At 43.2% G+C, this 55409-nt stretch carries 66 protein-coding genes, 1 other RNA gene, 1 pseudogene and 1 riboswitch (1 of these 69 running past the window's edge); of the genes and pseudogenes, 18 read left to right on the top strand and 50 right to left on the bottom strand.

Features of this window, described 5'->3' with window-relative positions:
• The 3 genes from purU to AR335_RS05310 all read right to left on the bottom strand — a co-directional run.
• Window positions 1–246: the beginning of a formyltetrahydrofolate deformylase gene (gene purU / locus AR335_RS05320; RefSeq protein WP_062232800.1), read on the bottom strand. 645 nt of this gene lie to the left of the window's left edge; 246 of the gene's 891 nt are visible here — the first part of the coding sequence; it begins with the start codon at window positions 244–246; the stop codon falls past the left edge of the window.
• Window positions 247–317: 71 nt separating this feature from the next.
• On the bottom strand, window positions 318–1286 hold the full coding sequence (locus AR335_RS05315) for a nuclease-related domain-containing protein (protein ID WP_062232798.1): 969 nt from the start codon (window positions 1284–1286) through the stop codon (window positions 318–320).
• A gap of 353 nt (window positions 1287–1639) precedes the next feature.
• Complete coding sequence (locus AR335_RS05310) at window positions 1640–4873, bottom strand: efflux RND transporter permease subunit (protein WP_062232795.1); 3234 nt, start codon at window positions 4871–4873, stop codon at window positions 1640–1642.
• Window positions 4874–5056: 183 nt separating this feature from the next.
• Between AR335_RS05310 and AR335_RS05305 the strand changes: the two genes are divergently transcribed.
• Both AR335_RS05305 and AR335_RS05300 read left to right on the top strand, forming a co-directional pair.
• On the top strand, window positions 5057–5944 hold the full coding sequence (locus AR335_RS05305) for a TetR/AcrR family transcriptional regulator (protein ID WP_062232793.1): 888 nt from the start codon (window positions 5057–5059) through the stop codon (window positions 5942–5944).
• Between the two features lie 57 nt (window positions 5945–6001).
• A complete protein-coding gene (locus AR335_RS05300) occupies window positions 6002–6337 on the top strand; it encodes a YciI family protein (protein ID WP_062232791.1) in 336 nt (111 codons plus the stop codon).
• Here AR335_RS05300 and AR335_RS05295 read toward each other — a convergent pair.
• On the bottom strand, window positions 6321–6617 hold the full coding sequence (locus tag AR335_RS05295; protein WP_156418862.1) for a hypothetical protein: 297 nt from the start codon (window positions 6615–6617) through the stop codon (window positions 6321–6323). The two genes, AR335_RS05300 and AR335_RS05295, sit on opposite strands and share 17 nt — an antisense overlap.
• A gap of 240 nt (window positions 6618–6857) precedes the next feature.
• A complete protein-coding gene (locus AR335_RS05290; protein ID WP_062232785.1) occupies window positions 6858–7229 on the bottom strand; it encodes a hypothetical protein in 372 nt (123 codons plus the stop codon).
• Window positions 7230–7431: 202 nt separating this feature from the next.
• Between AR335_RS05290 and AR335_RS05285 the strand changes: the two genes are divergently transcribed.
• The 5 genes and pseudogenes from AR335_RS05285 to AR335_RS22945 form a co-directional block, all read left to right on the top strand.
• Window positions 7432–7866: a MarR family winged helix-turn-helix transcriptional regulator gene (locus AR335_RS05285; RefSeq protein WP_234293206.1), complete on the top strand. Its 435-nt coding sequence runs from the start codon at window positions 7432–7434 to the stop codon at window positions 7864–7866.
• 49 nt (window positions 7867–7915) lie between these two features.
• On the top strand, window positions 7916–8551 hold the full coding sequence (locus AR335_RS05280; RefSeq protein WP_062232780.1) for a nitroreductase family protein: 636 nt from the start codon (window positions 7916–7918) through the stop codon (window positions 8549–8551).
• A gap of 33 nt (window positions 8552–8584) precedes the next feature.
• Window positions 8585–8878 (top strand): putative quinol monooxygenase, encoded by a 294-nt coding sequence (locus AR335_RS05275; RefSeq protein ID WP_062232757.1) that lies wholly within the window; start codon window positions 8585–8587, stop codon window positions 8876–8878.
• Window positions 8879–9170: 292 nt separating this feature from the next.
• Window positions 9171–9332, top strand: coding sequence for a hypothetical protein (locus tag AR335_RS23645; RefSeq protein ID WP_156418861.1), 162 nt, complete (start codon window positions 9171–9173; stop codon window positions 9330–9332).
• Between the two features lie 12 nt (window positions 9333–9344).
• Window positions 9345–9683, top strand: a pseudogene (locus tag AR335_RS22945) (carboxymuconolactone decarboxylase family protein); the annotation flags it as partial.
• Window positions 9684–9835: 152 nt separating this feature from the next.
• On the opposite strand, the gene AR335_RS25110 reads toward AR335_RS22945, so the two are convergent.
• Window positions 9836–9961 (bottom strand): hypothetical protein, encoded by a 126-nt coding sequence (locus tag AR335_RS25110; RefSeq protein ID WP_255357535.1) that lies wholly within the window; start codon window positions 9959–9961, stop codon window positions 9836–9838.
• 189 nt (window positions 9962–10150) lie between these two features.
• Between AR335_RS25110 and AR335_RS05270 the strand changes: the two genes are divergently transcribed.
• Window positions 10151–11353 carry an NAD(P)/FAD-dependent oxidoreductase gene (locus AR335_RS05270; protein WP_062232732.1) on the top strand — a complete coding sequence of 401 codons (1203 nt, stop codon included), beginning with the start codon at window positions 10151–10153 and terminating at the stop codon, window positions 11351–11353.
• A gap of 498 nt (window positions 11354–11851) precedes the next feature.
• Here AR335_RS05270 and gvpU read toward each other — a convergent pair whose 3' ends face one another.
• The 13 genes from gvpU to gvpT (AR335_RS05205) form a co-directional block, all read right to left on the bottom strand.
• The gene (gvpU, locus tag AR335_RS05265) at window positions 11852–12253 is read right to left on the bottom strand and encodes a gas vesicle accessory protein GvpU (protein WP_062232722.1); all 402 of its coding nucleotides are present in this window, start codon (window positions 12251–12253) and stop codon (window positions 11852–11854) included.
• A gap of 14 nt (window positions 12254–12267) precedes the next feature.
• Window positions 12268–13140, bottom strand: a complete 873-nt coding sequence (gene gvpT / locus AR335_RS23635; protein WP_062232719.1) for a GvpT/GvpP family gas vesicle accessory protein — start codon at window positions 13138–13140, stop codon at window positions 12268–12270.
• A gap of 53 nt (window positions 13141–13193) precedes the next feature.
• Window positions 13194–13499, bottom strand: a complete 306-nt coding sequence (locus AR335_RS05255; protein WP_062232716.1) for a gas vesicle protein — start codon at window positions 13497–13499, stop codon at window positions 13194–13196.
• Between the two features lie 30 nt (window positions 13500–13529).
• On the bottom strand, window positions 13530–13814 hold the full coding sequence (locus AR335_RS05250) for a gas vesicle protein K (RefSeq protein ID WP_062232715.1): 285 nt from the start codon (window positions 13812–13814) through the stop codon (window positions 13530–13532).
• Entirely contained in the window at window positions 13801–14055 is a 255-nt protein-coding gene (locus AR335_RS05245) for a gas vesicle protein (RefSeq protein ID WP_062232714.1), read from the bottom strand. Before AR335_RS05245 ends, AR335_RS05250 begins: the two co-directional genes overlap by 14 nt.
• A gap of 16 nt (window positions 14056–14071) precedes the next feature.
• A complete protein-coding gene (locus AR335_RS05240) occupies window positions 14072–14878 on the bottom strand; it encodes a GvpL/GvpF family gas vesicle protein (protein WP_062232712.1) in 807 nt (268 codons plus the stop codon).
• Window positions 14879–14888: 10 nt separating this feature from the next.
• Complete coding sequence (locus AR335_RS05235; protein ID WP_062232709.1) at window positions 14889–15146, bottom strand: gas vesicle protein GvpG; 258 nt, start codon at window positions 15144–15146, stop codon at window positions 14889–14891.
• A complete protein-coding gene (locus tag AR335_RS05230) occupies window positions 15143–15907 on the bottom strand; it encodes a GvpL/GvpF family gas vesicle protein (protein ID WP_053357132.1) in 765 nt (254 codons plus the stop codon). Before AR335_RS05230 ends, AR335_RS05235 begins: the two co-directional genes overlap by 4 nt.
• A gap of 7 nt (window positions 15908–15914) precedes the next feature.
• Complete coding sequence (gene gvpN, locus AR335_RS05225) at window positions 15915–16832, bottom strand: gas vesicle protein GvpN (RefSeq protein WP_062232707.1); 918 nt, start codon at window positions 16830–16832, stop codon at window positions 15915–15917.
• A gap of 34 nt (window positions 16833–16866) precedes the next feature.
• A complete protein-coding gene (gene gvpO, locus AR335_RS05220; RefSeq protein WP_062232705.1) occupies window positions 16867–17130 on the bottom strand; it encodes a gas vesicle protein GvpO in 264 nt (87 codons plus the stop codon).
• 80 nt (window positions 17131–17210) lie between these two features.
• On the bottom strand, window positions 17211–17474 hold the full coding sequence (gene gvpA / locus AR335_RS05215) for a gas vesicle structural protein GvpA (RefSeq protein ID WP_062232702.1): 264 nt from the start codon (window positions 17472–17474) through the stop codon (window positions 17211–17213).
• A gap of 37 nt (window positions 17475–17511) precedes the next feature.
• Entirely contained in the window at window positions 17512–17955 is a 444-nt protein-coding gene (gene gvpQ, locus AR335_RS05210) for a gas vesicle protein GvpQ (RefSeq protein ID WP_304438389.1), read from the bottom strand.
• 647 nt (window positions 17956–18602) lie between these two features.
• Window positions 18603–19010, bottom strand: a complete 408-nt coding sequence (gene gvpT / locus AR335_RS05205; RefSeq protein ID WP_062232699.1) for a GvpT/GvpP family gas vesicle accessory protein — start codon at window positions 19008–19010, stop codon at window positions 18603–18605.
• A gap of 303 nt (window positions 19011–19313) precedes the next feature.
• On the opposite strand from gvpT (AR335_RS05205), the gene AR335_RS05200 reads away from it, so the two are divergent.
• The 5 genes from AR335_RS05200 to AR335_RS05180 all read left to right on the top strand — a co-directional run bounded on the left by AR335_RS05200 (window position 19314) and on the right by AR335_RS05180 (window position 24246).
• On the top strand, window positions 19314–19970 hold the full coding sequence (locus tag AR335_RS05200; RefSeq protein WP_062232696.1) for a PIG-L deacetylase family protein: 657 nt from the start codon (window positions 19314–19316) through the stop codon (window positions 19968–19970).
• A complete protein-coding gene (locus AR335_RS05195) occupies window positions 19967–21292 on the top strand; it encodes a glycosyltransferase family 4 protein (RefSeq protein ID WP_062232693.1) in 1326 nt (441 codons plus the stop codon). Before AR335_RS05200 ends, AR335_RS05195 begins: the two co-directional genes overlap by 4 nt.
• Window positions 21289–22467 (top strand): ATP-grasp domain-containing protein, encoded by a 1179-nt coding sequence (locus tag AR335_RS05190; protein ID WP_062232689.1) that lies wholly within the window; start codon window positions 21289–21291, stop codon window positions 22465–22467. The genes AR335_RS05195 and AR335_RS05190 overlap by 4 nt, the downstream gene beginning before the upstream one ends.
• Window positions 22468–22497: 30 nt before the next feature.
• Window positions 22498–23568, top strand: a complete 1071-nt coding sequence (locus tag AR335_RS05185; protein WP_062232686.1) for a phosphotransferase — start codon at window positions 22498–22500, stop codon at window positions 23566–23568.
• A gap of 108 nt (window positions 23569–23676) precedes the next feature.
• Window positions 23677–24246, top strand: coding sequence for a kinase (locus tag AR335_RS05180; RefSeq protein ID WP_062232683.1), 570 nt, complete (start codon window positions 23677–23679; stop codon window positions 24244–24246).
• 194 nt (window positions 24247–24440) lie between these two features.
• Here the strand turns inward: AR335_RS05180 and ssrA are convergent.
• From ssrA to secG, 7 genes are all read right to left on the bottom strand, one after another.
• Window positions 24441–24801, bottom strand: a transfer-messenger RNA (tmRNA) gene (ssrA, locus tag AR335_RS05175).
• 120 nt (window positions 24802–24921) lie between these two features.
• The gene (gene smpB / locus AR335_RS05170; protein WP_053357118.1) at window positions 24922–25389 is read right to left on the bottom strand and encodes an SsrA-binding protein SmpB; all 468 of its coding nucleotides are present in this window, start codon (window positions 25387–25389) and stop codon (window positions 24922–24924) included.
• Between the two features lie 105 nt (window positions 25390–25494).
• Window positions 25495–27795, bottom strand: a complete 2301-nt coding sequence (gene rnr, locus AR335_RS05165; RefSeq protein ID WP_082683365.1) for a ribonuclease R — start codon at window positions 27793–27795, stop codon at window positions 25495–25497.
• 27 nt (window positions 27796–27822) lie between these two features.
• Window positions 27823–28575, bottom strand: a complete 753-nt coding sequence (locus AR335_RS05160; RefSeq protein ID WP_062232680.1) for an alpha/beta hydrolase — start codon at window positions 28573–28575, stop codon at window positions 27823–27825.
• 18 nt (window positions 28576–28593) lie between these two features.
• Window positions 28594–29286, bottom strand: a complete 693-nt coding sequence (locus tag AR335_RS05155; protein WP_062232677.1) for an alpha/beta hydrolase — start codon at window positions 29284–29286, stop codon at window positions 28594–28596.
• Window positions 29287–29317: 31 nt separating this feature from the next.
• Window positions 29318–29671 carry a hypothetical protein gene (locus AR335_RS05150; RefSeq protein WP_156418859.1) on the bottom strand — a complete coding sequence of 118 codons (354 nt, stop codon included), beginning with the start codon at window positions 29669–29671 and terminating at the stop codon, window positions 29318–29320.
• Between the two features lie 63 nt (window positions 29672–29734).
• Window positions 29735–29965 carry a preprotein translocase subunit SecG gene (secG, locus tag AR335_RS05145; protein ID WP_053357115.1) on the bottom strand — a complete coding sequence of 77 codons (231 nt, stop codon included), beginning with the start codon at window positions 29963–29965 and terminating at the stop codon, window positions 29735–29737.
• Window positions 29966–30113: 148 nt separating this feature from the next.
• Between secG and AR335_RS05140 the strand changes: the two genes are divergently transcribed.
• Together AR335_RS05140 and AR335_RS05135 are read left to right on the top strand one after the other, a co-directional pair.
• Window positions 30114–30761, top strand: coding sequence for an ABC transporter ATP-binding protein (locus tag AR335_RS05140; RefSeq protein WP_062232656.1), 648 nt, complete (start codon window positions 30114–30116; stop codon window positions 30759–30761).
• Window positions 30751–31530 carry an ABC transporter permease gene (locus AR335_RS05135; protein WP_062232653.1) on the top strand — a complete coding sequence of 260 codons (780 nt, stop codon included), beginning with the start codon at window positions 30751–30753 and terminating at the stop codon, window positions 31528–31530. Before AR335_RS05140 ends, AR335_RS05135 begins: the two co-directional genes overlap by 11 nt.
• A gap of 305 nt (window positions 31531–31835) precedes the next feature.
• On the opposite strand, the gene AR335_RS24835 is transcribed toward AR335_RS05135, so the two are convergent.
• The 4 genes from AR335_RS24835 to AR335_RS05115 form a co-directional block, all read right to left on the bottom strand.
• The coding region (locus tag AR335_RS24835) for a hypothetical protein (protein WP_234293203.1) at window positions 31836–32033 on the bottom strand (198 nt) is incomplete at its 3' end.
• Window positions 32034–32058: 25 nt separating this feature from the next.
• The gene (locus AR335_RS05125; protein WP_062232647.1) at window positions 32059–32778 is read right to left on the bottom strand and encodes a hypothetical protein; all 720 of its coding nucleotides are present in this window, start codon (window positions 32776–32778) and stop codon (window positions 32059–32061) included.
• The gene (locus AR335_RS05120; protein WP_062232644.1) at window positions 32762–33262 is read right to left on the bottom strand and encodes an ECF transporter S component; all 501 of its coding nucleotides are present in this window, start codon (window positions 33260–33262) and stop codon (window positions 32762–32764) included. Before AR335_RS05120 ends, AR335_RS05125 begins: the two co-directional genes overlap by 17 nt.
• A complete protein-coding gene (locus tag AR335_RS05115) occupies window positions 33252–33836 on the bottom strand; it encodes a cob(I)yrinic acid a,c-diamide adenosyltransferase (protein ID WP_062232641.1) in 585 nt (194 codons plus the stop codon). The genes AR335_RS05120 and AR335_RS05115 overlap by 11 nt, the downstream gene beginning before the upstream one ends.
• 61 nt (window positions 33837–33897) lie before the next feature.
• Here AR335_RS05115 and AR335_RS23630 point away from each other — a divergent pair, with 61 nt between their 5' ends.
• The gene (locus AR335_RS23630) at window positions 33898–34158 is read left to right on the top strand and encodes a hypothetical protein (RefSeq protein ID WP_156418858.1); all 261 of its coding nucleotides are present in this window, start codon (window positions 33898–33900) and stop codon (window positions 34156–34158) included.
• Here the strand turns inward: AR335_RS23630 and AR335_RS05110 are convergent.
• From AR335_RS05110 to cspD, 20 genes are all read right to left on the bottom strand, one after another.
• Window positions 34124–34552 (bottom strand): bifunctional adenosylcobinamide kinase/adenosylcobinamide-phosphate guanylyltransferase, encoded by a 429-nt coding sequence (locus AR335_RS05110; protein ID WP_062232638.1) that lies wholly within the window; start codon window positions 34550–34552, stop codon window positions 34124–34126. The two genes, AR335_RS23630 and AR335_RS05110, sit on opposite strands and share 35 nt — an antisense overlap.
• Entirely contained in the window at window positions 34477–35139 is a 663-nt protein-coding gene (locus AR335_RS22935) for a histidine phosphatase family protein (protein ID WP_082683364.1), read from the bottom strand. Before AR335_RS22935 ends, AR335_RS05110 begins: the two co-directional genes overlap by 76 nt.
• Entirely contained in the window at window positions 35091–35903 is an 813-nt protein-coding gene (cobS, locus tag AR335_RS05100) for an adenosylcobinamide-GDP ribazoletransferase (protein WP_199805058.1), read from the bottom strand. Before cobS ends, AR335_RS22935 begins: the two co-directional genes overlap by 49 nt.
• Window positions 35872–36474: a bifunctional adenosylcobinamide kinase/adenosylcobinamide-phosphate guanylyltransferase gene (locus tag AR335_RS05095; protein WP_062232630.1), complete on the bottom strand. Its 603-nt coding sequence runs from the start codon at window positions 36472–36474 to the stop codon at window positions 35872–35874. The genes cobS and AR335_RS05095 overlap by 32 nt, the downstream gene beginning before the upstream one ends.
• Window positions 36471–37550: a threonine-phosphate decarboxylase CobD gene (gene cobD, locus AR335_RS05090; protein WP_062232627.1), complete on the bottom strand. Its 1080-nt coding sequence runs from the start codon at window positions 37548–37550 to the stop codon at window positions 36471–36473. Before cobD ends, AR335_RS05095 begins: the two co-directional genes overlap by 4 nt.
• Window positions 37525–38487: an adenosylcobinamide-phosphate synthase CbiB gene (gene cbiB / locus AR335_RS05085; RefSeq protein WP_062232625.1), complete on the bottom strand. Its 963-nt coding sequence runs from the start codon at window positions 38485–38487 to the stop codon at window positions 37525–37527. Before cbiB ends, cobD begins: the two co-directional genes overlap by 26 nt.
• Window positions 38484–39950: a heme ABC transporter ATP-binding protein gene (locus AR335_RS05080; RefSeq protein ID WP_062232621.1), complete on the bottom strand. Its 1467-nt coding sequence runs from the start codon at window positions 39948–39950 to the stop codon at window positions 38484–38486. Before AR335_RS05080 ends, cbiB begins: the two co-directional genes overlap by 4 nt.
• Complete coding sequence (locus tag AR335_RS05075; protein WP_062232618.1) at window positions 39947–41011, bottom strand: FecCD family ABC transporter permease; 1065 nt, start codon at window positions 41009–41011, stop codon at window positions 39947–39949. Before AR335_RS05075 ends, AR335_RS05080 begins: the two co-directional genes overlap by 4 nt.
• Window positions 40974–41933, bottom strand: a complete 960-nt coding sequence (locus AR335_RS05070; protein ID WP_062232616.1) for an ABC transporter substrate-binding protein — start codon at window positions 41931–41933, stop codon at window positions 40974–40976. Before AR335_RS05070 ends, AR335_RS05075 begins: the two co-directional genes overlap by 38 nt.
• 126 nt (window positions 41934–42059) lie before the next feature.
• Window positions 42060–42250: riboswitch (cobalamin riboswitch) on the bottom strand.
• 36 nt (window positions 42251–42286) lie between these two features.
• Entirely contained in the window at window positions 42287–42853 is a 567-nt protein-coding gene (locus AR335_RS05065) for a GNAT family N-acetyltransferase (protein WP_062232614.1), read from the bottom strand.
• A gap of 69 nt (window positions 42854–42922) precedes the next feature.
• Window positions 42923–43873, bottom strand: a complete 951-nt coding sequence (locus AR335_RS05060; RefSeq protein WP_062232612.1) for a nuclease-related domain-containing protein — start codon at window positions 43871–43873, stop codon at window positions 42923–42925.
• 246 nt (window positions 43874–44119) lie between these two features.
• Complete coding sequence (gene eno / locus AR335_RS05055; protein ID WP_053357097.1) at window positions 44120–45412, bottom strand: phosphopyruvate hydratase; 1293 nt, start codon at window positions 45410–45412, stop codon at window positions 44120–44122.
• Between the two features lie 95 nt (window positions 45413–45507).
• Window positions 45508–47043 carry a 2,3-bisphosphoglycerate-independent phosphoglycerate mutase gene (gene gpmI, locus AR335_RS05050; protein WP_062232610.1) on the bottom strand — a complete coding sequence of 512 codons (1536 nt, stop codon included), beginning with the start codon at window positions 47041–47043 and terminating at the stop codon, window positions 45508–45510.
• Window positions 47036–47797 (bottom strand): triose-phosphate isomerase, encoded by a 762-nt coding sequence (tpiA, locus tag AR335_RS05045; RefSeq protein WP_062232607.1) that lies wholly within the window; start codon window positions 47795–47797, stop codon window positions 47036–47038. The genes gpmI and tpiA overlap by 8 nt, the downstream gene beginning before the upstream one ends.
• A gap of 98 nt (window positions 47798–47895) precedes the next feature.
• On the bottom strand, window positions 47896–49080 hold the full coding sequence (locus AR335_RS05040; protein ID WP_053357094.1) for a phosphoglycerate kinase: 1185 nt from the start codon (window positions 49078–49080) through the stop codon (window positions 47896–47898).
• A gap of 237 nt (window positions 49081–49317) precedes the next feature.
• On the bottom strand, window positions 49318–50325 hold the full coding sequence (gap, locus tag AR335_RS05035; RefSeq protein ID WP_062232604.1) for a type I glyceraldehyde-3-phosphate dehydrogenase: 1008 nt from the start codon (window positions 50323–50325) through the stop codon (window positions 49318–49320).
• 82 nt (window positions 50326–50407) lie between these two features.
• Complete coding sequence (locus AR335_RS05030; RefSeq protein ID WP_062232601.1) at window positions 50408–51430, bottom strand: sugar-binding transcriptional regulator; 1023 nt, start codon at window positions 51428–51430, stop codon at window positions 50408–50410.
• 170 nt (window positions 51431–51600) lie between these two features.
• A complete protein-coding gene (locus AR335_RS05025) occupies window positions 51601–51852 on the bottom strand; it encodes a glutaredoxin family protein (RefSeq protein WP_053357091.1) in 252 nt (83 codons plus the stop codon).
• Between the two features lie 194 nt (window positions 51853–52046).
• Window positions 52047–53363 carry an RNA polymerase factor sigma-54 gene (rpoN, locus tag AR335_RS05020; RefSeq protein WP_062232598.1) on the bottom strand — a complete coding sequence of 439 codons (1317 nt, stop codon included), beginning with the start codon at window positions 53361–53363 and terminating at the stop codon, window positions 52047–52049.
• 150 nt (window positions 53364–53513) lie between these two features.
• Complete coding sequence (cspD, locus tag AR335_RS05015) at window positions 53514–53714, bottom strand: cold-shock protein CspD (protein WP_053357089.1); 201 nt, start codon at window positions 53712–53714, stop codon at window positions 53514–53516.
• A 273-nt stretch (window positions 53715–53987) separates the two neighbouring features.
• Here cspD and yvfG point away from each other — a divergent pair, with 273 nt between their 5' ends.
• Window positions 53988–54200 (top strand): protein YvfG, encoded by a 213-nt coding sequence (yvfG, locus tag AR335_RS05010; RefSeq protein WP_053357088.1) that lies wholly within the window; start codon window positions 53988–53990, stop codon window positions 54198–54200.
• Window positions 54201–54411: 211 nt separating this feature from the next.
• Complete coding sequence (gene clpP / locus AR335_RS05005) at window positions 54412–55011, top strand: ATP-dependent Clp endopeptidase proteolytic subunit ClpP (RefSeq protein WP_053357087.1); 600 nt, start codon at window positions 54412–54414, stop codon at window positions 55009–55011.
• Window positions 55012–55409: the final 398 nt, after the last annotated feature.

The raw sequence follows: 55409 nt of genomic DNA, 5'->3' as shown, positions 1-55409 counted from the left end.
TGCGGTGAAAGCCTCTTTTAGATTTGGAGCGTTTTCGCCCAAATCTTCACATTCAAACTCGATACGCATAAAAAATGTGCCGCCCGCCGGATCCGTCGAATATTGATTGGATTCCACGATATTCGCTCCCTGGCTATATAAAAACTGCGAAACGGCCGCCACAATTCCCGGCTTGTCCGGACAGCTGACCAGCAGCCTTCCTTTGTTGCTGTTTAGTACGGGTTCACTCTTTTGCATGCTCTCCATTCTCCTCTGTCTTTTTAATATCTGAGTATACGGGATTGTGAGGAAAAAGGGAAATGATGCAGGGGTTGGGGCTAGTCTTCGAAGGTGAGATGGTAGAGAGTTGATTTGTACACGCCATCAAACTTAGTAGCTGTAGAACGGAGTATTCGAGTAGTAACATCTAACGAGGACAACAGGAGAAAATCCCTTGCTTCTTGATTTGTAATGGTAGAGTTAATTAGATAGCAGTAATCCTTAAGAGCCTCAATATGTGCATTTTTGCATTTATAATAGCAATTTGGACAAAACCAGCTTCCATGCTTCCTTTGCATGGCGAGATGATTGCAATCCATACACTGTACACCTTTTTGAAGCTCGTGCCTCTTAATACCGAACTGATCCAGTATCGAAGAATTAGATTCACGATGCTGTTTCATTAGTAGACGGATTATTTTCTTTAACAGTTTTTCTGTGAGTATTTCTTTTTTGTGAAGGTGGTCTATCTTAGAAATCTTGGAAGACAAGGCCTCACGATGAAGAATAATTTTATGAAGATGCTTATGTTCAGGGGAGATTTGAATTTGAGAATAGGGGTTACTGATTACGACTAGTGATTCCATTGGCAGCTCTGGGAACTTATGCTTTTCAAGCCAGGCCTTCATCTGAAATTCATGTCTCCTTATTTGAAGAATCGGATCTGGAAACCCTTCCTCTTTTCCGTCCAATGTCCGGATAAGCTGGTGGAAATCCTGATCAAAGTAAAGCTTTCCTGCAATGTTCTTCACTTCTAAAATGAGGATGAAACGCTGTGATAGGATCAGTGTGTCAATTTGAAAGAAGTATTCTTTAAAAGGAAGACGGATGTCATGTAAAATTGAGTAGTCTTTCGAGGGAACAAAACTTAGAGGATAGTCTATAGAGTACTCTCCTCTGTAACCAGCCATCTTTTTTGCTAAATCTTCCTGAATAATGGGGATTTTCTGATGATTTTTCGGTAATCTTCGTAACAAAGCCTGTAATTTTTGAATGGACAGCGGAACGCTCCGTGTCTTTACAATCATTTGATCACTCCTTCTTGGTTTTCGGGGTGGCTGTTTTACATATTTTACAATTTAGAAATCGATGGTGGAAGATAACAAGTTGATGAAGGTCAGCTATTCTTAAAAGATGGAGTTTTATTCTCGAAAACTAGTCATTTATTCTTAAAACAAGCCTGTATATTCGCAAAATCACTCCTTTTATTCTCGAACCGAATAAACTCGACACCGTTCGACCAATTTCGCTACAATCATTTGCGCCCCTTGGATCGTCTTTTCCATCGCCTTCCACTTCCATTAATTCTCCCCCTCCATTAAATAATCCTCCACAAAAAAGCAGGCCTGCCTCAATCGGCAAGCCCGCTCATGACCAATAATTATTCAGCTGCTTCTTTTTTGTTTCTCCGTGTCAGCTTCATCAAGAACTCGTATACGACCGGTACGATCACAAGAGTCAGCAGTGTTGAACTTGTAAGACCGCCGATAACGGTCACGCCCAGGCCTTTGGAGATTAAGCCGCCGCCTTCAAATCCGAGCGCAAGCGGAATCAAGGCTCCAATGGTTGCCAGAGCAGTCATCAGGATCGGACGCAAACGGGTAGCTCCTGCTTCAAGCAATGCTTCACGTGTGGGCAGGCCTTTGTTCTCCTTGTGGATGACGCGGTCAATCAGCACGATCGCATTCGTTACAACGATACCGATGAGCATCAAAGCACCAATCATAGCAGAGATACTAATACTTTCACCAGAGATATAAAGAGCGACAAGTGCACCGATTAAAGTAAACGGCAATGAGAACAGGATGGCGAATGGCGCCAATGCACCGCCGAACGTTACGACGAGTACAAAATAAACGATCGCAATCGCTGCAAGCATCGCAAGTCCCAGCTGGCTGAAGGACTCATTGATATCCTCGGTTACCCCGCCCATCTTCACGTCTACACCATTAGGAAGATCAAGCTTATCGATTTCTTTCTTCACATCTGCAGACACTTTGTTTACGTTTTTGCTGGTGACGTCTCCGCTGACACTCGCATAGATCTTATCGTCTTTGCGTGTAACCGTGTCTGCGGTTTCGCCTTTTTTCACTTTCGCTACGTCACTGATGGCCACTTCTTTTCCAGTTGCGGACTGCAGCTTTTTAGCGGTTAGGTCGTTAATGTCTTTGTATTTGCTTTTGTCTACTTTTACATAGACGTTAATGTCCTTGCCGTCTTTTTTCAGCGTCGTCAGCGCTGATTTATCACCGGAATCATTCAGTTCCATGCCGATTTGGCTGGCGGTCAGACCGAGCTTGCTCAGCTTTTTCTGATCAGCGGCAATCGTGTATTCCTGGTACGATTTGGACAGGCTGGAATCCACATTTCTCAAGGAATTCTTATCGTCCATGATGTTCTGGACTTTTTCAGTGACAGGCTTAATGTCCTTGATGTTGTTTCCATAGACTTGAACCTCCAGCTTATTGCTTCCGCCTGTAGCTCCAAAGTCTTGTGCCTTCCATTCCCCTTTGTTCGTTGTTCCCTGCAGGTCATCAATAACACGCTTCTGCTCTTTTTCAAAGTTCGGGGTATCTTTGTCATACTCCATAAAGAACATCGCCTGGTTACTCGCTGCCGGATTCATCGGGTTCTCACCGCCAACGGAATACTGGATCGTCTTCACATGTTTACGGTCGATGAGCAATTTTTCAGCTTTAAGAGATTCTTTTTCCACATCTTTTCTCGTCTGCCCTGGTTCTGGATTGAACGTTGCGATTACCATCTTCTGATCATCGGATGGCAGAAAGCTGACGCCGATCTTCGGAACAAGGAACAAACTTCCGGCTAGCAGAAGGATGGCCAGCCCGAATGAAACAAATTTATGGTTGAGCCACCAGTTCAGAACTCTTTTATAAAAGCCTGCAAGTGCACCCGGTTTATCGTGGCCGACTTCCTTCTTGTTCTTCAACCCCTTTTTAAACAAGGAATCTGCAAAAGCCGGGACGACCGTAATGGCCACGATCAGGGATGCCACGAGGGCGAAAACAATGGTTAAAGCAAACGGCAGGAAGAGCTCTCCGACAGGTCCTTTAACGAGGCCGAGCGGCAGGAATACTGCGATAGTGACAATTGTTGATGACATGATTGGGATAAACATCTCACGTGTTGCTGATGTGATCAGTTCCTTGCCTTTGATGCGTTCGCCTGTCAGTGACATCCGGCGGTAGATGTTTTCGATAACGACGATCGAGTCATCGACTACCCGGCCGATGGCAACCGTCATGGCACCGAGGGTCATGATGTTGAGCGTGATATCCATCTGCTTCAGTGCAAGAATGGCCATTAGCAACGAAAGAGGGATCGAGATGACCGCGATCACTGTTGAACGGATATTCCGTAAGAAAAGCAGGATGATAATCACGGCGAACAATCCGCCGATCAGCGCTTTGTTCAGCATCGTGCTGACTGACTCTTTGATTGGTGTTGCCTGGTCGAACACATTAACGGTTTTCAATCCAGGGTGATCCTTTTTGATTTGTTTCAATTCTTTTCTTACATCGTCTGCCACATTAACCGTGTTGGCATCCGCAGATTTAACGATCTGAACGCCAATGGATTCATGGCCATTCGTTCTGGAGATCGATTCTGCTTTTCCTACCGACTTGATCGACGCGATATCTTTTAATTTAACAGTTGGCAGCTCTGAAGGCTGTGCTTGTTGTGGTGCCGAACCGGCTGCTGGTGAACCTTGTTGACCAGCACCAGGTGCGCCTTGCTGTGCCCCTTGGCCGGCAGCTGTTCCGGCACTTTGTACACCAGTTCCACCTGAAGTAGCTGAAGGACTCTTTCCTGCCTGTTGTGCATTGCCCGCCCCTGATTCTGGAGCAGGAGAAGTCACCGGAATCTCAAGGTTCTTCAGTTCCTTGATGGTTGTGATCTTACCATCGACAACTACAGATTTTTCTTTGTTGTTAAAGTTGTACAGTCCGAGCGGCATGGAAGAATTGGCACCCTGAATGAACCGCTTGACCGTGTCTTCTGTCAGACCTTTTTCTTTTAATTTATCTTGTTTGAAGTCTAACTGAACTTCCTCAACGTTCTGGCCTGCAACCTGGACAGAGGAAACACCTTCAACTCTTTCAAGTCTTGGTACGACATCATCTTCTACCACTTTGGTCAAGTCCTTCAGTGATTTATCTTTATCCGAAACACTTAATGATAAAATCGGAAATTCATTAAAGCTTTGACGGGATACTTTCGGGTCATCGACTGAATCAGGAAGACTGATGTTGGCAAGAGCCTCTTGCACCTCTCCCTTCGCCTTTTCCATGTCCTTGTCGAAGTTGTATTCGATCTGGACAGAAGAGATATTTTGATATGAAGAGGAACTTACGGAATCAACACCCGATAAATTCTTCACCTTCTGCTCAATCGGCACGGTCACCTTGTCAGCTACCTCTTCTGGAGTAGCACCCGGATATACCGCGGATACTGTGACGACCGGTGTATTGATATTAGGCATCGTTTCCAGTTTCATATTCAAACCAGAGTACAAGCCAGCTGCAACAACAAGCAGCGTTAAAAGCCATACGGCAAATTTATTCTTCAGACAGAACCTGATGATTGAACTCATTCTTTCTTCTCCTTTCAAACGTATGACTGACCAGTCGGGTTGTGGTATAATATAAATGAACGGTCATAATAGATATAAATATAAAGGACCGTTCCCCTGAATGCAAGAAATAATAATAGCTTCAATTGACGAAAAAATATGTACTTAAGATAATAGAATCAGACGTTTACTTGGAGGTAAGGTATGAAACAGAGAAAAGTAGAAATCATTGAGTCGGCGATTGCCTTATTTGCGGAAAAAGGATTTCATTCAACATCCATTCAGGACATCACCGATCATGCTGGGATGTCAAAAGGGGCTTTTTATAATTATTTTTCCTCTAAGGAAGAATTGATGATTGCCCTATTCCATTACTACAACGATAAAATCAGTCAAAAGATCTCAGAAATCGGGGAACAAAATCTTCCTCCTCGCGAAACAATAAAAAAGCAAATGGTCGCACTGTTTACTTCATTCACAGAACATAAAAACTTCATTATTATGCATTTCCGCGAACAGAACTCGACGATCAATGAAGAAATGCGGAAGCATATGCTGAAAACGCAATATAAATCCTTGAGATGGCTGGAGAAAAATTTGCTCTCGCTGTACGGAGAGGATATTACTCCTCACTTGGGAGATCTAATCTTAATAGCTCAAGGCCTTCAAAATACGTACATCCGTATTTTCATATTTGATGATCAGCTTCTTCAGCCGGAGGCATTGGCTGAATTCCTGCTGCAGAGATTGGATGACATCGTTGCCGGTTTGCAGAAAACGAAGACTACGATGATTTCGATCAAGAACTTAGAAAACCTGTTCTCCCGGCTTCATCTCCATACGGAACAATCTCTACAGGATACCATTCATCAAAAACTTTTAAACATGGGGAAAACGCTGGATAAACTCCCACTACCCGCTGAAAAAAGGGACGAGCTGAAAAGTGTCATCGAATTCTTGCTGAGTGAAAATGAAAAAACAGATCCGAACAAGATGGTGTTCCAGGGCATGCTTGCCAACTTAAAAGGGGTAAAGGAATTGGAGAATGACAGGAAAGACATTGCGAGGATTATGGGGATTGAGCTTCTTTAATTCCAAATAAAGAAGGACTATAGACATACGAAGAAATTGAATATAAGGAGCCTCTAAATGACGCAAAAACAATTTATTTATACTTTAAAATTGATTCCGCGATTAGTAGATGAAATCAATTGGACTGAAAAAGAGAAAAGCATCGTATCAGATCACTTTCAAGCACTGCAGGAGTTAAAGATGGCAGATAAACTCATTATGGCCGGCCGGACCCTGAACATGGATGAAACCACGTTCGGCATTGTCATTTTGCTTGCTGATACGGAAGAGGAAGCCAGAACGATGATGGAAAGTGATCCTGCAGTAAAAGAAGGAGTCATGACCGCTGAACTTTTCCCTTACAAAATTGCCTTGTTGAACGAAAACTTTCTAAAACTTAATCAAAATGCATAATAAAAAGGCCTGCCGATTTGGCGGGTCTTTTCAATGGCTGCTGCGAGGTTTCTTCGACCCAGTCATCGCTGCTCCTAAAATATAGGGTGCCGCAAATAATAACAGCAAAGGTTCTCCAATAAAAGAATGGAGCCCAATTTGCAGAAGATTCCGTTCCCAAAAGTATGCCGTGCAGAAAGGAAAGGAGCCAAAGCAAAAACACAAGGTAATGCGTTTTCTTCCAGACGAACTTGCCGATCACTTTCATAAAATCTGAAGTGAGGATAACGATGAGCAGCATGTAAGTCGCGATCGTCCCTATCCCAAAGAATCTGATGATAAGATGAGGCAAATGGAACGAAGATGGCTTCCAGTGTATAAGGCTCATATTGGTCAAATAATAGCAGGAAAGTATGAATTCCTATAAACATCAGCGCCACTTGTCCGATGATCTGGTGAAAGGAAAGATAAAATCCCTTGTTGCGTGGAACATGGCGCATAATACCTGCCAGTAAGGATAGGGTCAGCAATAAATAGGCAGTTAAGCCTGTAACCCGTATAAAGAACCCAGATCCAGTTCATTGTGCCACCTCCAGTTTTTCATATATCGTGGAATCCCCACCGACAGCGATTCTATGATCCTCGAAATAAACAAAATAAGCAATTGTGCTCCCTGCTGAAACTGATCTTGTCCCCAATCCGAAGACTGGCCTTCTCCCTGGCTGAAATCATAGCTTTGCTGCTGCCCGTCCGTAAACGCCGAGGAATCACCTTGATCGTTAATATCGTCACTGCCGTCCCTGTGTTTTGATTTTTTGCAACCAGTCCGCCAAACGTGAAGAATGCAAGGATGCTGACAGAGATTACGGACCACTTCACCTTTTTGTTCATCGTTCACCACTTCCATCATCATTAAAGTCATTTCTACTTTGTATTTTTTCAAGGTATACACAGAGTCTACTTGACGAACCTTAATCAAACCTTAAGTTTTAAAGATTTGAGCTATGTCCTTGATTTTTTCTTACAACCGCGTTATATTAATTGACGCATCAATCATTGAGGCGTCAAATATTAACCGGTCAATCATTCTTTTAATGACGAAAGAGGAGATTTACTTGAACCAATCATGTGCAACAAAAACGCATATCGCCTATACATTACGGGAGCTTCACAACCAGGTCAGCCCGAAATTTGAACGATGTACAGGAATCAGCCAGTCCCGGCTTGAGCTTCTTCATCGTCTATATGAAGTTGAGGAGATCAGCCAGACCACCCTTCAAAAAGAGGTCAATATTGACAGTGCTGCTGTCACGAGGCACTTAAAACAGCTTGAAATCTCAGGGATGGTCGCAAGGCGGAAGAATCCCAAGGATAACCGAGTAACGCTCGTCAGCCTTACCGATCAAGGCCGCAATGAAATCATTGCCTACAGAAAAGAAAGAGATCAATTTGTCTCCAACCTTTTGAAAGATTTTAAAGAGGAAGAGCTTCCAGTTCTTTTAGATATGCTTAAACGCATGCAGCATAACGCTGACCAGATTGAAGGTTAGCCTTTTGACACCTTAGACAAACATCATAAGTAAAAAGGGGAATCTATCCATGAATACAACATTAGTGAATAACTTTAATGATATCGTGACTGGACGCCGTTCCATTCGCTATTATGATCCATCCGTTAAAATCAGCAAGGAAGAGATGACAGAAATCCTTAATAAAGCTACAATGGCACCTTCTTCTGTCAACATGCAGCCATGGCGTTTTCTTGTGATGGAAAGTGATGAAGCAAAAGCAACGCTCGCTCCGCTTGCACGTTTTAATAACTCTCAAGTGGAAACTTCATCTGCCATGATTGCTGTATTCGGAGATTTGAACAACTTCGATAAAGGTGAAGAAATCTACAGCAAAGCCGTTGAGCTTGGCTACATGCCGCAAGATGTAAAAGAACAAATGATGGGCAGACTCACCGCTCACTTTGATACTCTTGATCCTGAGGTAAATAAGGAGACGGTATTAATCGATGGGGGCCTCGTATCCATGAATCTTATGCTTGCCGCACGTGCCCATGGCTATGATACATGCCCCATCGGCGGTTATGAGAAAGATAAAATTTCTGAAGCTTTTGGATTGGATAAAGACCGTTACGTTCCGGTTATGCTGATCTCTATCGGTAAAGCAGCGAATACTGGGTATCCCTCTGTTCGTCTTCCTGTTGAAGAAGTGGCGGAGTGGAAATAAATTTTATATAAAAAAACGAAGGGATGAATAAGAATGATCATTATTCACGCAAAAAATTATGTTAATGCATCAAAAGAAGAGGAATTTGTAAACGAGATTCAGCAGCTTATCTCAGCTTCAAAAGCGGAAAGCGGAAATATCTCTTACGATTTGTTCAAAGATACAGCAGAAGAACATGCCTACATGATGGTCGAAGTGTGGCAGGATTTAGAAGCAGTAGATGCTCACAATAAAAGCGAACACTTCACTTCCTTCGTTGCAAAAGCGCCTGAATATCTCAGCCGTCCAATAGAACTTAAAGTGTTTAACGGAAAACAGATTAAATAATAAAAATCATGGGCAAATCAATGCCCATGATTTTTTACTTTTGTTTAGGCTTAGTTAAAGCATATTTTTGATTTTCGACAAAAAAGGAATTAAGATAGCTTGCATTTTTTCGTTTCTGCTTGAAACGGACTTCTTTAAACATGGAAGATGTTTTGATATTGCAGAAAATACTGTCCGATCCCCTGCACAGAAAACCCCAGCAAATTGTAGATCAGTGAAAAACCCAGAGAATTATACATATCATTACAGTTATAATAATGTTAAAGTGTGAACATTTAAAGGAGCTGTTTTAATGTCAGATTTGTATTTATTTTTCATGATTGCGATGATCGGCGGACTTGTCGTGCTGATCGGTACAATCATTCTTATTACCAAAAAGATCACTGCACCCGACCTGAACAAAAAGATTCATCACTTGGAGAAAGAAGTTGAAGATTTGAAAAGAAGATTGTAAAAGACCTGCCGACTAAAAATTTTTGATGACCTAAAAGATATTGCTCCAGACGCAGCAAAATTTATCATTGAATTTGGATACGGCGATATTTACTCACGTTCAGGTTTAACCAATAAACAGCGGGCACAAATCACGATTGCCTCACTTGTTACCCAAGGTACTGAACCACAGCTTGAACTTCATGTTAATACCGGGCTGACAGCTGGGCTGACTCCCGTAGAAATTGTAGAAAGCTTCATTCAACTCATTCCGTATACTGGATTCCCTCGTATACTTAACGCTCTTGCAGTAGCGAAGAGAGTATTCGCTCAGCGTGGTGTTTCCGCGGTTTCAGCAGTTAAAGAACAGTAATTTGAAGGGGCTGTCCAGAAAGTCGAAAATTGACCTTCAGGCAGCCCCTTTTTGGCTTGAAAAATCTTCAATGAAAAGTTAATTGAAGTGGAAGATGCGAGACTCCTGCGGGACTAGCNCCCTTTTTGGCTTGAAAAATCTTCAATGAAAAGTTAATTGAAGTGGAAGATGCGAGACTCCTGCGGGACTAGCGTGACAGGTGAGACTCCCGCCGGTGCTTGCACCAAGAGGCTCACCGCACGCCCCGCGGAAAGCGAGCAGCCTGGAACGGAAATCAACAGCTTACAGACTTCTTGGACACCCCCTTTTATTTAAAGCTATGAAAGAGGTTTGATCATGAAATTTTTAAATACAGTTGGCCTTCTCACATTTACACTCATGTTATATCTTCCAACTACTCTCTGTTTAACTCACTAAGTATACAGGGTAAAAGTACTATATACGCAGTAATTTCAGGAGGAAAAGATATGGATTTGCATAACGGCAGCCTTTTTTGGCCGACCACGCTAGACGGTAAGAAGACCATAAAAGGAAGACAGGAACTCGACACACATTATGATGCAGTAATCGTAGGCGGCGGCATGTCCGGCGCTCTAACGGCGTTTACTCTCGCACAGGAAGGTTTGCATATTGCCATTGTGGATAAGAGGGAGATGGCTGCGGGCAGTTCTTCTGCCAACACAGGCCTTCTTCAATTTTCAAATGATATTATGCTTCATGAGCTGATTGATCAGATTGGCGAGGATCAAGCCGTGCACTTTTATAAGCTTTGCCAGAAAGCAGTAGACCAGCTGAAAGAGGTAGCTGAGACACTTCCCCGTGAAGTGGATTTGATCAAACGAAAAAGCATTTGCTATGCGAGCATTGAGGAACATGTTCAAAAGCTGCAAAAGGAATATGAGGCCTTAATCAAGCATGGCTTTCCTGCTGAATATTGGACCAAAGAGGACATGAAAGAGCATTTGCCATTTGAAAAACCGGGGGCTTTAATTACGCATGGAGATGCCGAAGTCAATCCTTACCGTTTTATTCAGGGGATCTTGGAACATTTGGAGCAAAAAGGCATTCATTTGTTTGAAAATGTGGAGGCTAAAGAAGCAGAAGAACAAGATGATGGCATTCTGCTGCACACCTCCATCGGCACATTCTCAGCATCCCATTTGATTTATGCAACAGGATATGACACAATCCCTATTAATGAAAAAATCGGATCAGACATCAACCGATCCTATGCGATCGCGACTGAACCGATTGAAGATTTGTCTTCCTGGGAAGATAACGCAATGATCTGGGAAACGAAACGACCTTATCTTTATATGAGGACAACCGTTGATCATCGCATCATTGCAGGCGGATTGGATGAAGATAAGCCTGAAGCGCCTCAAAGTGAAGAATGGATCGCCAACCGTGCAGAGCGGATACAGCAGGAGCTTATAAAGCTGTTTCCTGATCTCCCTATAAAAATTGCCTACGCCTGGGGGGCAAGTTTCGGTGAATCCCTCGATAACCTTCCATTCATCGGAAAGCATCCTCATAAAAACCGCCAGTACTATCTGCTTGGGTATGGAGGAAACGGAACCGTATACAGCATGCTTGGCTCTCATATTATTAGAGATTTGATTTTGGACCATTCAAATGAAGATGCGGAACTTGTAAAACTGGATCGGTAATTGAAAAAGTTACACTGACTGTTTAATTGGCCAAAACATGTTCAAAAAACTAAAATAAAAGGGGCTGTCCAAGAAGTCTGGTAGCTGTTGATCTCCGCTCCAGGCTGCTCGCTTTCCGCGGGGCGTGCGGTGAGACTTACCGGCGTGAACGCCTACTTTTTGGCGCAAGCGCCTGCGGGAGTCTCACCTGTCACGCTTGTCCCGCAGGACAAGGAAGGCTCCGGCAGCTTTTTATCGCACGAAGAAAATGTGAAGTTCATTTTCGAGGAGTCTCGCACCTTGCACTCCAATCAACTTTTCATTGAAGATTTTTCACGTCAAAGGAGCTGCCTGAAGGTCAATTTTCGACTTTCAGGACAGCCCCTTTTTANCTCGCACCTTGCACTCCAATCAACTTTTCATTGAAGATTTTTCACGTCAAAGGAGCTGCCTGAAGGTCAATTTTCGACTTTCAGGACAGCCCCTTTTTAAACATTTCTATTTGATTTATTTAATACTTTAACTTTTACTGTCAGAAATTCTTCCGAGGAAAAATCCATCAACCTGATCCAACTTTCCCCTCCAAAGAATTTTCCCCTTAGATGGAGTTGAATTACTATCACCACAAAACACTCGTGTGTTCTTTAAATGAATGAAATTAATATCGCTGTTGTTATTGTCGTCTTCTGCCGCCTCACCGGCTTTAACAAGGCGCTCGCCTATCTCCTGAGCGATCTCGTTTCCATCCTCAAACGTTTCAGCCAGCGTTTCGAAGTATTCTTGAGCGGTGATCGTTGTGCCTGTAATGACAGCCCCTTTGACATTTAACGTAATATCTAATGAAAACCCATGTTTATTGCAGGCCTTCACAAAAAATTCAAGTATGCTGTCTTTAGATTGGGATGACGTGGTTGAACTCATCAAATATCCTCCTCTTATTTCGAAGATGTATCGTCATTGCTGGAAAGAGATGTCTCTGATTTGCTGCTTTTTGCTTTCTTTGAATTCTTATTTTTTGCAGGTGTCTTTTTGGTTTTTGATTTTGTTGTTTTCTTTGCAGGCTTCTTTTCCTCTTCGTCGTCTTCTTCTTCCTCGTCATCTTCGTCTTCATTTACATTGTTTACGTCTTCTTCCTCATCTTCCTCTTGTTCGTCTTCCTCTTCTTCCTCATCCTCTTCGTCTTCGTCTTCATTTACATTGTTTACGTCTTCTTCTTCTTCTTCTTCTTCTTCCTCTTCATTATCCAGCTCTAATTGCTCTTCTTCATCTTGCTTTTTCTTCTTTTCCTTCTTTCCTTTTTTATCTTTTTTTTCATCCTTTTCCTCACTTGCATCAACCATTTGCTGCAATTTCTGTTCTAACATTTCCAATCGTTCACTTAGTTTCTTATTTTCATCTTCGAGTGATTGATACTGTTTGTTTTCGTTATTTCCATTATCTTGATTTTGGTCTTCGTTTGTAACATCTGTTTCTTCGCTTTGATCGTTATCCTGGTTCTTATTTTTCTTAAATAAACTGGATGTTTTTTCTTTTAGACCTGCAGCAGCTTGCTGTGATTGTGCAACCCCGGTTTCTTTAAAGCCGCTTAGCTTTTCTTTAGCAGCCTTGCCTAGATTTTTCCCTTTGTCTTTCAGGTTGGCTTTTTCTATACCAGCTAATAATTTCTTTCCTGTTTTCGGGGTAGCAAGTAATCCTACGGTAGCACCTACAACTCCTCCTACGAGTGTTCTATTTACGGGACTTAACTTTTTCTTCTGTTCCACCGGTTGATTTTCAATTTGGGTATTTTCAGTTTTATTAGTAGCCATTTAATTTTTCCTCCTCTAATATCGTATACTTTTTATATTGGAATGATTGAAAGTCAATCATTGCTCCCTGCATTCTGTTCTAAAAGTCTGACTCGCTCCATTAATTCTTTGTTTTCTTCTTCCAATTTTCGTGTGCCCTCTGAAGCCTTGGAGGATAGATAAGGATCATTCTCCCACCAGTCCATGCCGATTTCTTTTGCTTTATCTACAGAGGCCACAATCAGGCGGATTTTAATGGTTAGCAACTCTACATCAGCGATACCAACCGTTATATCCCCAGCAATGACGACACCTTTATCCAGTATCTTTTCTAATACATCGACAATCGTGCTGGACTCTGAAGCATGCTGTACTGCCATTTTTATCACTCCCTAATTTGCACGTCTGTCTCATAATAGGTTCCCTAATGGCCCAAGATCAATATTTAAATCTTCATCCTTTAAATTAAAAATGGTTTTAAGCTCGTCCATTTTTACTTCTAAATTCATCAATGCCACGCCAAGGTTTTCAATTTGTTCATCGGTTAAATTTCCGCCGTCCACACGGCGGATGGCGTGCCTTTCAACGATTTGCCTTAACAATTCAATGACCGTCAGAACCAGCTGTGCTAAGCCATGCTCAGCGTTATCGGGATCCAGATTAATTTTTCCGCTGGATGGATTAGTTGTTTGCATAAATTAGGCCCTCCCTTTGTTTATCAAATTGGTCGGACGAGATGTCTTTACGATTGCCTGAAGATGAGTTCACAAGCGTTTCAACTGAAGCAATCAGCACACGCAGATCAAGATAAACCAAATCTACCCCTGCAATTGAAATGATTAGATCTCCTTTGATGGCGACACCTTTATCTAAAATCACATCTAAGATATCAATAAGAGTAACTTCCTTATTTTCAATGGCTTCTCTGTGTCCCATGAGCTAATCCCTCATTTCAGGTTAAGCTTGCGAAATGGTAGGCAGGCCATGGGCCAGAAGCCTCGAACTTCCAACCAGTTTCTGCGAGCTCATTTTTCCTTTTTTTAATTTCTTCTAAAAATTCTTCCACTGTATCTGCTTGTATAAGGTATACGCTATTCCAGCACATATCAAATTGTTTCCCTGTTACATCCTTACCCCAATTTTTTTTTATTGAATCATGAAGGGAGAATTTGGTAAGTTCCTCATGGATCTGTTCACACGTTTGATTTATTTCTTTCTCTAACTCCTGGTCTGCCAATTGATCGATCTTTCTTTTTTCAAAGAACTGTCTGCCAGGAGGCAATTTGCTTATCTCTTGTTTTTTTTCTTCTATTAATGAATTGTGGCCACTGATAAAGTCTTTTAATTTTGAGTGGTCACAATAGATTTTCAAATTCCATTCCTCGTTGCCTGCGAGTTGAGTAAACGAGTTGGTGATCTTCTTTTGGTGATCTTCAATTGTTTCGATCAAGCTATTTTCGCTTTTATAAATCGTACAAAATTTCATTGGAATTACTGTATATTGTTTTTGGAGTGCCAATAGAGCTTCATGGTGATGAAGCGCCTTTCCTTGAAGCCATTCCATGTCGTTGTTCATTTTTTCTTTAATTGATTCTTCTGAATACGTGTCTGCATCAAGGTCACAGACAACAGCCGTAATTTCATTTAATTGAATGGTATATACTTCATTCTGTTCATCTAACCCCCGAAAAGAAGGAACTGCGTCTTTTATTGCTTCTTCGGTGGGAATAAGTCCATATAAATAAACGAGTTTCGCCATCTTTATTCCCTCACTTTTGCTTCTTCGTCAAATTCTCCCACTCTTCCATTTCCCGCTGTTTTGCTATCTCATATCTTACTAACAATACTTCTTCTTGTTCCTTGTAGACCTCTTCCGGTATTTCTTCAAGTTCATACATCATTTGAAGCTGAATCAATTTTTGCTGAATAAATGAAATGTCATACAGTTCCCGATCCACTTCTTCTTTAACCTTTTCACCAACTTTAATGACAAGATTCATCGGGGACATTAAAAGTTTGTGGATCATGTTTCCTCAACCTTCAGCTGAATGTTGATGAAATTGTAGGCAGGCCATGGACCGGAATACTTAAAATCGAGTTTGTCCTCCCATTTTTCATGAACTTCATTTACTTTTTGGTCAAAGAGTTCTTCCTTATCGCGGTCAATTAAAAAGGCTGCATTCAAAAGCATCGTTTCGCCAATCGGCTTGTTGATTTTTGAAGCTGTAGATGCTTCTTTTAATGGATCAAAGATTTCCGCTTTAATATCATTTTGAAGAGAACTGAAAAATTTTTGAGCCATTTCGCCAAGCTGAATGCGTTCATAATACGCTGCATCCTGAGACTTGCCTTGAACCGTTTTTTTCATTTGTTCTACTTCAGGTTTTTTATTAATTTCCTCTTCCAGCCATTGTTTTTTGCCCATTACCTTTAGACCAAGTTCTATTTTTCCCTTTATTTCTGGAAACAACTGTTCAAACTGCGGATACAAATTTTCCAGTAGAACTTTTACATCTTCTTTTGAATTGAACACATTTCCAAAACTAATGGGAATGACCGTATCGTTTTGAGCCATAACAGAAGATATCACATCTTGATGAGCCATTAAGTTTTCCTTATTGGGATGATATATTTTCATTGGCATTTCTGCTGCTACAATGGCTGCATCCTTATAATGAATGGTAAACGTTGATCTTTCTTGGCCTTCAATGGTGACATTTCCAAACTGATACTTATCCTCTGTTGTTTGTATACCGCAAAATATATAAATACCTGTTGATTGACTCATTGATCGCTCACTCCTTTACTGCTTTTTTGCATTCGCTTATTATTAACTCTCTTAGCTTTGATGGATCCTTCTCATCCATGCATTTGGCGACAGGTGCGAATAAGATGTCCAGGCATAACCGCTGAAAATCTTCATCTTTACCGTTTATTTGGATATCCGCCTCATTTGCAAGTTTTGCAATCATAATAGAAGCCCGCAGACTTGGTCCGTTATTGCTGTTTTCACTGCATTTTTCTCTGAGAGCAGCAACAAAACTTGTTATGGCTTTTGCTTGATTTGAATCAACACCTGTTTTGCTGGAGACAATGGCGGCTTCAGTATCTTTATCTGTATAATCTAACGGAATGGTGATCAGACGATCTAATAAAGCATCCTGTGTTTCGTAAACGCCTGCATATTCAGAAGGATTGCTCGTAAAGATTACTGTGAATTTCGGATGGACTTTCATAAAGGGATCTTTTTGCTTCGTGCCGTATAACGGTAAAATCCCCTCTTCCAAAATTGAAAGGAAAATATTATTAGTTGAGGGCTCAGAACGGGTAAATTCATCATAAATCAATGTGTACCCATTTTTTACAGCATCCAATAGTCTTCCGTTATTCCACGTTTCCGTAACATTTTCTTCTTTTTTGTAAACCGAACGGATAAAATTATCGACCACTTTTTGGGTGGTATATCCTGTATAGGCCCCGATTAGGTCAGCATTCGATAACTCCCGGTTCCCATGCATTAACATAACGGGACGTTTTCGCTTTTTCGCTAAAAGGAGTGCGAGAGTCGTCTTGCCAACTCCAGGCGGTCCTGTGAAATGGACGGGATAACCTGCTGAAAGATAGTTTAAGGAACGAGAAATTAAGTTTTTTATACCGTCATGCTGCAGTAAATCTAATTTTACTTTGTTTTTGTTTTCCGTTAAGACCGTCATTTTTTACTCCCCCATTCCAACCCATCATCGCCTCCTAGTCTTCAGCAATAGCACTTCGATATCGGATGTTTATCCTTGTGAAAGACGTTACTTCTTTCTTTTTATTCAAGGAAACTTGATAGACGCCCAACATTTCATCCTTTGCATATTTCTTCATGTAATCTTTTTCTTCGATCACTTCCACAATGACTTTCCAGCCTTCATCTTCCGTGCCTTCAACTGATGTAATCTTGTGAGGGGGGGCTACATGCTCTTTGAAAAAGTCATTTACCGCATCCATTAGTTCTTTTATTTCCATTGACAGCCTCCACCTTTGCTATTAGAAATATTTTAGTAGGTGGCCAGAGCAGCTTTTACACTGCTCTGACCGTATAATAGTTAAATGCTAAAGGCTTGGCTGCCTCTTTCATTTGACTGAGATGGCAGTCCTTCTTTTTCAACCTCATCTCGCAGCAACCCAACTGCCTCAGCATATCGCAGCCATGTGTCAACACTTGCAATAACTACCCTAGCTTCAATAGTTATTAACTCTATTCCCACAAGAGAAACTCGCGCAAATACATCGATTACAACACCTTTATCTAGAATTCGGTCGATAACCTCTGCAAGACTTGAACTATCCGTACTTTTTTGAACACTCATCTTTTCATTCTCCTCTCTTTAAATAAAATAAGATTTATTAGGAACTGATGGTTTTAATATCAGTTGCTCGTTTAATATCCTTTGAGCTTTTAATATCATTGGAGCTTTTCAACTGATTTGAACTTTTGATGTTGTTAGCCCCTTTGATATCATTAACACTTTTAAGCTTTGTGTTTTTTTTCTTGGAATTAATTTTTTCCTGAAACTCTTCTCCTGCTTCTTTTAAATTCTTAAGTTTATCCTGGACATTTAATAAAACATCCCTTACTTTGTCTGCTGCTTGCTCAGCTTTGCCATGAACTTTATCAGCGTTCTTTTCTTTCGCATCTTCCAATTTTTCAGCAGCCTTACTCACTTTGGACTGAAGCTCTTCCTGAAATTTTGATTTAAGCTGATCCTTGGCTTCTTCTTTTACCTTTTCTTTAGCTTTATCTTTCAAACTGGAAGGGCTTTTCTTCACTGCTTTTACAGCTGCTTTCATTGCTCCTTTTTGCATCCCTTTCTTTGCTTTCTTTCTGACGCTCGGGATCATAAAAGAAGCTGTACTCGCGAGTAGTCCTCCTATAAGTGTGCCTTTTCTTAATTTGCTTTGTCCTGATGTTTGCCGAGTCACCAAATCCCCCCTTTCAAAAATAAGTGAACCTTTACTCAATGAAGGTTGTCTGTGAATGTACTCGAACAAACGAAATCAAATTAATGATTCCATAAACACGCTATACCCCTTTACTAACGCAATAAAAACATGGACCCGTTGGAACACTGTGTTTCTTACCATTATTTTCACGTATTATGTCAGCGTAATCTTGCTGAAAAATGAAAAACACTGCTTTGGCAGTATTTTATTTGTGATTTTTATAAAAACATTAAAAATATTACAGTTAGATTACATTTACTCAAACGATATGACTATAACGTTCCTAGTCATTGTTTCTTTCAATAAAAACTATATTTACTATATTTGTGGTCAATTTAGTACGGAAATCCAATAATACGTTGATAAGAGAAAAGTAATAAAGAAAAGGAAGTTGTTAGTAACAAAAGGGACCGGGTCACATAAAAAAACCTGTCCATATACATAAAAAATGGACAGGTTCTGAAAGTACACACTTATTTAAAGAACAGTACTTTTTACTCAACTAGCTTGTTTAATTTTTCTTCTAGCATCTGTAATTGGTTTGCTAGCCGTTTATTCTCCTCTTCTAGTGCAGAATACCTTGTTGATTCATTATCTTCATTTTTTCTCGCCTTCTCTTTCTCATCAGAGTCCTTGCTTTTATCTTTATTTAAGAAACCCGCTGTCGTCGATTTTATATTTTTCAATGCTTGTTCTGTTACCCTTTCTTGAACTGATCTTCCTATTTCCGCAGCTAAAGTTTTTATGGTTTCTGATTGCCTAATGTGAGATACAACAAATTTGCGTGTTTCAGGTTTATACAACCATCCTAGAGTTGCCCCGACGGCTCCTCCTATTAGGGCTCTGGAAACGGAAGCTTCTTTACTATCTTCTGATGGCTTGTTGTTTTCATTATCATTCATCATACTTACCTCCTGTTTTGCTTACACCCAAAAAGTCTTTCATTTAATGAGCTATGCTTATTCATGTTCCACATTCTAATTTATTTTAAACTCAAACCGGAACTCTCTTTAAGTAAATAAAAGGACCTGACAATGATTTAATGAAGAAGGAATGCGTCATATTGTTGAAACCTTAACCGTAAAAACAGCAGTCTATTCATTCAGTATGATAAATTTCCAATTCCTTTCCACTAATGTCAGTTTCCTAACTAATGGTGTGTCCATATATATAAAAGAATCGGAAAAAAAATCGAGGTGAAATACATGAGTACCAATGTAATAGTGATTGCTGCTCATCCAGACGATGAAATCCTTGGCCCTGGTGGAACAATAAAAAAATTGATTAAAAATGGCAATAAAGTGATTTCCGTGGTTGTTGCAAAGGGGCGTAAGGAAAAAGAGGATTGCATTAAAGAATCAATGTTAGAGGCTAATAAATACTTGGGGGTAGAAGAGGTTGTTTTTTTAGAATATCCGAATCTACTATTAGAAACTCTCCCTTTACATTCTTTAACTAAAGAAATTGAAGCGCTTTTGGCCAAGTATGAACCTTCCATGATTTTTACTCATCATTACGGAGACCTAAACCGGGACCATCAAATATTGTACCAGGCCGTAATTACTTCAGCCAGGCCATTGCCAGGGAAAAAGGCTGCTGAAATACTCTGTTTTGAAACGGTTTCTTCGTCTGAATGGAGTCAACATACGAATGATAAAGAATTTAAACCAAACTATTTTGTGGATATAACGGAAACCATTGATGATAAACTCAAATCTCTTTCTTTTTATCACGTGGAGATGAGGGATTTTCCTCATCCCCGTTCATATCAAGGAGTGAAATCATTAGCACAGGTTCGAGGCATGACGGTTGGAGTAGATTATGCGGAAGCGTTTGAAATCATCAGGAGGGTATGGAAATGACAGACCGTCAATATTCAACACAGCCTCCATTATTTATCCCCTATCCCCATTTAGTATCTGCAATGGATCAATACTATGGACTGACAACAGCTTTAAAAAAAGAAAAAAACAAACCGGATATCCAGAAACCCATTGAATTAAAACAAAAGAAAAACATGAAAATCTTAATCACTACTTTCTGGAACTACCCTTTTGTTGGCGGATTGCAAAACTACATCACTGCACTTAAATCAGGATTGGAAAGCTTAGGCCACATTGTCCATATTGCTGCACCTAACCACTTCGAAAATGGTGACATTGACGGAATGCGTCAAACAATTATGGAGGATGTAAAACAATTTTTTGTTAAAAGGTATGGAAGTTTCAGTGAAAAGATCATCCAAAATGTTTGGCAAATGCGCAGATATGAATGGATGCTAAAGTGCGTGGATATTTCTAGGTATGATATTATTCACGCACAAGATCGGTTTACAGCAAATGTCATGTGCCAGCTTAATGAAGGTTATCAAAAACCGCTGCTGTTCACTCCCCACGGATTTATGACACACACACGGCTAAAGTTTAATCTAATTGAAAAAGGGTCTGTAGAAGAAGCCTACTTTTTGGCCATTGACCAAAAAGCCGTTCAAAGCTCGACCCATATCATTAGTTTATGTGAATATTTTCGACCGTTGCTAAACAGTTTAGGTACTGCGGAAACCAAGTTGACAACTGTTTACACTGGAATTGATTTTGGAATTGGCCCTCAAGGGAAATCAAAGAAAACTAAAGATAAGACAATTATTACCTGTATCTCTCGTCTCCGGCCGCGTAAAGGCCATAAATACCTGTTTGAAGCACTTTCGCTCATTAGAAACAAGCTTGAAAATGTTGAAATATGGATTGTAGGAGAAGGATCAATGAGAGAAGAGCTTGAACGCCAATGTCAGGATTTACAGCTGGAAAATGTGTATTTTCTAGGAAAGAGAAAGGATATTCCAAAAATTTTAAAACGATCAGATATTTTTGTCCTGCCAACTACCAGTGATACACTTCCCATTTCTGTGATAGAGGCGATGTTTGCCCGGAAAGCGATCATTACAACAAACTGTGGCGGAATACCAGAAATTATTCAGGACAATCATTCGGGGCTTATAGCTGAACCGGGTAACTCTCAACAACTAGCTGAAAAATTAACGATCCTTCTGGACGATTCCATACTAAGGAATTCTTTGGCACAAAATGCTAAATGCTTTGCTGAAAAGCATTTAACGATTGCCAGTATGGCTAGAAAGATTGAGGAAGTTTATCAATCTTTTTTGCACAGAGGTGAGATGCAGTGAGGCATGATCTACCAGCCGTAGTTTTAGATTTAAGTGCGACTGGGATCGGGATAGTTCGGAGTTTAGCCGAACAAGGCATAAAAGTATATGCATTTGATACAGAGAGCAAGCAAAAAATTGGAAAAACCAGATATGCAAGCTGCGGTGTATGCCCTAATCCTGTTTCTGAGGAAGAAAAATTAATAGAGCACCTTACAAGGCTAGGGCAAACATTTGAGGAGAAAGCGGTACTCTACGCTGGATCGGATGACTATGTGCGCTTTATATCAAAATACAGAGATCAGTTGTCTTTGAATTATCTTTTTCTTTTACCTGACCATTCATTAATCGAGGCTGTGTTAGATAAAAGATTAACCTACGATTTATCAGTAAAATATAACGTTCCATGTCCTAAAACGTTCATTATTGATGATGAAGATCATCTTGAGCGGATTATTTCTGAAGTAATGTTCCCCTGTATATTAAAACCAGTCATTTCATCCAATTTCCGGAATCGTATCGATCATCATCTGTATAAAAAAGCTATATTAGTTGAAAATCCAATCCAGTTAAGGGAAGAGTACCTCTTTTACAGCGGTTTTGGAGAGCTCATGATTCAAGAGGTGATTCCTGGAGAAGAGGCATCCATTTATTCAGTAAAAACCTTATTTGATGAGGAAATGAATCTAATTGGACTCTGGATGAATCAAAAGCTTCACCAATTCCCTCCAGACTTCGGTTCAACTGCCATGGCATTAAGTATTAGAGATGAGGAAGTAATAAATATGGCAGTGCCATTTTTGCGTAATATCAAGTTAAAAGGCCTGGCAATTACGGAATTTAAGAGGGATGAAAGAGACGGCAAGTTGAAATTTATTGAGATTAACCCCAGGATTGGGTTAACCCAAAGATTGTCAATAGCTTGCGGTGTAAATTTAGCATACTTGAACTATTTGCTGGTAACTGGACAAAATCCTTCCCCAGTGACGATACAGAAAGAAGGCATCAAATGGGTTTACCTGGTCCGCGATTTTCTATCCTTCCGCCAAAACAAAAAAAACGGGAAAATGACAATCACCGAATGGATAAAAAGCCTTTCCGGAGATAAGGTAGAAGCTTTATTCAGCTGGAAGGATCCACTTCCATTTATAAGGAGCTTTGTGTCCCACATTCGATATTTATGGGCGAGAAAATGAGTTTTTTAATAGAAAGGAGGGATTTCTGCTTTGAGCAGTAAAGAAGAAATCGTAAAACAGTGGAATCAATTTGGATGGAAAAAAAAGTTCGAATTTTTCTCAAAAAATGAAGTTGCGCTGCCTGAAGATAAAATAGAATGCCTTAAAAATTCCAGGGAAAAAACAAGTATCTGGAAACTGATCCTTACAGATGGCCTAAACAGTCTTCCAGTAGTCCTCAAAATATATAAACCACCATTTAATGAAAATCATAGCGTGGAAATTAACATGTATCGCAGCGGATATACTGCCATGGCTGAATTTATGGCAAAAATGTATTGGATTGAGGAAAGTGTAAATGATGGCGAAACCTGGTTATTTACAGAATTTGTTCAACCTTTGCGCGGGCAAATCAAGTTTAGGCCCAAACATCTCGATCTTATCATTCCGACTGCTGCAAAATTTCATGCCCGCACATTTGGTGATCGGATAACCAGGTACCAGGATTCTTTTGATTCCTGGCTGCCCCGATATGATTCTGCGCTGGCAAACACAGAAAGAAGCAAACATATTGAAAAAACAAAAGAATATCTAGATCTTGCGATGAAAGATCCAGATTTAAGAGAAATAGTAGAACCTGGATACAACACTTTTCAAAATATCCTGCAAAAGGGCCCAATTTTCTTCCCGGAAATTATGGAAGCAGGCCAATGCCTCATCCACGGTGATCTTCATCTTCATAATCTTTGCTGTCAAAACGGCAGGGATGAAGTAAATTGGAACATTCAAATGATCGACTGGGAGTCTGCTAAGTATGCACCCTGTTCATTTGATATGGTTGTTCTGGTTGAATTGTTAATTGATTTCAGAACAGATTGGCATAAAAAGGAAGAAGAAATAAGAAGTCATTGCATGCTGTTATACGCTCAGGAAATGCAAAAAGAAGGAATAACCTTCCATACAGACACCCTAAAGCTATTAAAAATGGCTTATTTACAGAGAACATTAGAGAAAAGACTCCTAAATCACCTTAGAAAGGTGTTGAATGGAGAACAAAGTGTTCTGCTAAAAAGATACATTGAAAAAATAAACAGCTGGGGAAAGGAATTGGGTATATACTAGCTTAAAAAAAACGGCGGCAAATCCGTTTTTTTATCTAGTTAAAAACTTAAATACTCTAATTGAGTTGCTGCTGAAGTCTAATTACTGATTAATAAAGGAAGTGTATGAATGGAAAGTATAACGGCGATAGCAACCAGGAATAAAGGAAAATTAGAATTGGAAAATCTAGAAAAATATAAACTGCTTGGCAAGGGCGGCGATGGAGCGGTTTTTCAAATTTGTCATAATAAATGTGTAAAAATTTTCTGGATAGAAAAAACTCAAAAACTTGAATTGAAGGCATTAAAGAAAGGACAATCATCCCCAATCATTCCCCGACTCTATGAGTATGGATCCAACTATATTGTCATGGAGTATATCAACGGATACAATCTGAAAAAATACCTCAAAAAAAAGAAACGTTTTTCTGATTCAAAAATAAAACAAATATTATACATGCTTTCTGAATTTAAGAGGATAGGTTTTTTGAGACACGATACAGAGGTACGTCATATTTACTTCAACGAGAAGGGGGAGGTAAAAGTTATCGACCACAAAAGGGCATTTACCACTGATAGAACTTATCCCATGAAGTTAATATCGGGTCTTGAAAAGCTCGGATATGCAGAGGAATTCCTTCAAGGGGTCAAACAGATTTCGCCAACCATTTTTAATGAATGGGCAAAATATTATCAATAACCTTTTAGATGGCGCTAACATGCTGCCATTTTTTCTTTTTCTTCAGGTAAACCATTGAATGAACTGACCCTTAAGATTATAAGTTCCCAATTGTACATGAGGTATTACAGATATAATAAAAACCTAACACGGTTAGGGTTAGATTTTAGATCTCTACGCAAAGAAATATGTAAAAAACCACCAACAGTATGTATTGGTGGAGACGGTGGGAGTCGAACCCACGTCCAAAGATAACGGCACTTAAGCTTCTACGAGTGTAGTCGATACATTGGCGTTTCGCGGCTTCATTTGCCTATCGACAGGCGTTTGAAGCGCTAGCCTGATTGTGCTCTTCCTTCGTCCTCAGGCGGAGGACAGCCGGCGTAGCCCACTAAGAGTGAGACCCTTACCCTACCACATGGGCGATGGAGGGAGGATCAGCTAAAGTGCTATTACGCAGCTAAAGCTAGGTTGTTGTTAGTTTTGCCAGTTATAGGCGTTGGCGTTTTAACGAGGCCGACCCCCTCGACTCGCAACTTAAGCTCGAACTATCCCTGTCGAATCCGTAACGTCCCCATGGAATATCCCGGGGTGAATCTACGGGAAAAGTTAAAGCTGCTGCATTTATTCAATTGTCAGCAACAAAGTTATTATAGCATTTTTGCGGTGTTTTTTCAACCGGACGCACCCTCCAGTTTATGCCTTTTGGCGGTCTCTGAAGGCCCGTTCGATCTCGCGTTTTGCATCTTTTTTCTTCAAATCTTCACGCTTGTCGTAGTTCTTCTTTCCTTTCGCAAGGCCAATCAGAACTTTAGCGAAACCATTTTTCAAATACAGTTTCAACGGTACAATCGAGTAACCCTGCTCCTTCGTTGCACCAAGCAGTCTGCTGATTTCCTTCTTGTGAAGAAGCAGCTTGCGGGTTCGCAAAGGATCATGATTGTAGCGATTGCCCTGGTCATACGGGCTGACATGCATGTTATGAAGAAACATTTCTCCATTTTGTACGCGGGCAAATGAATCCTTTAGATTAATCCGGCCAGCTCGAATGGCTTTGATTTCTGTTCCCTGGAGGACGATTCCTGCCTCAAAGGTTTCTTCTATATGATAATCGTGCCGCGCTTTTTTATTTTGTGCGACAAGTTTTCCTTCTCCTTTTGGCATATGTTCCTGACCTCCCCCAAACAGTGCAAACTTAATTATACTAAATTGGTCAGGAAACGTCAATGTGACTGGACTTCATCACAAAAACGTTTCCCGCAATAGCTATTACCTCTTTTTGTTTTTCTTTTTCTTTTTCGTAATGTTCCCTTTGTAGAACGGCTTTTTCTTGCCTTTAGTAGAGCCGCCTTTATCTCCGCGTTCGTTCTCCGGACGGCGTGTCTTCCGTTTGCGTTCACCGCCTTCGATCACTTTTGGACGGTCTTTGCCCCGTTTTCTTGGTGTGCCTTTCATGCCGACGATTTCAAAATCGATCGCGCGTTCATCCAGGTTAACGTTAATGACGCGAACTGAGATTTCATCACCAATTCTGAACACATTCCCTGTGCGTTCTCCGATCATCGCCATATGCTTTTCATCATAACGGTAATAATCATCCGCCAGATAGCTCACATGGACGAGGCCTTCTATGGTATTCGGAAGCTCTACGAACAAACCAAAGTTTGTCACGGAGCTGATAACTCCATCGTATTCTTCACCGATTTTATCCTGCATGAATTCAGCTTTTTTCAAATCATCCGTCTCACGTTCAGCATCTACGGCACGGCGTTCCATTTCTGACGCATGTTTCGCGATCTTCTCGAGCTGTGCGGTCCACTTCCCTATCGTTGCCGGATCTGTTTTTTTATTAATAAGATAGGTTCGAATTAAGCGATGGACGATCAAGTCGGGATACCGGCGGATCGGCGATGTAAAGTGAGTGTAGAATTCGGTTGCCAATCCATAGTGCCCAAGGCTCTCAGGGAAGTATTTTGCCTGTTTCATGGATCGCAGCATAATTTTGCTGATCACCATTTCTTCCGGCTCGCCTTTTACTTCCTCCAAGAGTTTTTGAAGTGCAAGCGGATGGACTTCGGTAACCGCATCTTTTAAAACATAGCCAAACATAGCGATGAACTCCAGGAACCGCGAAAGCTTCTCTGCATCCGGGTCTTCATGGATCCGGTACATGAACGGCAATTCTGCTTTATGAAAATGCTGAGCAACGGTTTCGTTCGCACAAAGCATGAATTCCTCGATCAAACGCTCTGCCACGGAACGTTCCCGAAGAACAACATCCTGCGGTTCACTGTTTTCGTTCACCAGTACTTTTGCTTCAGCAAAATCAAAGTCGATGGCACCTCTCTTGAACCGGCGCTTCCGAAGAACTTCAGCAAGCTCACCCATCCCTTTGAAAAACGGAATCAGCGGCTCATAGCGTTTTAATACTTCTTCATCTTCTTCCTGAAGAATTTTCCTGACGTTTGTATACGTCATGCGTTCAACGGTGCGGATAACACTAGGGAAAATTTCATGTTTGATGACTTCCCCTTTTGGCGTGATCTCCATCTCACAGGATAACGTTAAGCGGTCCACGCGCGGATTCAAGGAACAGATCCCGTTAGACAATCGATGCGGAATCATCGGGATTACACGGTCCACCAAATAAACGCTTGTTCCGCGTTCAAGGGCTTCTTCATCGATCGGTGAACCTTCCGTAACATAATGGCTGACGTCCGCGATATGAACACCGAGCTTGTAGTTGCCGTTATCCAGTTTGATGACATTAACGGCATCATCCAGGTCTTTCGCGTCTTCTCCGTCAATTGTAACAATGGTTTCCTCTCGAAGGTCACGCCGCCCTTCGATGTCTGCCGGATCGATCGTGTCAGGAACGCTGTTCGCCTGTTCAAGCGCAGCTTCCGGAAATTCACGAGGCAGGCTGTGCTTAAAAATAACCGAAAGAATATCCACTCCAGGGTCATTCTTATGGCCGAGAATATGAATAACTTCTCCTTCAGCGCTGTTCCGTCCTTCCGGATATTTCGTTATTTTGACAACGACCTTGTGTCCCTCAACCGCTCCGTTAACGCCATCCGCAGGGATGAAAATATCGTTTGGAATTCGTTTGTCGTCCGCCACCACAAAGCCAAAACTGCGGCTTTCCTGGAAGGTTCCTACCGTTTCTGTGACCCCGCGTTCAAGAATCCGGATAATCGTACCTTCCGGATGTGATCCTTTTGAATTCGTATTTAATCGAACAAGTACGACATCATTGTTCATCGCGCTGCCCATATCGGATTGGGAAATAAAAACGTCTTTCCCTTCTCCCGTTTCCGGAATAACAAAGGCAAACCCTTTGGCGTGGGCCTGCACCTTTCCACGGACAAGGTTCATTTTATCCGGCAGACCGTATCGGTTTGTTCTCGTTCTGACGACAAGGCCTTCCTCTTCCATTTCATTCAGCGTGCGGACGAGATCTTTAAAATCCTCAGCTTCCTGAAAACCATACGCATCCTCCAGTTCCTGAACGGTGAGCGGTTTATAGGCTTCTTCTTTCATAAACGCTAGCAATTGCTGTTTATCCACAAATTTTCCTCCTTTAAGGCAAAAAGCTTATTCCACGGACCAGTCGAGCTTCTCCAAGAAATTGAAAACATCTTCGTGAAGCTGTTCCTTTTCTTTTCCCAGTGTGATCACATGGGTTGAATGTTCGTACCATTTTAAATCTTTCAGATCGCTTTCTACTTCATTGTAAATAATATTCGCTGATTCTGTATTAATCATTTCATCATGTCTAGCCTGTACCACAAAGGCAGGTGCGTATACCATATCAATGGAATTTCTTACTTCTCCGAGCAGATCCTGCAGCGCCTTCAATGTATTCATCGGCGTGCTTTTGAACGCTTCCATCTCCTGATCGATCTGCTCCTGTGTTTTATTCTCCCTGCTTTTGTATTCGCGAGCGTAGGCAAGTACCCCTTTGTACATCGTTTCCTCACTCTTAATATGCATAGGAGCACACATTGGAATAACACCTTTTACCGGCTGTTCCGTCGCCAGCTTTAACGAGAAAACGCCGCCTAGTGACAATCCGCACACTGCAATTTCTTTGTAGCCGCTTTCTTTTAAATGATTAAATCCTTTCATCACATCGCTCCACCAGTCAGATGGGCCTGTATGTACGAGTTCTTCCGGCGGGACACCATGCCCTTTATATTGCGGCGCGTGGGATGTATAACCCTTTTTCTGCAAATAGCGGCCAAGCATCCTGACATCCGCAGAACTGCCGGTAAATCCATGTAATAATAATACCGCCCGCTTTCCCGCTTCAAACATAAATGGTTTAGGTGCTGCTATTTTCATCATGATGTCTTCTCTCCCTTATTACGATTGTTCCATTAAAAATTGAAAGACTTCCTCAATAAGCTGATCCTGCTCTACATCATGGCAGATCATATGCTTCGATTCTTTCAGATAACAAATCTTTTTCTTCTGTGCAGGTATGGTTTTATATAAGTATTCCGCACTTTTTCTTGGCACAAGGCCGTCACTTTCGCCTTGAACGATTAACGTTGGAGCATGAATCGTTTGAAAGGATGGCTTCAGCGTTTTGACCAGCTTGCGGAACTCAAACGCTGCACGAAGCGGTGTCTCCAAAAACTTTTTACGATAGCGCTGGTAAAGCTCATCGTCTTTTAAATTCCCTTGCATCCCCTTCACAACCATCTCTTTTATATCTTTCACCATTTGTGATGGATTCATATAATAGGCGCTTGCACTCAGCAGGATCAGTTTGTCGCATCCATACTTTGAAGCAAGATATCCCCCGATCATGCCGCCCATGGAAAATCCGAGTATATAAACGGTATCGCTTTCCTTTCTCAATTCCAGAAAAGCGCTTTCTGCTTCATCGATCCAAAGCTTGTGTGTAATGCCTCTCAGCTTGAGCTCCTCCCCGTGCCCCGGATAGGTGGGGACAGACAGGAGCCAGTCGGTATTTTCCCTTAAATAATCCGTAACTGGCTGGACTTCATACGGACTGCCGGTAAATCCATGCAAACATAGACAGCCAATCATGCAATCACCTTTTTTAAGTTAAGTTACCCTTTTATGCCCGTAAAAAATCATACCATACGGCACCTGGAAAAAGCTCGGTATACGCTGGCTGAAAAAGAAGGCTCTTTTCTAAAAGATTGTTGCTTTGGGAACCTTTTTGTAAAAGAGCTTCATTGACAAGTTGATTGGAGTGCAAGGGGCGAGACTCCTCGAAAATGAATTTCACATTTTCTTCGTGCGATATAACGCTGCCGAAGCCTTCCTTGTCCTGCGGGGGAAGCGGGACAGGTGAGACCCACAAGCGCCTGCGCCGAGAAAGTAGGCGCTGGCGCCGGTAAGGCTCACCGCCCGCCCCGCGGAAAGCGAGCATCCTGAAACGGAAATCAACCACTCCTAAGAGCAACAAAGGTTACGAAAACTGCCAAAAATAAAAACAGCAAGTGAAAATTCACCTGCTGTTAAGGTATCATTAAATAAAATAAGCTACGGCAATCGCCAATAGAAAGAACAAAGCAGCTAAGATCACAGTCATTCTGCTTAGCACGGCTTCCATTCCGCGGGCTTTTTGCTTTCCGAATAATTGCTCCGCACCACCCGTAATCGCTCCGGATAATCCTGCCGAACGGCCAGATTGAAGAACGACGACTACGATAAGGGCGATTGAAACGATCACCAATAAAATTGTTGCAGCTGTTTCCATTTGTCACACCTCCACGAACAACATTACACTTATCTTTAATGTACCATACGAGCTGTTCTCTAGGCAATGTGTTCAAGCTATTTTATCCATGATAGCATAAAGAGTTTTTGGGAATAGTTTCAAATAAGAACAGAGGAGGGCTGAGTCCATGTTTGAATTGATAGAAATCGTCTATAAAGATATTCTAGCTTTTCGGGAATTATCTATTGAAGAAGGCAAAGTAAGCATTATTACCGGTGAGAGCGGAAGCGGAAAGACTACCCTTTTAAAAATGCTGAACCACTTGATTTCACCGGATGGAGGAAACGTCCTGTACAAGGGAGAGGATGTGGCAGCCCTGAATCCTGTTCTTCATCGGAGAAATGTCGTCATGCTTCAGCAGATGCCTGCTATTTTTCCGGGAACGGTAAAAGATAACCTGACAGCAGGTCTTTCCTTTTCAGAGAAACCCCTGCCAGCAGATGCTGAACTAGAAGAATCCTTACATACGGTTTACCTAAAAAAACCATTGGAAACTAAAGCCGGAGACCTTTCTGGAGGAGAGAAGCAGCGCCTTGCTCTCGCACGTGTGCTCTTAATGGATGCGGAAGCCTATCTGCTCGATGAGCCTTCTTCTGCTTTGGATGACGAAACAGCGGATGATGTCATCTCTTCCTTTTTGCGTAAATCCAAGGAAAAACAAAAAACGGTCGTCATGGTTACCCACTCCAAACGAATTGCAGAGCATTATGCGGATGTAAATATTCAGCTGGAAAACATCAATCAAAAGAATAGGGGCGTGGAGCATGAAGGATAAGATTATTGATATCTCATTATGGCAGCTTCTTTCCGCTTACCTGTTCATTGTCATTTTAACAGTCATTGTAAAGTGGAGAGGAATAGCGAGGGAAAAAGAAATAGTGATCGGTACGCTGCGGATGACGATCCAGCTTGTGTTAGCCGGTTATGTTCTCACTTATTTGTTCAAGCATCCTCACCCTGCATTAACCGTGCTCATTCTCGTTCTTATGGAAGGTTTTGCGGTCTATAACGTCTTTAAACGAATAAAACACGAACTGTCTCCATCTTTGAAAAAGGTTGTCGCTCTCTCAATGACCATCGGAACTCTCATCAGTCTGTTGTTTTTCAATTATGTGGTCATCCAGTTCTCTCCGTGGTATGAACCCAGATATGTGATACCTATTGCCGGAATGATCATCGGAAATGCGATGACAGGCGTAACGCTTGGAGTCAATCATTTAGTAGAAGGTATGGAGAAACAAAAACATATGGTGGAGGCGGCTCTTATGCTAGGTGCTTCCCCAAAGGCCGCCACTAAAGAACTTGTGGATCGGGCGTTTGATTCCGCTATTCTGCCTACCATCAACTCCATGGTAGGGATGGGAATCGTATTTCTGCCGGGAATGATGACCGGGCAGATTTTGTCCGGCATCTCTCCGATCACCGCGATCGAATACCAGATCGCCATCATGCTTGGCATCGCAGGCTCTGTTGCTTTCAGTGTCATTATCTTCGTCCAGTACGGCTACCGCACGTTTTTTAATGAACGGGCGCAATTGAAATAGGTTATATTTTCGGTGCGCTTGCGCCAATATGGTTCACCGTACGCCCCGCGGAAAGCGAGCAGCCCGAAACGAAAATCAACCACTCTCAGTAAGCAACAAGGATTACGAATGCAGCCGTGGTTTCTTCTGGAGCGCATTCTTGTAGATAATCTATATTGCTAAGTTGATTGGAGTGCAATGTGCGAGACTCCTCGAAAATGAATTTCACATTTTCTTCGTGCGATATAACGCTGCCTAAGCCTTCCTTGTCCTGCGGGACGAGCGTGACAGGTGAAACCCGCAGGCGCAAGCGCCGAGAAAGTAGNCTCCTCGAAAATGAATTTCACATTTTCTTCGTGCGATATAACGCTGCCTAAGCCTTCCTTGTCCTGCGGGACGAGCGTGACAGGTGAAACCCGCAGGCGCAAGCGCCGAGAAAGTAGGCGCTGGCGCCGGTAAGGTTCAGCGCACGCCCCGCGAAAGTAGGCGTTTATGTCGGTAAAAGCGAGCAGCCTGAAACGCAAATCAACCTCTCCTATGTAAGTCTATTTACAATCCGGCTTCTGTAAGCTCGTAGAAATGCCTCCCGCAAAGCTTTTGGATGCTGGCAGAATACTCAGGCTCATAACTGATCAGCGCACATGTTGAAGGGCCTGCTGACTTATCCATCGGCAGGCTGCATGTTAACCTTCTTGAACTGCTTGTTAAGATTTCCAGCTCGTGTGAGATGCCTTTCGAGCCGACCGGAAGAACTTCATAAATACCTTCTGTTTTTAGAAGAGTGCTGAAAAGGGTTAGGGGAAGAACTTCATTTTGGCGGGAAACGACCTCTTCCCCCACTAGCGGTAGACCGATGACTGCATATTTTGCATGTGGAGGAGTACAGTTCAACCGAAGTGCCGCTTGATTTGCTTTGCCGATCATCGTAAAAGAAGAAGCAGACTGCAGCATCTTCATGTTGCTTTCCGTACTTCCCGTAATCTCTACACTTTTTAAATCCAGCTCAGCAAACGTCTTTTCCACACCCCTTACAAGCTCCGTCCATGCTTCTTCCCCATTGAAAGAATGAATGAGAAAGGAAAACGGCACTGCTCCCGCCGCCATCACTTCCATAACACAGACTCGGGCACCGAAAGCCGCTACGATAGAATAAGGAACGTGCACTGTATCCAAAGGAAGGTTTCCAATCGCTCCTGAATTATCGGCTGCCATCACAATGTATTCATCTGAACCCAACTCCAATAACGTTACATCACGATTTGTTTTCATGATTTATCCTTACGTTTGATCGGTCAAAGACAGGCCTCAGCCTTGGAATGAGCAGGTGAGCTGCCACCCCGTTGAGCACTGCTGCCACAACTAATCCAGGGATAAAAGCAAGGACCGCAGCTTTTCCGAGTACCGGCCAAAAACAAAGCGGTGCCGCAATGCCGTTTCCTACAATAAAGACCAGGATGGCTGCCATCTTGAAATTCCGCCGATAGAGGATTCCAAAACAAAAGCTTAGCAGGCCCATCTGAACAGCGATGAGAAGATGAAGGGGCCCCAGCGGAAAACCAGATAGGCCGGCAGACATGAGATGCCCTATACAGCCAACAGCCATTCCTGCTAGAGGAGACATCAGTGCTCCGGCGGCCAGTGCCGGCATGGAATCAAAAGCCACACTCCCGACAATAGCTGGAATCTTAATAAAAGAACCGGCCACAGACAAGGAGAGGAAAGCGATAAATATGGTGAATTTTCTATTCAGCATCAGCTTTGCGTTTTCCTCCGCGGAATACAATGGCACTCCGCTCGTATTCCACATCATTGACACCGGCACGGAAATTGATGACACGGGCGATAGCAAAAAAGTAATCAGATAGTCTGTTCACATACTTTAAAACAACCGGGTTGATCTCATTATCCTGCTTCAATTCAACGATTTCACGTTCTCCGCGCCTTGCCACCGTACGGCATACATGAATAGCAGACGAAGCTTCAGACCCGCCTGGCAGAATAAAACGCTCCAGCTCCGGCGCTTCTTTAATGTACTCGTCGATCCGCTCTTCCAAGAACGTGATCATATCCGCGTGCGCTTTATAAGGATAGTCCTTTTTCACTGAAGACAGATCTCCGCCGCAGTCAAAAAGCTCATGCTGAATCTTTACCAGTTCATTGCGGATGTCATCGAACTTGGCGTCCTGCAGCTTGGTAACCGCCAGGCCGACAAAACTGTTCAATTCATCCAGAGTACCGTAGGCTTTAACCCTGATATGGTTTTTATCGAGCCTTCCTCCAATCACACTTGTCTTCCCTTCATCTCCTGTACGCGTGTATAACTTCATCGTGATCATCTCCTTATTATTTTAAGGCTGTTTTCGTAACCTTTGCTGCTCTTGGGAGTGGTTGATTTCCGTTTCAGGCTGCTCGCTTTCCGCGGGGCGTGCGGGGAGCCTTACCGGCGCTGGCGCCTACTTTACCGGCGCCAGCACCTACTTTCTCGGCGCAGGCGCCTGCGGGTCTCACCTGTCCCGCTCCTCCCGCAGAGTCTCGCACCTTGCACTTCAATCAACTTGTCAAAGAAGGCTCTTTACAATAAGGTTCCCAAAGCAACAATCTTTTAGAAAAGAGCCTATTTTAAAGTCTGGGGCAGCCCATACCAGATGATATCGACTCTCTCAGCGGCCATGACTACATCCTGATAAAACCAGCCGGTCACATCCCGCCATAATCTATTTTCCTTTTCCATTGGAACAATTCCTTTACCGATGTCAGTTCCGATCAGAACAAGACATCGACCGGGTTCAGAAGCCTCCCAAGCCAGCCAGGTCTGAAGCTTCTTTTGAAGAGCTGCTTTTCCGCCGCTTTCGTTCTCCTCTAAAACCTTCTTCACAATCTGCTCCAATCCTTCAAGAACGACGCGTGAAGTTGTAAAATCATCCGTTTCCCAGCCAGCCTTCTCATAGCCATTGAACCAGCCTTCATCTATCCTTGAGGCAGAATAGTGCTGCTGCACCCATTTGGCTTTTCCGTGAAAGGCACCTCCTGTAACAAAGTGCATCGTTTTTTCAACCTCCCTTTGGTCTCATTCCAGTAAAGGGTGTATCCTTTGCCATGTGAGACCGGCCATGCCCACATTTCTCTTCGTTCCGGAGCAAACTCTGACAATAAATAACGGATTGGGCCTCCATGAGTAACAACGATTACATGGCCGCTCTCTTCCGCCGACGGCCAAATCTCACGGTGCCAGGCACCGCGAACGCGATTTTCAAAGTCTTGATAGCTCTCTCCTCCTGGAGGACAGACTCCAATAGGATCATCAATCCAGTCCCGGTAACGTTGAATTCCGCAAAGATCGCCGTACGTTTTTCTTTCCCATTCCCCAAAATGCATCTCCCGAAGTGCAGAACTGATCTGCACCTTCCTCTCCGGGAAAAGAACCTCAGCGGTCTCTATACATCGCATTCTATCACTTGCAAGGATAGCACCCGGCTCGGGATACCCTTTATTTCTATGTAATCTGTATAGCTCAATCCGCCCCTCTTCACATAAGGGGGGATCACAATACCCGATATATTTCTTTTGTTTATTTTCCTCCGTCAGACCGTGGCGAAGGAGAGTAACAGCCAGCCTCCGAACCATAGCCATGTTTCCATCCCTTCCGAAAGTGCGCCTAGTGTGTCTCCCGTAATCCCTCCAAACTGGCGGAGAAAGAACGTTTTACCTAAGAAAAATAAGGCTGAGCCTAAAAGGAACAAGCTCATAAACAGAAGAATCGCTCCTGTAAGGTATGCTCCAATCCCTGCCATCAGGAGATAGATCGCATAAAAAGCAAAGGCTCTGCCTGAAATGTTCTGCTTCATGGCAAAAGCCATACCTTCCTCCCTGGCAATAGGAGCTGAAATCAGCAGGCTCCCCATGCCGGTTCGGCCGAAGAAAGGAATGAGGAGAAACAGCAGCCAAACGTGCTGCGGAACCATTTTCACTGTTTCATAGATAAAAAGAAACCGCCAGCTCAATAGAAAAAGAACAGACAATACACCGAATGCTCCAGTCCTGGGATCCTTCATGATCTGCATCCTTTTTTCTTTATCGCCGTATGAGAAGTAGGCATCACTGCAATCCATCCACCCGTCGAGATGCAAACCGCCTGTCAAAACGATCGAGAAGCAGAACAGATAAAAGCTCGTCATCGACACCGGGATAACGTTTTGCTGCGCCAGGAAATGAGCCTGAACAGAAGCCAATCCACCGAGAAGCAGCCCGACAACTGGATACCAGTACACACTCCACCTGCTCGTTTCTTTTGTCCATGGAAACGAAGTGCGGATCGGCAATGCGGTTAAGAACTGAAGAGCCAGGCCAAAACCGTATAAGGCATTAAACCGGACAGGAGGTGCATTGTTTTTCATCTGCATCATACCCCTTCCTCAAAATGGGCATGCCCAGTTCAACCTGGTACACCCAATGCGCTTCAGAGACAATCTGCTGATGAAGCTCCCCCATCATCTTCATAAAATAGAAGGTCCCTTCATCAATAGAGGGCAAGTCCTGGAACACTTCGTTTGATACGACGATGAGTGCTGCGCTGCTTTTTTCAATCATTCTTAATCCATCCATGATCTTGCGGAATACTTCTGATCGGAACATTTCATTTCTCCACTGGTTGTTGTTTTCTTTCCAGCCGTCAAACAGCTCATTGCTGACAAGATTGGTCAAGCAGTCCAAGAGAATGACATCCTTTTTTTTATATTCATTTATCAGTTCATGAATGTTTCTTGGCTGTTCCCACGCCCTCCAGCTATACCCGCTGTTCAGACGATCCGCCTGGTGCCTGGCGATCCGCTCACTCATCTCCCCATCCTGATGTTCGTTCGTTGCAATATAGTGAAGCGGTTTCTCATTCTTCCCATGATAAACGGCGGACATTTCGGCAAATGAGCTTTTCCCGCTTCTGACCCCTCCGGTAATAAAGATCATCATCTCGCTTTCCACCCTTCAAGTGCAGCCAATAAGCGGTCATTCTCCTCTGGAGTTCGAATGGCGAGGCGGATATAATGGCCGTCCAGCCCTCTAAAATTAAACGTATGCCTGACGATCATCCCTTTTATCATTAAATATTTAATGAGAGCAAGCTGAACATTTTCTTCTCCACTCTCCTTTAACAAGTAAAAGTTAACGGTAGAAGGAGAGGTTTCAAATCCAAGCTTGTCGAGGATCGGAAAAATCCGCTCTCGCTCAACTGCTGTTTTCATAGCAATTTCATCTGCACATTCTTCTTGTTCCAAACAGAGTATACCTAGCTTTTGAGCAGGACCGTTCACACTCCAGGGAGGCTGAAATCCCCTTAATTTTTCGATCTGTTCTTTGGATGACATAGCATACCCTAACCGAAGTCCCGGCAAGTGAAACATCTTCGTCAATGACCGCAGGACGATCAGGTTGGAATACTTTTTCATCAAGTGAACGGCGGATAAGGGCTTTTCTAAAAAGTGTACAAACGCTTCATCCACGACAAGTGTAACATGGTGGCATTCGCACAAAACAACGATAGCTTCCAAAGTGTTCAATTCCAATACTGTTCCTGTCGGATTGTTCGGGTTGCAAAGGAAACAAAGCTGTTTCCCGTGGAGTTTCTCATTCAGCTCTTGGAGATCCGGCTTCCAGCCTTTCTCTTTTCGGGTAACATAGAAGTCCACATTACAATCGTTCACCTCACACGCATCCTCGTATTCTGAGAAAGCAGGTGCTGCAATCAGTACGTTCGAGCCCCGATAGGCTTGAGCAATGAGAAAAATCAGTTCAGCAGCCCCGTTCCCTGCGAGGATCTGGTCTGCATTCAGCCCTTCTTTTTCAGACACGAATTGAACGAACGGCTCAGCAAAGGGATCGGGATACTGCAGAATATCTTCATAAAGGCTGGACCACATATCCTTCATTCTTCTTAGTGCAGGATACGGATTTACATTCACACTAAAATCAATGCTGTTTTCATCCAGGCTGATCTTCAAGGAATTGGCCAATAGCTGCGGATTAGCTCCATGATTGGGCAGCAACAATATACATCCCTCCCGCTGCGATTAAAACGATCGTAAACCACATGACAGCACGCTGCATGATGGCTATTGTTCTTTCTATATGTATAGCTTTCAGGCTGTAGGTCTGACGGCCGATGAACGGGCGATAGGAGACCTGGCCTTTATAATAATTCGTGCCTCCAAGCCGTATGCCGAGAATTCCCGCGACTGCCGCTTCACCCCATCCGCTGTTCGGGCTCGGATGGTTCCTTGCCTGTTCCTTCAGCCACGATAAGGTAAACCGTTTTCCCCCCAGCCCTCCTGCAGCCATAAGAAGCGCAGTTAGCCGGGCTGGCACGTAATTTAATAGATCATCAAGCCGGGCAGATGCCCAGCCGAAGTCTTTATATCTCTCATTCTTGTAGCCTACCATGGAATCACAGGTATTTACTGCCCGGTACAGCAAGGCAAGTGGTGCTCCTCCAATAAAAGCAAAGAAAAGCGGTGCGGTTACCCCGTCGCTCGTATTTTCGGCAACTGTCTCCACTGTCCCTCTTACAATCTCAGAATGCGGCAGATGCTCTGTATCTCTTCCGACAATCCAGCTTAATTTTTTTCGAGCCTCTTCCAGATCACCGCGAAGAAGGGGGGTATAGACAGATAATCCTGCTTCTTTAAGCCCTCTAGCTGCAATGGTTGTTGAGATGAGCACAGATTCTATGAATATCCCTAACGCAAGGTGGATGGAATAAGCATACCGTACGATGATAAAAGTTAGCACTAGTGTAATAGAAAGAAGAATAAAAAGCATGATCAAACCCTTCAGCCTTTTCCAGCTTCCGCGGTTAAGTGCCTGGTCTATAAGAGAAATCATTTTGCCAAAACCTCTTACCGGATGCGGCAGCCAGCGAGGGTCTCCGATGAGCTGGTCGATGATCAAAGCGAGTATAAGGGATAATAAATGAAGAGCAATGATCATGTTTGCGCCATTCTCTTTCTACAGTTTTCGATCGCTTTTCCCACCGTCTGATAGACCGTATGGCCAATCGCTTTTCCAATCGGTGTAATCGTACCAGCGTACCTCTTTCTTTCTCCTTCCTGGGTCGATGCGATGCAAAGGCTGTCCGTCGAAGTGCCTGTAGCAATCGTTCCAGTAATAGGATCTTTAATTCCATAGTCTCTGAGAGCGCTCGACTTTGCTTCTGTCGCTGTCATCATCGCCTGAACAAATGCCTCATCGGTTAGCTCTCCCTCAATAAAGAGCCAGATGTTAATCGTACCAACCGCCACAGTATCATCCTTCCGCTGCCACGATTGTGCAGCATCTACCGCATTGGATGTTCCTGCGGTTGCTGCAGCAAGGATCTTGATTCCTTCTTTTTCTACGGATACCATACCTGCATCCTCAAGCCGTGCTGCTGTCATCATTCCAATGGTCTCGTTGGGGTTGACAGGAAGGGAGTGAAGATACGCTTCATATTCACAATGTGCATCGTCATAATTGTAGTTTTTATCCACATGACGGTTAACAAACGTATTCGCCCAGCAGAACCCTCCGCCGATCAGGGCAGAAGACATCGTTTTTAAAAAATAGGGGCTTCGGAACACCATCGCTTCACTTGTGGTTTGAAGCTCAATATCTTCTATTTTCTTTTGTTCCTCACGTTCACCAGGCACCAGCGCGATCAGAGGCTTCGGCTTCTGCGGATGCTCCTGTCTGCTCAGCTTCGTATCATAAACACCTTCCAGCAGGATGCTGTCCATAATGTCACCAGGCTTTCCGACCGCCTTCTCCTTTCCATCATCGAGAAGAAGAACCTGGTCACAGTACAGACTGGCAATATTCAAATCATGCAATATGGCAACAACCGACAACTGGCAGCCCTGCACCCAATCTTTCAGCAAGTCCATGAGTTTCATTTGATAGGAAAGATCAAGATGGTTTGTCGGTTCATCGAGCAGCAGAATCTCCGGTTCCTGCGCAAGCGCCTTAGCTAAAAGAACCCGCTGCCGTTCCCCGCCGCTTAGGGATTGAATGCTTTTCTCCGCAAAATGCTGGACGCCTGTAAACTCCATGGATCGCTGGACCATCTCTTCATCCTTCGGCGATGATTGTTTCAGCAATCCTCTGTAAAAGGGATACCGGCCGAGCGCCACCACTTCGCGGACGGTAAAATCAAATGAGCTTTCCGCATGCTGAGGAAGAACGGCAATAATTTTTGCCAATTCTTTTGCAGAGTAGCTGCTGATCGGCTTTCCTTTTATAAGAACCTCACCGGATTGCGGGGAAAGCATTCCGTTCATCATTTTCATGAGAGTGGTCTTCCCGCTCCCATTTGGTCCGATGATGCCGGTTATTTTTCCTCTTTCAATGGAAAAAGAAAGATCTTTTACGACGGGCTTTCCGTCATATCCTCCAGTAAGCTGCTGGATCTGGATCATGTGGTCACCTTCTTTCGACGATAGCGAATAAAGATTAAGGCAAAGATCGGACTTCCGATAATCGCTGTCAAGACACCGATCGGCAGCTCCGTCGGCGCGATGATCGTTCGGGCGATGAGATCAACCAGAACGAGAAACACCCCGCCCAGAAGCGTGGACAGCGGCAGCAGATGGCGATGATCTACTCCCCATATCATGCGGGCCATGTGGGGGATGACAAGGCCGACAAACCCGATGGTGCCTGACACCGCTACTGCAGATCCCGTCAGAAGCGAGGCCCCGAACAGTACGAGCGACGTATGTTTTTTTACGTCAACACCAATGGTTTTTGCATCCTGCTGGCCAAAGGAAAGCGCATTTAATTCACGGGCACTTGCCAGAAGAATCAAAAGCCCCGCGGCCAAAAACGGAGCGATGAGCTGAACATACGGCCATCCTCTCATGGATACGCTGCCGAGCAGCCAGCCGATGATCTGCCTTAATTCATCACCGGTCAGAGCGATTAAAAGAGACGTTACAGCACCTATAAATGAGCTGCTTAAAATTCCTGCCAAAATAATCGTCTCAACAGACAGGCTGCGCTGCACAAGGCGAGCAAAATATATAACCCCAACAAGGGTAAGAAAGCCGGTAATGATGCTCACCACCGGAAGTGTAAAACTTCCCAGTATAGGCAGCTGAATGCCAAAGAACAGCACAGCCACAGCGCCCAAAGCAGAACCGGATGAAACACCCAGCGTATAAGGATCGGCCAGAGGATTTTTCAGCAGCCCCTGAAATGCCGTTCCCGCCAGCGCCAATGAGCAGCCGACAAGCATAGCGAGCACGACTCGCGGAAAGCGGATCTCCATGACGATATTAACAATCGAAGAATCAATGGATGCTGGTACGGGATAGTGGAAAAGCCTCGCTCCTAAAATCTGCACCACATGAAAAAGGGGGATAGGTATAGAACCTACCGATATCCCCAAGGCAACAGCTAAGCCCAACAGCAGAAACACTGCTGTATATGAAACGATGATTTTACTTTTTGTATACTTCCGGATAGATGGCTTTTGCAAGCTCCTCCACTCCTTCAATCAATCGAGGTCCCGGACGTGTCACCTTATCAGAGTGCACATCATAAATTTCTTTGTTTTTTACCGCAGGAACGTCCTTCCAGGCTTTACGGGACATAATCTGTTCCACCGGCTTTTTGGAGTAATAGCCGTACGTTGTGACGATCGCGTCCGGTTTGTATTTGACAGGCTGCTCTTCAGATACCTTCGCCCATCCCTTCAATTCCCCAGCGGCATTTTTGGCATGAATGACGTTCAGCATTTCATCAATGAATGTACCCTTGCCTGCAGTAAAAATCTCCGGAGCTGGAGCAACCTCAACCCAAACTTTTTTTTCTTTCTTTACTTGTTTTGCTTTTTCCTTGATCGCTGACAGATCATCCTTCATGGATTTTACAATCTTGTCACCTTGTTTTTGAGTGCCCGTTGCTTTAGCGATCATGTCGATGGACTTGTATGTATCCGTAAAGTTCTGCGCATCATTGATCACAATTACTTTGATGCCGGCATTCTTAAGCTGATCAATTCCCTGCTTGGAAGTATGCGCACTGGAGGCATGAGCAAGGACGAGATCAGGCTTTAAGCCAACAATCTTTTCCACGTTAAAATCCAATCCGCCGATTTTAGGCTTTTTCACAGCTGCTTCTGGATAGTTGTCAAAGTCAGAAACGCCGACAATTTCTTTATCCAAGCCAAGTGCAAATGCGACCTCTGTATTACTCGGTATGAGCGAGACGATTTTTTTGGGTTTCTTATCAATTTTTACATTCTCGCCCGCCGCATCTTTTATCGTTACGGGAAATTCACTCTTTGCCTGATTGGCACCGTTTTCCTTTTTGTCTGTTGACTGATTTCCAGCCGAACAACCGGCAATGATGGCGATTACGAGTATCAGCATCATCGCAATTTGTGTAAACTTCTTCAATTCCTTCACGCTCCTGTATGTATCTTTTAGCTGGGATTGTGCAAAACAAAAAAAGCCCTCCCTTCGGAGAGCGAATCAACAGTTAATCAATAAATGATTACAATTGCTTCACCTTTTCCTCGAAGGTTCGCACAGGCAATTAAGGCAGGTCTCCTGACTCTCGATCAACAATCTTCTTTTCCTTCCCATCCATTGACAGAACAGTGGAAACATAAGAAGATTTCCCGATTACAGTGGCGGGACCGTGCTGGACTTGAACCAGCTTCCCTTTTAACGTTTTATTTGAAATAAAACGGACCTTAACCGCATATTCAGCTATATCCATTATACCTCTTACCGGCAAAATGAAAAGTTTAATTTATGTTCAATGATGCCCGGGACTTCGGGCTGACTTCCAGCCAGTCGCTCTTGAGCAGGCCCATAACATGTATATCAAAATACTGATCTTTGTCAAAGTAGGCTTGCCTTCTGACGCCTTCCTTTTGAAACCCCAGGGATTTCAGGAGCTTCAGGCTTTTTGTGTTATATTCGTAGACCTCAGCATCAATCCTGTAGGTCTCATGCTGAAACAGGTGCTGAAAGATGCCTGTCAGTGCTTCCCCCATGTATCCTTTTCCTTGTTCGGCACCGAGTCCGAACCGAAGCCAGCCATAACGCTGCGAGCTTCCCATCCAGTTGAAACGGACGTACCCAACAGGCTGCGAGCTCCTCTTTTCGATGATCATCAAGTAAGATTCGTTCAGCTGGCTTAAGCTTTTCTCAATATCCTGCCTTTGATTGCCTTTATTAATTATGGTCATAGAACCTGTAGACATTTTCCGAAAGAGAGGGCCGCTTTTCCATTGTGCGATGACAGAGGCATCACTCACCGTAATTTCCCTGATCTTCAGTCTTTCAAATTCAAGCTCCATTTTCGGCATGTTCCAAGCCTCCCCGTTTGTACCAAGTATGAAATGATTTATTTTATCATAATATGCAGCTCCTCAAATTTAAAGATGATATCTCCTGTCTTTATAGGTTCTCGTGTGAGGTAGGTTTAGAGATTTGAGGATTTTTTCGGATATTGAACGGGATGATAGGGATAGAAAGGATCTGAGTTCACGGTTTGTGATTGTTGGGCTTATGAGAAGTTTATAGTCTTCCAGAGAGTGTCGGTGGGCGTGCTCGGAGGAATAATTACAGAATGGACAAAGCCATTTAACAGCATATGTTTTATTCATGCCAATGGCAAAGCAAGATGGGCAATGAACGCCTTTTAAAACATCGTTTGGCGATACCTGAAACTTTGCTAGTATGTCCGGATCATAATGGACGTGGTTTTTGTAAAGTTGTTTTCCCGCTCTATTGATTTCTTTATCCGTCATAGCTGGTTTAGCGTAATGGGTTTGCATGGTTGTGATTACTGATGGGAGGCTTGAACTATGGATAATGCTGCGGGAAAGATCAGGGATCAGAGGATTTTTTATAAGCGTATAAGGACTGCTCACCACGACGAGGGTTTCAATTGGAACGGGTGGGAGCTTTCTAGCTGCTAGCCAAGATGAAAGCCGGTTCTTTTGACGCTCTACCTGCAAGAGAGGATCCGAAAAGGCTTCTTCCTTATCATTATTTGTTCGTATCAATTGACGATAGTTTGTATCAAATGTGAGGCTGCCTGATAGATTCTTCACTTCTAGAATTAAAAAGAAATACGGGGAAAGGATGAGGAAGTCCATTTGAAAGTAATAGGAGCCTTCTAAAAGTCTTAGTCCGTGAAGAATCTTATACCTTTTATGAGGAAGGTGTTCCAGGTAGTAAAAGAGTGACCGCTCTCCCTTGTAACCTGCCATTTGTTTGGAAAAACTTTGTTCAAGTTTAGGGCGTTTCGGATGATTTGCTGGCAGCCTCCTTAACAAGGCTTCTAACTTCTGAATATAAATTGGCAATTTCTGTTCGATCACATTATAACGATCACATCCTCTTTACTTTTTGGAGTTAACTTCTCTAGAAAACACCATTTTCCCTTCTCTTTGAGGACTTAAATTTTATGTGGAATGCTCAGCTGATGAAATACGCGCTGATTCGCGAATTCCCCTAAAATACGCGCCTATCTGCAAAAAATACGCGCCAGTCTGATCACTTTACGCGCCAATCAACAAAAAACCGCTTGAGACTGATCAGGTCTCAAGCGGTTTACGTAAAATAGCTTATTTTTGAAGATTGTAGAATGCGCTCAATCCAGGGTAGCGGCTGATGCTTGCCAATTCGTCTTCGATACGAAGCAACTGGTTGTACTTCGCTACACGGTCAGTACGGGAAGGAGCACCTGTTTTGATTTGTCCAGCGTTAGTCGCAACAGCGATGTCAGCGATTGTGCTGTCTTCACTTTCACCAGAACGGTGAGAGATTACTGCAGTATAGCCTGCGCGTTTCGCCATTTCGATCGCGTCGAATGTTTCAGTCAGCGTACCGATTTGGTTAACTTTGATAAGGATGGAGTTACCCACACCTTGCTCGATACCTTGAGCAAGTTTGTTTGTGTTCGTTACGAAAAGATCGTCTCCTACAAGCTGGATTTTGTCGCCAAGACGGTCAGTCAATAGCTTGTGGCCTTCCCAGTCGTTTTCATCTAAGCCATCTTCAATGGAGATGATTGGGTATTTAGAAACAAGATCTTCGTAGAAAGCAACCATTTCTTCAGATGTTTTAACAACACCCTCACCAGAAAGATGGTATTTTCCGTCTTCTTTGTTGAAGAGCTCAGAAGAGGCAACATCCATTGCAAGACGAACTTCTTCACCTGGTTTGTAGCCAGCTTTTTCGATCGCTTCCATGATCGTTTGAAGCGCTTCTTCGTTAGAAGAAAGGTTTGGCGCGAATCCGCCTTCGTCACCTACAGCTGTGTTTAATCCTTTTTCCTTTAACACAGATTTAAGGCTGTGGAAGATTTCAGCTCCCATACGAAGTGCCTCAGAGAATGTTGGTGCGCCGACTGGCATAACCATGAATTCTTGAATGTCAACGTTGTTATCAGCATGCTCTCCGCCGTTTAGGATATTCATCATTGGAACTGGAAGAGTTTTTGCGTTGAATCCTCCAAGGTACATGTACAAAGGAAGACCAAGTAGATCAGCAGCAGCACGAGCTACTGCCATGGATACACCAAGGATCGCGTTTGCTCCGAATTTTCCTTTGTTTTCTGTTCCGTCAAGATCGATCAACGTTTTGTCGATGCCGACTTGATCCAATACATCATATCCGATCAATTCTGGAGCGATTAGTGTGTTTACATTCTCTACTGCTGTTTGTACACCTTTTCCCAGGTAACGGCCTTTGTCGCCGTCACGAAGCTCAACTGCTTCGTATTCACCAGTGGATGCACCGCTAGGCACGATCGCACGGCCGAATGCACCGGACTCTGTGTAAACTTCTACTTCTACTGTTGGATTCCCGCGGGAGTCCAATACTTCACGAGCATATACTTCAATAATTGCTGACATAAATTTTCTCTCCTTATCAAACAAGATTTTATGGTGAGGAACAAGGCTGTTCTGCAGGGGCCCTCTTTCGATCAGCCTTTTCCTGATTTCAAAAATTAGCCTTTGATTAACGTTTCCCCAGTCATCTCTTTAGGCTGTCGGCCGCCGAGAAGTGTCAGGAACGTTGGTGCGAGGTCGGCAAGTTTGCCGCCGTCGCGAAGTTGGATATCTTTTTTCGTAACGATGACCGGCACCGGATTAGTCGTATGAGCAGTCATTGGTTTGCCTTCCATCGTTATCACTTCGTCTGCGTTTCCGTGGTCAGCCGTAATGATAGCATAGCCGTCTTTTGCAAGGATCGCATCCACGACTTTCCCTAGGCACTCATCTACTGCTTCAATCGCTTTAACGGTTGGTTCAAGCTTGCCTGAATGCCCGACCATATCCGGATTGGCAAAGTTCAAAATAATCGCATCATGGTTTTCGGCTTCGATCTCTTTTACAAGAGCGTCCGTTACTTCATAAGCACTCATTTCAGGTTTTAAATCATAGGTCGCCACTTTCGGCGAATCAATCAAAATCCGCGTTTCACCATCAAACTCAGCTTCGCGTCCGCCGCTGAAGAAGAAGGTAACATGCGGGTATTTTTCAGTTTCTGCAATACGCAGTTGTTTATAATTTTGTTGAGAAAGCACTTCTCCCAGCGTGTTATCCAAGTTCGTAGGTTTGAACGCTACGTCACCTTTGACGGTTTCACTGAAGTTCGTTAAGCACACAAAGTGAATGTCTTTCGGAAAATGATCTCCCCGGTCAAAACCGCGGAAATCTTCATTCGTGAAAACCTGTGAAATCTGAATGGCTCGGTCTGGACGGAAGTTGCAGAAAATGATGGCATCTCCGTCTTGGATGGTAGCAACCGGAGAACCGTCTTCTTTCTTCAGTACAGAAGGAAGCACAAATTCATCATAGATTTCATTTTTGTAAGAGTCTTCCACCACTTCGATCGGATCAGTGTAATCCGGACCTTCACCATAAACCATGGCACGGTAGGATTTCTCCACACGATCCCAGCGTTTGTCACGGTCCATAGAGTAATAGCGTCCGGATAATGTCGCGATTTGGCCTAAGCCCAGCTCGTCCATCTTTTTCAATGTTTGCTCGATATAGCCTTTTGCCGATTGCGGAGGAACGTCCCTGCCGTCCAAGAAGCCATGCAGGTAAACATTTTCTACTCCTTGCTTTTTAGCCGTTTCAAGCAATGCAAAGATATGGTCGATGTGGCTGTGGATCCCGCCGTCAGAAAGAAGTCCGAAAATGTGAAGGTTTGTCCCCTTCTTCTTCACTTCATCCATTGCTTCAATAAAGGTTGGGTTTTCATAGAAATCCCCTTCCTTGATCGAAAGATTCACACGGGTAAGGCTTTGGTAAACAATACGGCCAGCACCAATATTCAAATGTCCGACTTCAGAGTTCCCCATCTGGCCTGGAGGAAGCCCTACAGCTTCTCCGCATGCCGTTAAATGGTTGTGAGGATATGTTTCCCAATATCGGTCAAAGTTTGGTTTTTTTGCATGGGCTACAGCATTTCCTTTTTCTTCGCTGCGGCATGCAAAACCATCAAGAATAATCAGTGCGACAGGTTTCTTAGGCATTGTTTACACCTTCCAAAAGCTGAAGGAACGATTTTGGCTCAAGGCTTGCTCCTCCAACGAGAGCACCGTCGATATCAGACATGCCCATTAGTTCTTTGATGTTGCCTGGCTTCACGCTTCCGCCGTATTGAATGCGAACTTGGTCTGCTGCTTCTTGTGAGAATTGTTCAGCAATCACGCTGCGAATGTATCCGCAGACTTCGTTGGCATCTTCAGAGGAAGCTGTTTTTCCCGTACCAATCGCCCAAACTGGCTCATAGGCAACAACAGTACGTTTAACTTGTTCTTCGGAAAGACCTTGAAGTCCTTTTTCCGTTTGTGTTTTTACAACGTCTTTTGTTTGATCTGCTTCACGCTGTTCAAGTGTTTCACCGACACAAACGATTGGAGTTAATCCGTGGTTAAAAGCAGCATGCGTTTTTTGGTTAACGAACTCATCTGTTTCACCAAAGTACTCGCGGCGCTCGGAGTGTCCAAGAACAACATAGCCAACACCAAGGTCCTTCAGCATAACAGGGCTGATTTCACCTGTGAAAGCTCCATTATCCTCAAAATGCATGTTCTGTGCACCTACACCGAGGTCTGTTCCCTTAGATGCGTTTACGAGTGCGTCCAAGAATAAAGCTGGTGCACAAACAACAGAATCTACTGTATCTGAAGAAGGGATCAATCCTTTCACTTCTTCAACAAAAGATTTTGCTTCAGAAAGGGTTTTATTCATTTTCCAGTTTCCTGCAATAATTGGTTTTCGCATGTTTTTCACCTTCCTAAGAACATACAGCATCCCCATAAAGTTCAGGGGACTTCACGGAAAGCTGTACTGCTCTTCGTCGATTTCTTTTCAAACGAGTTTTACTTGTCGTTTAATGCTGTAACGCCAGGAAGCTCTTTGCCTTCCATGAATTCAAGTGAAGCACCGCCGCCTGTTGAGATGTGGCTCATTTTGTCTGCATAGCCAAATTTCTCAACTGCAGCTGCTGAGTCACCGCCGCCGATTACACTGTATGTGTCTTTGGCTTCAGCAAGTGCTTCTGCAACAGAACGGGTTCCTTTAGAGAATGCTTCCATTTCGAAAACACCCATCGGTCCGTTCCATATTACAAGTTTCGAATTCTGAATGGTATTTCGGTACTTTTCAATCGTTTTAGAACCGATATCAAGCCCTTCCCAATCAGACGGGATGGCATCGATGCCCACAACCTTCGTGTTTGCATCGTTTGAGAAGTCATCGGCAACAAGAATATCTTCAGGAATGAGGAAGTTAACTCCCTTTTCCTTCGCTTTTTCCATGAAGCCTTTAGCTGTTTCAATCTTATCTTCTTCCAATAAAGATTTACCTACATCGTGGCCTAAAGCTTTGATGAACGTGTAGCCAAGCCCTCCGCCGATGATCAGGTTGTCCACTTTATCTAGCAGATTATTGATCACGTCGATTTTGTCTTTAACTTTGGCACCGCCAATGATAGCAGTGAAAGGACGGTCAGGATTGGATAGAGCCTTTCCAAGCACATCAAGTTCTTTTTCCATCAGGAATCCTGCAACAGCTGGAAGGTGTTTTGCAACGCCTTCAGTAGATGCGTGCGCACGGTGGGCTGCACCGAATGCATCGTTCACATACACGTCAGCGAGTTCAGCAAATTTCTGTGCTAATTCAGGATCATTTTTTTCTTCTCCAGGATAAAAGCGGACGTTCTCAAGAAGAATGACGCCTCCGCTGTCAAGGCTTGACAGCGCACTCTTCACTTCTTCGCCGTATGCTTCGTCCGTTTTTACAACTTCTTTGCCAAGGAGATCGCTTAAGCGCTGTGCCACTGGGGTCAAGCGAAGCTCTTCGGCCACTTGGCCTTTCGGGCGTCCGAGATGGCTCGCCAATAAAACTTTGGCACCTTGCTCTGTTAAGTATTGAATCGTTGGGAGTGCCGCACGGATTCGAGTATCGTCGGTAATTTTCCCATTTTCCATCGGAACGTTAAAGTCAACGCGGCAGAAGACCACTTTTCCATTAACATCGATGTCACGAACTGTTTTCTTGTTCATAAGTATAACCTCCTGACAGTCTTAAATTAGAGAAGAAGAGAATCCCTTTTACACACCCTAGTTTAACCTAAAATGCGCAGGTGAAAACGGGAAGTTCGGGTACTGCGCCCGTCTTCCGTAAATCTTAAGTTTAAAAGAAAAGCTTTTAGCAACATGAAACTGCTAAGAGTTCCTTACAAGGGAAAGAGGGTAAGGGCATCTTTCAACCCTTCCCCTCTACTTTAAATCTCTCTATTATTAAAGTCCTTTTTTAGCAATAAAGTCAATAAGGTCTACAACACGGTTGGAGTATCCAGTTTCGTTGTCGTACCAAGAGATCACTTTAACCATGTTGCCTTCCATAACCATTGTAGAAAGACCGTCAACTGTAGAAGAGTTAGTGTTGCCGTTATAGTCAGTAGAAACAAGCGGCTCATCGCTGTAGCCAAGAATACCTTTTAGTGGGCCTTCAGCTGCTTCTTTCAATGCTGCATTGATTTCTTCTGCAGAAACTTCTTTGTCGAGTTCAGCAACAAGGTCTACTAATGATACGTTTGGAGTTGGAACACGCATTGCCATACCGTTTAGTTTTCCTTTTAGTTCAGGAAGTACTAGAGAAACAGCTTTTGCAGCACCAGTTGTTGTAGGAATGATGTTTTCTGCAGCAGCACGTGCACGACGGTAGTCTTTATGCGGAAGATCAAGGATTTGCTGATCATTTGTGTATGAGTGAACAGTTGTCATCATACCACGTTTGATACCGAATTTTTCGTTTAGTACTTTAGCGAAAGGAGCTAGGCAGTTTGTTGTACAAGAAGCGTTAGAAATTACATCGTGGCTTCCAGAATCGTATTTGTCTTCGTTAACACCCATTACTACAGTGATATCTTCGTCACTTGCAGGAGCAGAGATGATAACTTTTTTAGCGCCAGCTTCTAAGTGTTTAGCAGCGTCAGCACGTTTTGTGAAACGTCCAGTAGATTCAACAACTACTTCTACACCAAGGTCTCCCCATCCTAATTGAGCAGGGTCACGCTCAGCCAATACTTTGATTTCTTTGCCGTTTACGATCAGCGTATTTTCGCCGACTTCAACAGTCGCATCAAGCTTTCCGTGTACAGTGTCATGCTTCAATAGGAAAGCAAGCATGTTTGCGTCTGTTAAATCATTAACAGCCACCACTTCTACGTTAGGGTTGTTTAGCGCTGCACGAAATACGTTACGGCCAATACGACCGAATCCATTAATACCAACTTTAGTTGTCATTTAAAATGACCTCCTTATAATTAGAAAAAAAAATATAGTTAAAGGGAAAACCCTTTAGTCACACAATAAGTTACATAGTCTTTCACAAGCTTGCAAGAAGTTTGTTTGCTGCCCCTTCATCGGTGATCAGCACCTTCTTGGGGCCATGCTTCATGAATGCCGCGATCGCTTCTGCTTTCGAAGCACCACCTGCAACAGCCATGATGAAATCACTATTTTTCAGGTCATTCAATTGAAGACCGATCGTTCGAACACGATGCACTACTTCTCCATGATGGTCGAAGTAATAGCCGAAAGCTTCCGCTACCGCTTTTTCGTGTTCGAGTTTTTCCAGCACAGCAGAAGAAGAATTCCTTCTGTTGGCCATTGTTTTAGCATCGCCAATTCCATGGATGACTATACTTGCTGAACGGATCAGCTCCATGACTTCTTTTACCCCGGGTTCCTCAATCAGTGAAAGGTAAGTTTCCTTACTAAGTTGATCCGGTAAATGAAGCAGACGGTACTCACCTCGTGCTTTTACAGCCATCGTTGAACAGATGGTGTTTGCCTGATTTTCTACCTTTTCGCCTAGACCGCCTCTGGCTGGGACAAACAGAAGGTCTTGGTCCTTGTTTCCAGGAGTCATCATTTCAGCAACAGCAGCGATGGTTGTGCCGCCGGTCACTGCAATGACATTATTGCCTGTTAACTCCTGTTTCAGCCTCATTACTGCCGCCTTGCCCATTTCACTTTTAATCCAAGGATCTTCATCACTGTCGCCAGGAACGATAATCACTTCAGACAGGTTTAAGTTTTCCCTTAACTTCATTTCTAAAACGCGAAGTCCGGCTAGTTCATTCATTAGAACTTCCAGCCGTTCAAGAACATCTAATCCATCAGGAGTAAGCGACATACCGCCCGGCAGGATGGAAAGCAGCCCCTGGTCTTTCAAAAAGCTAACCTCCGCACGGAGAACCCTTTCCGTCATATTGAGGTTGTTGGCAAGGCTTCGTCTGCCGATGGGTTCATGAAAGCGAACAATTTTAAGTATGCTGTATCGTTTTCTCATAACCTCCAGAAGATCAGGCAAAAGCTTCTTCTGTATTTCTATCAAATCGTTCATCATGCATTCCCCTTGTCTTTTTGTACGGCAGAACATAAGAGGAGTCCAATACTTCTAGGGACTTTTTTCGTCCCGGTTAGCCATTTTACGTCCCAATGATGCTATAAAAAAATGACTATGTTTAAGTCTCCTTCATTCTAACAAAACATGTGACAACATTTCAACAAAAATTACTTATCAATTGTAAGTAAACGCTTTCTTAATGATTCCTTATGAATCTGCCCGTACTGAATCTCTTCATCCGCTACCGTAATCACCGGGATCATCATCCCATATTTTTCGATGAGTTCATCTGATCGGTAAATATCAACTTTTTGGATCTCCATCGGAATTTCCTCCTGAAGTTCCTCTAATATAGTATGCGCTTTATCGCAGAGCGGACAATGGTGTTTTGTATAAAATGTGATCGAAAGTGGACTCATACTCAACATTCCCTTTTCATCTTTTTTTATTCGTACTCTTGTTATCATTATAAATTAAAAACAAAGCACCTGGCTTGGCTTAATAAGAAAAGCGCAGGCGCCCAGTTTAGGTCCGACAAGCTTGGAACTATTGCCCCGCAACACGCTTTTTGTGTTGAAGGGCAATAGTGAAGCATCGCTTCTACGCTCGGGTGTCAGGAATATCTTTTCCGCTTGGAAGAGGAAGCGATGTTCAGCTCCTCTCTGTACTTGGCGACCGTACGCCTTGAGATGCTCAAGCCCTTTTCGCTGGCAAGCATTTCGGCAATCGCCTGATCAGACAGCGGCTTTGCTTTATCTTCTGCTTCAATTACTTTTCTTATGGCAAGCTTGGCCGTTTGGGCAGAAGCGTTCTCTCCGTTTACCGTTTCGATTTTTGCTGTAAAAAAATATTTCAGTTCGAATGCGCCTTTCGGTGTTTGAATGACCTTGTTTTTAACCGCCCGGCTGACTGTTGATTCGTGCATGCCGATCCGTTCAGCTACTTCCCTTAAGGTAATCGGAACGAGATGTTCAGGGCCCCTTTTTAAAAAGTTCTGCTGAACTGAGACGATCTCTTTGGCGATCATGATGAGCGTGTTCTTTCTTTGTTCAAGGCTCTTCTGCAGCCATTGAAGCTTTTGATAATGTTCCTGCAAGTACTGTGCAGCACCGCTGGCCTTTGATTTTAATAAATGAGCATAGCTTTCATTCAGCTGCACTTTGGGCGTGAAATGATCGTTGATGGCGAGTTTGTACGTTCCATTATCTTCAAAGACGGAAAGGTCTGGATACAAGTATCCCAGTTCACTGTGGCTGGACAGTTTTTGCCCCGGCTTCGGATCAAGAGTCAGAATAAAGTCGGCAGCCTGTTCTACAGCCTGTACATTCGTTCCAAGAGCAGCAGCAATCTGCTTAATTTTTCGGTCTGCGAGCTGATCAAGGTGAGTATCAGCGATAAGGTAGGACAGATCATCCTCCATGCCAAGCGATTTCAATTGCAGTAGAAGACATTCCCTAAGGTTACGGGCTCCAATGCCTGCCGGCTCCAGCTGATGAAGCCAATCTATGGCTTCTTCATATCTTTCGGTGCTGATTCCGAAACGCTGTTTAATCTCATCTTCCGTTATATCCAGGTATCCGGCCTGGTCTATATTTAAGATGAGATAGCGGACAACAGCTGCAATCTCATCTGATGCAGGTATGGCTAACGCTTGATGAAGCAGGCGGTCGTGCATGGTTTCTTCAGCAGGCTGCATCATCCCGATCACATCCGCATCTTGCGTTGTTTTACTTTTTTGAAGCGCTTTCTTTTTATCGGTATTAAAAAAGACTGGCGAATCCGCCAACTCAATGAGGGGATTTTCTACCGCTTGTTCTTGTAAAAATTGAGAAAGTTCATAGCAAGGATATTGCAGGATGGCAATGGCCTGGCGAAGCTCTGCAGTCATGACAAGACTTAAATTTTGTTGTTGAAATAATCCCAGCTCCATTATAAATCCCTCCCGTTACTATGATACTATAGAATGTCAGCAGGCAACACTGAAAAAGATTTGAAGTTCCTTCCATCAGGTCAACACTGCTGGAGCTTGCGATTTTCGGGCACAAAAAAAAGGACCATTACTGGCCCTTTTATCACGCTATTAAAGTTTAGTAACGTTAGCAGCTTGAGGTCCGCGAGCACCATCAACGATTTCAAAAGATACTTCTTGACCTTCGTCTAAAGATTTGAAACCTTCAGATTGGATAGCAGAAAAGTGTACGAATACATCGTCTCCACCTTCAACTTCGATGAAACCGAATCCTTTTTCTGCGTTGAACCATTTTACTTTCCCGTTTTGCATGGGTATATCCTCCTGTCGGCGCGTTAAAGCGCTTTAAAAATTGGAACCATGTGACAATGCTACAAAAACTAAAAGAAAACACATATTGTTTACATCCAGTCATAATAACACGTATATGGTCAGCACAACTATATCATGGTAATTTCCAATTGTCAAAACAAGGCGCTTAATTTATTCTTGGTGCCTGTCACCAAGAAAATAATTTTCTGTTTTGGTGCCTGGCACCGGAATCTGATACTATATAAACAGTTGAAACGAAGGAGTGCTGCAACCATGGCTGAACAATTTTCAGTGGCTTTTTTTGAAGAAAATTTCAAACAATACATCGAACGAAACAAAGACGTGTTTACGAAATCACACGCAATGAATGCCTATTACCGATCCATTGTCGGAACCCTCATCAATGACCATCTCAACAAAAACGCAGAAATCGTCCGCCGGATCCGAAATCTCGAAACAGCTTATACAAATGTAAAGAATAGCTGATCCTCTTTAACTATAAAACTTTTGACGTGCCATACGTTTAAAACCTGGTGTCGCGGGAATGATGATGATAGTCTAAACATATTGTTAAATAAAGGATTGTGAAGCCTCTACATAGAATTATCAACAAAGAAGCTTTTCGTTTGACCTTTTTTGACCTTTTTTGTATGATGTCAGTAACACATGAAAACACACCATAAAAGGAGGATTATTCATGAATTTAATTCCTACAGTTATTGAACAAACGAACCGTGGCGAACGTGCATATGATATTTACTCCCGTCTGTTAAAAGACCGTATTATCATGCTTGGAAGCGGCATTGATGACAATGTATCCAACTCTATCGTAGCTCAGCTGCTCTTTCTTGCTGCCGAGGACCCTGAAAAGGATATCTCCCTTTACATAAACAGTCCTGGCGGATCCATCACAGCAGGTATGGCGATTTATGATACGATGAACTTCATCAAGCCTAACGTTTCCACGATCTGCATCGGGATGGCGGCTTCCATGGGAGCATTCTTGCTTGCAGCCGGTGAAAAAGGAAAACGCTATGTACTTCCAAACTCTGAGGTTATGATTCACCAGCCTCTAGGCGGAACACGCGGACAGGCAACAGACATTGAAATTCATGCTCGCCGTATCATCCAAATGCGCGAACAGCTTAACAAAATTCTTTCTGAAAAAACAGGCCAGCCTCTTGAAGTGATCGAGCGCGATACAGACCGTGACAACTTCATGCTAGCTGAGGATGCTGTAAAATACGGACTTGTTGACCGTGTCATCTCTTCCGTAGAAGATCCTAAAAACATTTAATGAAATGAAAACAAGAAAGCCGCTCATCTTTTTACGAGCGGCTTTTATTTTGGGGAGATGATCATGAACCTATACAATGTCCTGGTTTCCATCGGAGTCATCTTCATCGTAATTTTAATATTGGCGATGTTCGCCCGGACAAAACGGTAAAGCTTCTTCGGTATCAGGGCTTTCTAGCAATGGGAGACAGTTTACATAATATGTGTTTGGCTAGTATTTCTTATATTTTGGCCAGAAAATTCGCAGTTTCGGACAGTAAATAGATGATGTATAAAAGTATGTGTAAGCATTTTATAGTGGACAAATAAAAAAAGACAAAGTACTCTCGGGTTTGTCCAGAACCATGAGAGGAGACTTTGTCTTTTGAATAATTCTACTATAAACCAATTAGATTTAGG

Origin of the sequence: Fictibacillus sp. FJAT-27399 (assembly GCF_001510655.1) — a bacterium.
Classification (GTDB): domain Bacteria; phylum Bacillota; class Bacilli; order Bacillales; family Fictibacillaceae; genus Fictibacillus_C; species Fictibacillus_C marinisediminis.
Note: the sequence above shows the minus strand (reverse complement) of the source record. Positions and strands in the feature narration are given on the sequence as shown.

What these genes read in the sequence shown, in the direction of transcription:
- AR335_RS05125 (WP_062232647.1), bottom strand. Translation starts at nt 32,778, where the DNA reads ATGAAAACAAATCGTGATGTAACGTTATTGGAGTTGGGTTCAGATGAA.
- gpmI (WP_062232610.1), bottom strand. Translation starts at nt 47,043, where the DNA reads ATGCCTAAGAAACCTGTCGCACTGATTATTCTTGATGGTTTTGCATGC.
- AR335_RS05040 (WP_053357094.1), bottom strand. Translation starts at nt 49,080, where the DNA reads ATGAACAAGAAAACAGTTCGTGACATCGATGTTAATGGAAAAGTGGTC.
- AR335_RS05235 (WP_062232709.1), bottom strand. Translation starts at nt 15,146, where the DNA reads ATGATCCACAAACTTTTAATGTCCCCGATGAATCTTGTCATTAAAGTT.
- gvpT (WP_062232699.1), bottom strand. Translation starts at nt 19,010, where the DNA reads ATGAATGATAATGAAAACAACAAGCCATCAGAAGATAGTAAAGAAGCT.
- AR335_RS05275 (WP_062232757.1), top strand. Translation starts at nt 8,585, where the DNA reads ATGATCATTATTCACGCAAAAAATTATGTTAATGCATCAAAAGAAGAG.
- AR335_RS05290 (WP_062232785.1), bottom strand. Translation starts at nt 7,229, where the DNA reads ATGATGATGGAAGTGGTGAACGATGAACAAAAAGGTGAAGTGGTCCGT.
- AR335_RS05065 (WP_062232614.1), bottom strand. Translation starts at nt 42,853, where the DNA reads ATGCCGAAAATGGAGCTTGAATTTGAAAGACTGAAGATCAGGGAAATT.
- gvpQ (WP_304438389.1), bottom strand. Translation starts at nt 17,955, where the DNA reads ATGAAAGCAGCTGTAAAAGCAGTGAAGAAAAGCCCTTCCAGTTTGAAA.
- gvpU (WP_062232722.1), bottom strand. Translation starts at nt 12,253, where the DNA reads ATGAGTTCAACCACGTCATCCCAATCTAAAGACAGCATACTTGAATTT.
- AR335_RS05115 (WP_062232641.1), bottom strand. Translation starts at nt 33,836, where the DNA reads ATGAAGTTATACACGCGTACAGGAGATGAAGGGAAGACAAGTGTGATT.
- AR335_RS22935 (WP_082683364.1), bottom strand. Translation starts at nt 35,139, where the DNA reads ATGGCTATGGTTCGGAGGCTGGCTGTTACTCTCCTTCGCCACGGTCTG.
- secG (WP_053357115.1), bottom strand. Translation starts at nt 29,965, where the DNA reads ATGGAAACAGCTGCAACAATTTTATTGGTGATCGTTTCAATCGCCCTT.
- AR335_RS05310 (WP_062232795.1), bottom strand. Translation starts at nt 4,873, where the DNA reads ATGAGTTCAATCATCAGGTTCTGTCTGAAGAATAAATTTGCCGTATGG.
- AR335_RS05095 (WP_062232630.1), bottom strand. Translation starts at nt 36,474, where the DNA reads ATGATGATCTTTATTACCGGAGGGGTCAGAAGCGGGAAAAGCTCATTT.
- AR335_RS05135 (WP_062232653.1), top strand. Translation starts at nt 30,751, where the DNA reads ATGAAGGATAAGATTATTGATATCTCATTATGGCAGCTTCTTTCCGCT.
- AR335_RS05030 (WP_062232601.1), bottom strand. Translation starts at nt 51,430, where the DNA reads ATGAACGATTTGATAGAAATACAGAAGAAGCTTTTGCCTGATCTTCTG.
- AR335_RS05230 (WP_053357132.1), bottom strand. Translation starts at nt 15,907, where the DNA reads ATGAGTCAATCAACAGGTATTTATATATTTTGCGGTATACAAACAACA.
- AR335_RS05110 (WP_062232638.1), bottom strand. Translation starts at nt 34,552, where the DNA reads ATGCACTTTGTTACAGGAGGTGCCTTTCACGGAAAAGCCAAATGGGTG.
- AR335_RS05140 (WP_062232656.1), top strand. Translation starts at nt 30,114, where the DNA reads ATGTTTGAATTGATAGAAATCGTCTATAAAGATATTCTAGCTTTTCGG.
- cbiB (WP_062232625.1), bottom strand. Translation starts at nt 38,487, where the DNA reads ATGATCATTGCTCTTCATTTATTATCCCTTATACTCGCTTTGATCATC.
- yvfG (WP_053357088.1), top strand. Translation starts at nt 53,988, where the DNA reads ATGGCTGAACAATTTTCAGTGGCTTTTTTTGAAGAAAATTTCAAACAA.
- gvpO (WP_062232705.1), bottom strand. Translation starts at nt 17,130, where the DNA reads ATGGAAATAAAAGAACTAATGGATGCGGTAAATGACTTTTTCAAAGAG.
- AR335_RS05245 (WP_062232714.1), bottom strand. Translation starts at nt 14,055, where the DNA reads ATGGGACACAGAGAAGCCATTGAAAATAAGGAAGTTACTCTTATTGAT.
- gvpT (WP_062232719.1), bottom strand. Translation starts at nt 13,140, where the DNA reads ATGGCTACTAATAAAACTGAAAATACCCAAATTGAAAATCAACCGGTG.
- eno (WP_053357097.1), bottom strand. Translation starts at nt 45,412, where the DNA reads ATGTCAGCAATTATTGAAGTATATGCTCGTGAAGTATTGGACTCCCGC.
- gvpA (WP_062232702.1), bottom strand. Translation starts at nt 17,474, where the DNA reads ATGAGTGTTCAAAAAAGTACGGATAGTTCAAGTCTTGCAGAGGTTATC.
- AR335_RS05305 (WP_062232793.1), top strand. Translation starts at nt 5,057, where the DNA reads ATGAAACAGAGAAAAGTAGAAATCATTGAGTCGGCGATTGCCTTATTT.
- AR335_RS05315 (WP_062232798.1), bottom strand. Translation starts at nt 1,286, where the DNA reads ATGATTGTAAAGACACGGAGCGTTCCGCTGTCCATTCAAAAATTACAG.
- AR335_RS05160 (WP_062232680.1), bottom strand. Translation starts at nt 28,575, where the DNA reads ATGATGAAAATAGCAGCACCTAAACCATTTATGTTTGAAGCGGGAAAG.
- AR335_RS05025 (WP_053357091.1), bottom strand. Translation starts at nt 51,852, where the DNA reads ATGAGTCCACTTTCGATCACATTTTATACAAAACACCATTGTCCGCTC.
- AR335_RS05080 (WP_062232621.1), bottom strand. Translation starts at nt 39,950, where the DNA reads ATGATCCAGATCCAGCAGCTTACTGGAGGATATGACGGAAAGCCCGTC.
- AR335_RS05300 (WP_062232791.1), top strand. Translation starts at nt 6,002, where the DNA reads ATGACGCAAAAACAATTTATTTATACTTTAAAATTGATTCCGCGATTA.
- AR335_RS05270 (WP_062232732.1), top strand. Translation starts at nt 10,151, where the DNA reads ATGGATTTGCATAACGGCAGCCTTTTTTGGCCGACCACGCTAGACGGT.
- AR335_RS05250 (WP_062232715.1), bottom strand. Translation starts at nt 13,814, where the DNA reads ATGCAAACAACTAATCCATCCAGCGGAAAAATTAATCTGGATCCCGAT.
- gap (WP_062232604.1), bottom strand. Translation starts at nt 50,325, where the DNA reads ATGACAACTAAAGTTGGTATTAATGGATTCGGTCGTATTGGCCGTAAC.
- AR335_RS05280 (WP_062232780.1), top strand. Translation starts at nt 7,916, where the DNA reads ATGAATACAACATTAGTGAATAACTTTAATGATATCGTGACTGGACGC.
- clpP (WP_053357087.1), top strand. Translation starts at nt 54,412, where the DNA reads ATGAATTTAATTCCTACAGTTATTGAACAAACGAACCGTGGCGAACGT.
- cspD (WP_053357089.1), bottom strand. Translation starts at nt 53,714, where the DNA reads ATGCAAAACGGGAAAGTAAAATGGTTCAACGCAGAAAAAGGATTCGGT.
- AR335_RS05200 (WP_062232696.1), top strand. Translation starts at nt 19,314, where the DNA reads ATGAGTACCAATGTAATAGTGATTGCTGCTCATCCAGACGATGAAATC.
- smpB (WP_053357118.1), bottom strand. Translation starts at nt 25,389, where the DNA reads ATGCCAAAAGGAGAAGGAAAACTTGTCGCACAAAATAAAAAAGCGCGG.
- AR335_RS05180 (WP_062232683.1), top strand. Translation starts at nt 23,677, where the DNA reads ATGGAAAGTATAACGGCGATAGCAACCAGGAATAAAGGAAAATTAGAA.
- AR335_RS23645 (WP_156418861.1), top strand. Translation starts at nt 9,171, where the DNA reads ATGTCAGATTTGTATTTATTTTTCATGATTGCGATGATCGGCGGACTT.
- AR335_RS05195 (WP_062232693.1), top strand. Translation starts at nt 19,967, where the DNA reads ATGACAGACCGTCAATATTCAACACAGCCTCCATTATTTATCCCCTAT.
- AR335_RS05120 (WP_062232644.1), bottom strand. Translation starts at nt 33,262, where the DNA reads ATGCTGAATAGAAAATTCACCATATTTATCGCTTTCCTCTCCTTGTCT.
- rpoN (WP_062232598.1), bottom strand. Translation starts at nt 53,363, where the DNA reads ATGGAGCTGGGATTATTTCAACAACAAAATTTAAGTCTTGTCATGACT.
- gvpN (WP_062232707.1), bottom strand. Translation starts at nt 16,832, where the DNA reads ATGACGGTCTTAACGGAAAACAAAAACAAAGTAAAATTAGATTTACTG.
- AR335_RS05240 (WP_062232712.1), bottom strand. Translation starts at nt 14,878, where the DNA reads ATGGCGAAACTCGTTTATTTATATGGACTTATTCCCACCGAAGAAGCA.
- AR335_RS05255 (WP_062232716.1), bottom strand. Translation starts at nt 13,499, where the DNA reads ATGGCAGTACAGCATGCTTCAGAGTCCAGCACGATTGTCGATGTATTA.
- tpiA (WP_062232607.1), bottom strand. Translation starts at nt 47,797, where the DNA reads ATGCGAAAACCAATTATTGCAGGAAACTGGAAAATGAATAAAACCCTT.
- cobS (WP_199805058.1), bottom strand. Translation starts at nt 35,903, where the DNA reads ATGAAAAACAATGCACCTCCTGTCCGGTTTAATGCCTTATACGGTTTT.
- AR335_RS05295 (WP_156418862.1), bottom strand. Translation starts at nt 6,617, where the DNA reads ATGCTGCTCATCGTTATCCTCACTTCAGATTTTATGAAAGTGATCGGC.
- AR335_RS05155 (WP_062232677.1), bottom strand. Translation starts at nt 29,286, where the DNA reads ATGATTGGCTGTCTATGTTTGCATGGATTTACCGGCAGTCCGTATGAA.